Consider the following 55,155-nt stretch of genomic DNA (forward strand, 5'->3'; position numbering starts at 1 on the left):
AGGCCGCCGCGCGGGCCCTGCAGGCCGTGCTGCAAGACCTGACCCCCGCGGGCCAGGGGCTTGGCCAGCATCGCCCCCAGCAGACAGTAGATCCACAGGTAGGGCAGGAACCAGAGGTGGTTCCAGGTGGGCAGGTCCAGGCATTTGCCGCCGCTCTCGCAGAAGCCGTGGTAGGCCTTGAAGTAGAGGCCCAGGAAGTCCAGGTAGCTGCCCGCGTAGCCCAGCTTCTGCACCACCTCCAGATAGGGCTGGATGGGCACGACCACGGCCATGCCGAAGAGCAGGGGCCACAGCAGGCGGCTGCTGCGTTCACGAACGAACTTCCAGCGGCTCTGCAGCTTGCCCATCAGCTGGCTGGCGGCCACGCCGCCGATCAGGAAGAGCAGGCCCATGCGCCAGGGGTTGCTCAGCAGCATGAGGGGCTCGATGGACTCGTGGATCACCGGATTCTTCACGTGCCAGCCCCAGCTCACGTAGTACATGCCCACGTGGTAGGGGATCAGCAGCGCGAAGGCGGCGATGCGCAACCAGTCGATGAAGAGAAGGCGGGAGTGGGGGGCGGTGTTCATGGACGCGATCATCCGTTGCGCAGGGCGCCTCGCCACCGACTGTGGGGCGAGTGGTGGGCGGCCTGGGGTGAGCTGCACGCGCCGCGGCCGCCCTTATGCGTTCCTGATGACCGCGGAGGGACAAACAGGCCCTGGCGACGCAGGCCGAGGGTCTGCCGCCAGGGAAAAGAAAGAGGAGGAATCCATGTCCTGGTTTGAACTGCCCCCCGTACTGCTGTCCCTGCTGCTGGGCTTCGGCGGCATCGGCTTCATCGTGCTGCTGCTGTACGCGGCCGGCATGGTGCGCTACATCCCCAATGACCGCGTCGGCGTGGTCGAGAAGCTCTGGAGTGCCAGCGGCTCGGTGCAGGCCGGCCTGCTGGCGCTGCAGGGCGAGGCCGGCTTCCAGCCCGAGCTGCGCCGCGGCGGCTTCCATTTCTTCACGCCCTTCCAGTACCGGGTGCACATCCATCCCATGGTCTCGGTGACGCAGGGCAAGATCGGCTATGTCTTCGCCCGCGACGGCCTGGACCTGCCGGCCGGCCAGACCCTGGCCAGCAATGCCGCGGTCAGCGACTTCCTGGACGTGCGCAGCTTCCTGAAGCTCGGCGGCCAGAAGGGCCCGCAGCGCAAGGTGCTGCGCGAGGGTACGCACGTGATCAACCCGGCGCTGTTCGTCGTGATGACCGAGGAGGCCACCTACGCGCTCAATATGGACGCGCATGAGCGCAGCTACTACGAGCGCATGCGCGGCCTGCTCGAGGAGCGCAACGCCTTCTCGCCGGTCGTCATCAAGGAAAAGAGCGGCAGCCATGACTCCGACCAGCTGGCCGTGGTGACGGTGCAGGACGGCCCGGCGCTATCGCGCGACGAGTTGCTGGCCCCCGACGTGGGCGATGCCCACAACAGCTTCCAGGAGCCCGAGCGCTTCCTGGCCGCCGGGGGCCGCCGCGGCCGCCAGGAGCGCGTGCTGGTGGAAGGCACCTACTACATCAACCGCCTCTTCGCGACGGTGGAGTTCATCGCCAAGACCATCATCCCCGTGGGCTATGTGGGCGTGGTGGTGTCCTATACCGGCGCGCGGGGCGAGGACGTCTCGGGCAGCGAGTACAGCCATGGCGAGCTGGTGAACGCGGGTTGCCGCGGCGTCTGGCGCGAGCCGCTGATGCCCGGCAAGTACGCCTTCAACACCTACGCCGGCAAGATCGAGCTGGTGCCCACGACCAACTTCGTGCTGATGTGGCAGAGCGGCGAGAGCGGCTCCAGCTTCGACTCCAACCTGCGCGAGATCACGCTGATCACCAAGGACGCCTTCGAGCCGCAGCTGCCGCTGTCCGTGGTGGTGCACATCGACTACCGCAAGGCGCCGATGGTGGTGCAGCGCTTCGGCAACGTGAAGCAGCTGGTGGAGCAGACGCTGGACCCGATGGTGTCCAGCTACTTCAAGAACGTCTCGCAGACGCACACCTTCATCCAGCTGATCCAGTCGCGTTCGGAGCTGCAGACCAATGCCTCGCGGGACATGCGCGAGCGCTTCCTGGCCTACTCGCTGGAGTTCCAGGAGGTGCTGATCGGGACGCCGCGCCCGCAGCCCGGCGACCACAAGATCGAGGCCATCATGGCCCAGCTGCGTGACCGCCAGATCGCCCGCGAGCAGGTCGAGACCTTCGCGCAGAAGGAGATCGCGGCCAACAAGCAGCGCGAGCTGAACGAGGCCGAGAAGCGTGCCGAGAAGCAGGCGGAGCTGACGGCCTCGCTGGTGGACATCTCCATCAAGGAGAACCACGGCGCCGCCGCGGTGAAGGCCGCCGAGAAGCGCCGCCAGGAGATCGAGGCCCTCGCGCAGGGCGAGCGCTACCGCCAGGAGGCCGAGGGCCAGGGCCGCGCCGCCGCCATCCGCAGCGTGGGCGAGGCCGAGGGCTCGGCCATCCGCGCACGCTCCGAGGCGCTGGAAGGTGAGGGCGCCGACAAGCAGCTGATGCAGACCGTCATGCTGCGCCTGGCCGAGGCCTTCGAGACCGCCCGCGTGCCCCTGGTGCCGCAGATCCAGCTGGGCGGCGGGGCCGAAGGCGGCAATGCCTTCTCCACCCTGCTGGGCCTGATGACGGCGCTCAAGGCGCGCGAGCTGGAAGGCGGCGCCGCCGCCGCTCAGCCGCGCAGCTGATCGCGGTAGTTGCGCGAAACCCGCAGCTGCTGGCCCCCGCGCAGGGTCAGCAGCGCCTCCCCATGCGGCAGGGCCTCGATGCTGTCGATGTGAGCGGGGTTGACCGCATGGCTGCGGTGAATGCGCAGGAACTGGCCGGCCACCGCCGGATGCTCCAGGAAGGCGCTGAGCGTGCGCCGCTCCAGATAGCTGTGGGGCGGGGCGTGCAGCTCGATGTAGTTGTCCGCCGCGGACACCCACTGCAGCTCGGCCAGCGGCAGCTTGAGCAGCTTGCCCTGGCGCTGCACCAGCCAGTGGCCGGACGCCGGCTGCAGCTGCTGCAGGGCCGCGATCAGGCCACCGCGCGCACTGGCCGCCGCCGGCTGGGCCGGGTTGAGCCGCCCCTGCAGGCGTTGCAGGGCTGTGGCCAGGCGCTCGGGGCTGCAGGGCTTGAGCAGGTAGTCCACCGCATGCAGGTCGAAGGCCTGGACCGCATGCTGGTCGAAGGCCGTGCAGAAGATCACCGGCAGCTGCTCGGGCAGCTGCAGGGCCAGGTCCAGGCCGCTCTGGCCGGGCATCTGGATGTCCAGGATCAGGGCCTGGATGTCGGGGTGGCGGCGCAGCTGTTCCAGCGCCTCCTCGCCATCGCCCGCCTCGCCGATCCACTGCACCTGCGGGTGCTCGGCCAGCAGGCGGCGCAGGCGGGCGCGGGCCGGCGGCTCGTCGTCAACGATCAGCAGCTTCATGCCAGCGCCTCCCGCCGGGGCAGCCACAGGCGCAGCAGCGTGCCGCCCTGGTCGGGGCCGATCCAGAGCTGGGCCTCCTCGCCATAGGCCATGCGCATGCGCTCGCGCAGATTGCTCAGGCCCAGGCCGCCGGCGCGCTCCACCTGCTCGGCGCTGACGCCGCTGTTGCGGATCTCCACCTGCAGGCCGCCGTCCACCGCCTGGCTGCGCAGCGCGACCTCGACGGCACCGCGGCTCAGCGCCACGTCATGCTTGACGGCGTTCTCCACCGGGTTCAGCAGCAGCAGCGCCGGCAGGGGCCAGGTCTCGGTGCCCGGCGCCAGCTCGATGTGCACCTGCAGGCGCTCGCCGAAGCGGGCCTGCATGAGGGCCAGGTAGGGCTGGATCAGGGCCATCTCCTCGGCCAGGGTCTGCCAGCCGCGCTGCTGGGCCGAGAGCGAGGCGCGCAGCAGGTCCGAGAGCTGGCACAGCAGGCGGTCGGCGCGGCCCACGTCCTCGTACATCACCGAGGCGATCAGGTTGAGGCTGTTGAAGAGGAAGTGCGGTTGCAGCTGCTCGGCCAGGCGCGCCAGCTGGGCCTGGGCCAGCTCGGTGCGCATGCGGGCCATCTCCAGCGCCGTCTGCTGGCCGCGCAGGTGCACCCACAGGGCCTGGCACAGCAGCACATTGGTGACGTAGAAGACCAGGTCCTTGGCCGCCTCGTAGCCCAGTACCTGCCAGGCGTTGCCGGGCTCGTAGTCCACCGAGGTCAGCGCGTAGACGGCGAAGCGCAGGCCGAACATGCCCACGACGTGCAGCACGGTGTAGACCGCATAGCCCAGCGCATGGCGGGCGATCAGCGCACCCAGACCGCGGCCCAGGCTGGCCCGGTGCCAGCGGAAGATGAGCGGCAGGAGCCCGGCCACGACCAGCACGGAGCTGAACTCCCACAGGAAAGGCTCCCAGGCATGCCGGCCGCCATTGCGCAGGTAGTGCTGCAGCTCGGCCACGGCAAAGAAGAGGGCGACCCCGGTCAGGAGGCAGGCGTAGATCCACCAGAAGCGGCGGGGGAGCGTCAGGGGCACGGGGTCCGTCATGGGCGGCCACGATAGCAGCGTGCCAGGTCTTGCCAAGGCGGTTCATCCCAGGGGGCGGCCGTCTCGTCCCAGGGGCGGCGCCGCGGCCCGCGCGTAGACTGCGCGCAGCATTCCGGCAGTAGGAAGAGAAATGAAGAAGATCTGCATTGTGGGCATGGGCGCCATCGGCGGCTGGGTGGCGGGGCATCTGGGCCACCGCCTGGGCGGCGAGGTGCAGCTCAGCGCCGTGGCCCGCGGCGCCACCCTGGCCGCCTTGCGCGCGCAGGGCCTGCGCATGGACACCGTCATCGACGGCACGCCGCAGCGCGTGACCGTGCCGGTGAACGCCTCCGAGCGCCCCGAGGACCTGGGCCCGCAGGACCTGATCGTGCTGGCCGTCAAGGGCCCGGCCCTGGCCGAGGTGGCGCCCCTGGTGGAGCGCCTGCTGGGCCCGGAAACCCGCGTGCTGGTGGCCATGAACGGCGTGCCCTGGTGGTTCTTCCAGCAGCTGGAGGGCCCTTGCAAGGGCCTGCAGCTGCAGGCCGTGGACCCGGGCGGTCGCGTGGCCGCCCTGATTCCGGCGCAGCGCGTGATCGGCTCCGTCGTGCATGCCAGCTGCGCCACGCCGGAGCCCGGGCTCGTGAAGCATGTGATGGGCATGGGCCTGATCCTGGGCGATCCGGCCGGCGGCGAGCCCGCGCACATTGCCGAGTGGGCCGCCCTGTTCCAGCGCGCCGGCTTCAACGCCACGGTGTCTCCGCGCATCCAGAAGGACATCTGGTACAAGCTCTGGGGCAACATGACCATGAACCCCATCTCGGCCCTGACCGGCGCGACCTGCGACCGCATCCTGGACGACGAGCTGGTGCGGGGATTCGTGAGCGCCGTGATGCGCGAGGCCTCGGCCATCGGAGACGCCATCGGCTGCCCCGTGGGCCAGACGCCCGAGCAGCGTCACGAGGTGACGCGCAAGCTGGGCGCCTTCAAGACCTCCATGCTGCAGGACGTGGAGGCGGGCCGCAAGATCGAGCTCGACGCCCTGGTGACCGTGGTCCGCGAGATCGGCCAGCACATGGGCCAGGCCACGCCCAGCATCGATGCCATGCTGGGGCTGACCCGCCTGATGGCGCAGACGCGCGGCCTGCTCTGAGCGCCGCGCCAGGGGCCTGGCTCAGCCCTTCCTGACCAGCTCCACGCGGCGGTTCTTGGCCCGGCCGGCGTCCTTGCGGTTGTCCGCGATCGGATAGGTCTGGCCATGGCCCACGGCGCTCAGGCGCTTGGCGTCGATGCCCTGGGCGACCACGGCCTTCATCACCGCCTCGGCGCGGGCCTGGGACAGGCGCTGGTTCTCGGCGGCATTGCCGGTGTTGTCCGTGTGACCTTCGATGGAGAGCTTCAGCTGCGGCTCGTCGCGCAGCAGGGTGACGATCTCCTTCACCACGCCTTGGCCCGCCGGCAGAAGCTCAGCCTTCGCGGTCTCGAACTCGATGTAGAGCGCCACGTCGCCTTCCGCCTTCAGCGCATTGGCCATGTCCTTGGCTGAAATGGTGACGGTGTTCTCGCGCTCGGCTTCCTGGACGACGACCAGCGTGTAGTAGCCCTCGAAGTTGTCCTTCAGCACCAGCCAGTCATTGCCGCCATCGGGTCGACCGAAGCGGTAGATGAAGGGGCCGCTGGAGCCCTTGGCCTGGTTGATGAGCTGGCCGCCCCGGCGTTTGGCCACCTCGGCGTACTCGCGGGCCACGATCTCGGAGCCCACGACCTGAGCCTTGTCATTGGCGAAGATGTTGAGTTCGCGGACGCGCCCGGTGAGTTCGATGTCTGCGTGCTTGCCGGCCGGTGTCGACCCGCAATAGCTGTTGCCGCAGACGGCCCAGACCTTGTGCACTTCCATGGCCTTCGTCTTGTCGAACTTGACTTGGTAGCCCTTGACGGGTGAGACCTCCAGCGCCCGGCTCGGCATCGAGCTCAGCAAAAGGGCCAGGGGCAGCAGGCAGGCGGTCAGGGCACGACGCATGGTCAGGGGGCTCATGAAGAAGGCGCCGGATTGGCGCGGGAGGCACGATAGGGGCGAGCGCGGGTCCCGGCCCATCCCCCGCGCGGAGGGAAATTGCAAGCAGCGGTGACAGGCCCGGCTGCCTTCTGCTCATGAAGATGGTATTCTGTAAATATATTTAATGAATGGCGGATGGACCATGAAGGCAATCGGCGTTGGCGGGCAGTCTCAGGCGCAGGCACTGGCGGGGCTTGCCCGCATGACGGCGGGCGTGCAGCCCATTGCGGTCGAGGAATACGAGGCGCGGCTGCGCAAGCTGCAGGGCCTGATGCGCGAGGCCGGCGTGGTGGCGGTCTACCTGCATGCCGGCACCAATCTGCGCTACTTCAGCGGCCTGGTCTGGCCGCCCAGCGAGCGCCTGGTGGGCGCCCTGGTGCTGGCCGAGGGCCCGCTGCAGTACCTGGCGCCGGCCTTCGAGGAAGGCACCCTGCGCGACTACTGGCTGCTGCCCGGCGAGATGCACCTCTGGCAGGAGCACGAGAGCCCCTATGCGCTGATGGCCCAAGTGCTGCGCGAGCTGGGTGTCCGCAGCGGCGAGCGCGTGGGCCTGTCCGAGGACTGCCCCTTCTTCGTGTCCGACGGCCTGCGCCAGGCGGCGCCGGAGCTGCAGTGGATCAATGCCCGCCCGCTGACGGCGGCTTGCCGCATGCGCAAGTCAGCGGCGGAGCTGGCCCTGATGCAGCGGGCCCATGACATGACCCTGGTGGTGCAGCGGGCCGCGGCCAGCATCCTGCACGAGGGCATCTCCACCACGGAGGTGGCGGCCTTCATCGACGAGGCGCACCGCCGCGTCGGCGCCAATGGCTCCTACTTCAAGATCGTGCTCTTCGGCGTGGCCTCCTCCTTCCCGCACGGCGTGAAGGAGCCGCAGCTGCTGCGCGAGGGCGATATGGTGCTGATCGACACCGGCTGCCTGGTCGAGGGCTATATGTCCGACATCACCCGCAGCTATGTCTTCGGCACGCCCACGACACGCCAGCGCGAGATCTGGAACCTGGAGCAGGCCGCGCAGGCGGCCGCCTTCGAGGCCGCCCAGCTGGGCCGGCCCTGCCAGGAGGTGGACCGCGCCGCGCGCCGCGTGCTGGAGGCCGCGGGCCTGGGCCCGGGCTACCGCCTGCCGGGGCTGCCGCACCGCACCGGCCACGGCTGCGGGCTGGACATCCACGAGTGGCCCTACATGGTCGAGGGCGAGCTGACGCCGCTGGACGTGGGCATGTGCTTCAGCAACGAGCCCATGATCGTCTGCCCCGGCGAGTTCGGCGTGCGCCATGAGGACCACATGTACATGACGGCCCAGGGCCCGCGCTGGTTCACGCCGCCGATGAAGTCCCTGGACGACCCCTTCGGCCAGGCCTGAGTCCGGCTCAGGCCTGGCGCTGGGCGGTGGGGGCCTGGACGATGTCCGCGTCCCCCTCCAGCTGCCTCAGCATGGAGAAGCCGGCGATGGCCAATGCGGTCAGCAGGGCCCACAGCAGCAGCGAACGCCAGGCGGCGGGGCGGTGCTGGGCGACGATGGGAAGCGGGCGGTAGGACATCGCGAAACTCCTGGGCGATGGAGGTGTCGGGCCGGGCCCTCAGGCCACGGGCAGGGCTTGCTGCAGGCCCCACAGCAGGGCCGGGTAGGCCACGCCCCAGACCAGGGCGACGAGGGCCAGGACCTTGAGCGCGGTGCTCAGGCGGTGTCCACGGTGGGGCGTGATCTGCAGCTTCATGGTGCGCTCCGCAAGGATGAGGGCTGATGCTGCGAAGAACGTGCAAGCCCCATGCCAGGTTGACGGCGGGCGCTGCCTCCACGGGCCGCGCTCAGCCGCCGGCGCTGCGGTCCACGCGCAGGGCCAGCACGACGGAGGTGGTGGTCTTGATCACGCCTTCGGTCTCGCCGATCTCGTCCAGCAGGGCGTCCAGGCGCATGGTGGTGTCGGCGCGCAGCAGGGCCATGTAGTCGAACTCGCCGCTGACCGAGGCCAGCTGGCGCAGCTCCGGCAGGCGGGTCAGGCGCTTGATCACTTCGCGCTGGGCCTTGGCCTGCACGCTGATGCCCACATAGGCCTGCACGCCACGGTCCGCGGCCTCCGAGCCCAGCTTGACGGTGTAGCCCACCACCACCCCTTCCGACTCCAGCCGCGCCAGCCGCGCCACCACCGTCGTGCGCGCGATGCCCAGCTTGCGCGCGAGATTGGCCGTGCTCTCGCGGGCATTGGCCTGCAGCAGGGTGATGAGCTCGCGGTCCAGCTGGTCCCGCGGGGCGGCGAAGGTGCTGGCGGCGGCGGTGGCGGGCGGCTTGCGGGTGCTCATGGCGGGACTCCTGGGAAACCCTTGATTTTTGCTTTTCGTCAAGACGAGGTGACGAATCGTCGAAAGCATAGCCGTTTATGACGATCTCACGCTTTCTTTCGTCAGGGGCTCTTCCTAGACTGCGGGCCAACGCACCCATTCAGCACCCATTCAAAGAGGAGACCTCCATGAAGATCGCACTGCTCGGCGCCGGCCACATCGGCGAGACCATCGCCCGCCTGCTGCGCAACTCCGGCCACTATGACGTGACCGTCTTCGACAAGAACGAGAAGGCGCTCAGCGCTCTGTCCGAAGAAGGCATCAAGGTGCAGGCCGTGCAGGAGATCGGCCCCGGCGCCGCCGCCATGGTGCGCGGCTTCGATGCCATCGTGAATGCGCTGCCCTACCACCTGGCCATCCCCGCCGCCCACATGGCCCTGGAAGCGGGCTGCCACTACTTCGACCTGACGGAAGACGTGGCCGCCACCAAGGAGATCATGCGCATCGCCGAAGGCTCGCGCACCGCCTTCATGCCGCAGTGCGGCCTGGCTCCCGGCTTCATCGGCATCGTGGCCCACCACCTGGCCAAGGGCTTCGACACCCTGCAGGACGTGAAGATGCGCGTCGGCGCGCTGCCGGCCTTCCCGACCAATGCCCTGAAGTACAACCTGACCTGGTCGGTGGACGGCCTGATCAACGAGTACTGCCACCCCTGCGAGTGCATCCACGATGGCAGCAAGATCGACGCCCTGCCGCTGGAAGGCCTGGAGCACTTCTCGCTGGACGGCACCGAGTACGAGGCCTTCAACACCTCGGGCGGCCTGGGCACCCTGTGCGAGACGCTGGCCGGCAAGGTCCAGAACCTCGACTACAAGACCGTGCGCTACCCCGGCCACCGCGACCTGATGCAGTTCCTGCTGGACGACCTCCAGCTGAAGAACGACCAGGAAAAGCTCAAGGACATCATGCGCAAGAGCATGCCCGCCACCATGCAGGACGTGGTGCTGGTCTTCGTGACCGTCTCGGGCATGAAGCAGGGCCGCCTGGTGCAGGAAGTCTTCGCCCGCAAGATCTTCGCCGAGCGTGACGGCGCCCGCCCGCTGTCCGCCATCCAGATCACCACCGCCGCCGGCATCTGCGCCGCCGTGGACCTGTTCCGCCAGGGCAAGCTGCCGCAGCAGGGCTTCGTGCCGCAGGAGGCCGTCGAGCTGCCCGCCTTCCTGGCCAACGAGTTCGGCAAGGCCTATCAGCAGTCGCGGCAAGTCGAAAGCATTGGTTGATGGGCTTCCCCCCTACTGGCTTCGCCAGCCCCCCAGGGGGCGAGCTCGCAGGCCCGGCCAAGCCGGATCCTCGAGCTCCGCGCGGCTGGGTGGGGGACTGCGAAGAGCCATGAATTGACACAGAGCCCCGGCCACATTCGCGTGTCGCCGGGGTCTTGCATTGGAGAATGACGGAATGAACATCACCGATCTGCTGAACGCCTGTGGCGTCCCCGCCGCTGCCTATACGGGCGGCACCCTGTCTGTCCGCTCGCCCATCGATGGCGCCTCGCTGGGCGCCGTGCATGAGGCCTCCGCCGAGGACATGCGCGCCGCGGTCGAGCGCGCGCATGCGGCCTTCCTCGAGTGGCGCACGGTGCCGGCGCCCAAGCGCGGCGAGCTGGTGCGCTTCTTCGGCGAGGAGCTGCGCACGCACAAGATCGACCTGGCCCGCCTGGTCTCGATCGAGGCCGGCAAGGTCGCCAGCGAAGGCGAGGGCGAAGTCCAGGAGATGATCGACATCTGCGACTTCGCCGTCGGCCTCTCGCGCCAGCTGCATGGCCTGACCATCGCCAGCGAGCGCCCCGGCCACCGCATGATGGAGCAGTACATGCCCCTGGGCGTGGTGGGCATCATCTCGGCCTTCAACTTCCCCGTGGCCGTGTGGGCCTGGAACTCGGCCCTGGCCCTGGTCTGCGGTGACACCTGCCTGTGGAAGCCCTCCGAGAAGACCCCGCTGACGGCCCTGGCCACGCAGGCCCTGTTCGAGAAGGCCGTCGCCCGCTACGTGGCCGCCGGCCACAAGGCCCCGGCGAATCTGTCGCAGCTGCTCAACGGCGGCGCGGCCGTCGGCGAGGCCATGGTCGACCACCCCAAGGTGGCGCTCGTGTCCGCCACCGGCTCGACCCGCATGGGCCGTGCCGTGGGCCCGCGCGTGGCCGCGCGCTTCGGCCGCTGCCTGCTGGAGCTCGGCGGCAACAACGCCATCATCGTGACCCCCAGCGCCGACCTGGAACTCGCCGTGCGCGGCATCCTCTTCGGCGCCTACGGCACGGCCGGCCAGCGCTGCACGACCACCCGCCGCGTGATCGCCCATGAAAGCATCCATGACGAACTGGTGGCGCGCCTGGACAAGGCCCGCGCCCAGCTGCGCATCGGCAACCCGCTGGAAGCCGGCACCCTGATCGGCCCGCTGATCGACAAGGCCAGCTTCGACGGCATGCAGGCGGCCCTGTCCGCCGCCCGCGAGCAGGGCGGCCAGGTCAGCGGCGGTGAACGCGCCCTGGCGGATCAGCTGCCGAACGCCTGGTACGCGGTGCCGGCCCTGGTCCGCATGCCGGCCCAGACCGAGATCGTGCGCCACGAGACCTTCGCGCCCATCCTGTACACGCTGAAGTACAAGACCCTGGACGAAGCCATCGCGCTGCAGAACGACGTGCCGCAAGGCCTGTCCTCGGCCATCTTCACGAATGACATCCGTGAAGCCGAGCTGTTCGTCTCGGCCTCGGGCTCGGACTGCGGCATCGCCAACGTCAACATCGGCACCTCGGGCGCCGAGATCGGTGGCGCCTTCGGTGGCGAGAAGGAAACCGGCGGCGGCCGCGAGTCGGGCTCCGACGCGTGGAAGGCCTATATGCGCCGCACCACCAACACGGTGAACTACTCGCGCGAGCTGCCCCTGGCCCAGGGCGTAAGGTTTGACGTTTAACCCCCCTCCCGGCGAGGAGCCGGACCCGCAGGTCCGACGCGGCCTGCAAGGCCACCCGTAGGCCCGGCAGAGCCGGATCCTCGGGCGCCGTTGGGGGCGGTGGGCTTCGCCACCGCGCTGAATCATTTTGAGCTCTGCCGGCCTGCTGCAAGCAGGCTGGGCGGAGCCTTGCCTGAATCGATTGTTTTGGAGTGCTGGACATGATGGACACGGCCCTGTATCGCCTGCTGGCGAGTGCGATGGGGGAGAACGCGGCGCGGGAGACCTTCGCGCAGCTGGAGGTGGCGCCTGCCCTGCTGAAGCCGGCGGGCGAGACGGTGTCGCGCGCCGAGCTGGCGCAGGCGCTGAACATGGCGCTGTTCCGTGACGTGACGCTGCGCGTGCCGGCGGCGGCGGCCTATGTGGCGGACCAGCAGCGTGCGGGCCAGAAGCTGGTCTTCGACCACGGCGCCCTGCGCACCGTCGCCTGGCCCAGCGGCGCGCTGCCGCCCGGCGAGGCGGCGATCACCCGCGTGCTGCGCCCGCTGGGCTTCGAGCTGGCCTCGCCCTATCCGCTGCCCAAGCTGAAGATGACGGGCCGCGCCTGGTGCCATGCGGACCACCCGGAAGACATCGCCCAGTTCTTCGTCTCCGAGCTGCATCCCGAGCTCTTCTCCAAGGGCTTCCAGGCGGCCGTGACGCGCGTGCTGTCGACCTCGCGCGACCCGCTGCAGCCCTCGGACATGGCCCTGCTGGAGCAGCTGGCGCGCGATCGCTGCCTGCCCTGGCCCGCCGCGCTGCAGCTGCTGCCGGCCATGATCCGCTGCTTCGACCGCCAGCACGGCCTCTTCCCGCTGGAGGACTACCAGGCCCTGCTGCTGGAGTCTGCCGAGATGGCCTGGATCGCCACCGAGGGCAATGCCTTCAATCACGCGACGGACCGCGTGGTCGACCTCAACGCGCTGGCCGCGACGCAGAAGGCCCTGGGACGCCCCATCAAGGACCGGATCGAGGTCTCGGCCTCGGGCCGCGTGCTGCAGACGGCCTTCCGCGCCGCCCAGGTGCGCCGCGAGTTCCTCAGCGAGGGACGTGTCGTCGGCATGGAGGTGCCGGGCTCCTTCTACGAGTTCATCCAGCGTGGACGCGAAGGCGACAAGCTGGACCTGCGCTTCGATGCGGCCAATGCCACCGGCATCTTCAAGATGACGGCCGGCGCGGCGACGGAGGAGGCGGTGGCGTGCTGAACGCCACCCACCCGTGCGCCGACTTCCTGCGCGCCGCCGCCACGATCTGCGGTGAGGGTCAGGTCGTGCCTGGCTCATCCATTGAGCCACGCTACCTGGAGCCTGCACGCTACGCGCCGGGCCGTGCCGCGGCCCTGCTGCGGCCCGGCAGCGCGCAGGAGGCCGCGCAGCTGCTGCCCCTGTGCGCAGCCCATGGCCTGCGGGTGGTGCCGCAGGGCGCCCACACCGGACTGGTGCGCGCCGGCACGCCGGACGACGCCGAACGCGAGGTGCTGCTCTCCACCGAGCGCCTGCGCGAGGTCTTCGAGTTCGATGCCTGGGACCGCACGCTGCGCGTCTCGGCGGGCTTCCGCCTGTCCGAGCTCAATGAGCGCCTCGCCCCGCACGGCCTGATGCTGCCCATCGACCTCAGCGCCGATCCCAGCGTGGGCGGACTGGTGTCGCACAACACCGGCGGCACACGGATGCTGCGCTACGGCGATGTGCGCGCCAACACGCTGGCGCTGCGCGTGGCGCTGGCCGACGGGCGGATCGTGCAGCTGGGCCAGGGCCTGCAGAAGGACAACGCCCAGCTGGCCCTGCACCAGCTCTTCATCGGGGCTTCCGGCGCGCTGGGCCTGGTGCTGGAGGCCACGTTCCGTCTGGCCGCACTGCCGCGCCAGCAGGCCGTCGCGATGATCGCGCCTCGCCGCCTGGACGACGTCTTCCCCTTCTACCAGCGGGTGATGGCCCGCTATCCCGGCCTGGTCTCGGCCTTCGAGGCAATCTCGCGCGAGGCTTTCGCCGCAGCCCTGGGCAGCCCGGACGATGCGCAGCGTTGGTTCGGCGGGCAGCTGCCGGACTACGCCCTGCTGCTGGAACTCTCCAGCGAGCTGAGCGCAGGGCAGCTGGACCTGCAGGCCCTGCTGCAGCAGCTGCTGGAGGACGAATTCGGCGAGGCCGTGGTCGATGCCGTGCTGGGCGCCGACGCCGACTGCTGGCACCTGCGCCATCACATCAGCGAGGGGCTGCGCCGCCAGGGCAAGGTGGTGGGCTTCGACCTGTCCCTGCCTCGCGCACGCTTCATGGCCTTCCGCGAAGCCGGCCGCCGCTGGCTGGCCTCCCGGTTTCCTGCAGCCCGGCTGGCGGACTTCGGCCACCTGGGCGACGGCGGCCTGCACTTCAACCTGGTCTGGCCCAGAGAGATGCCCCTGGACGAGGCCGCCCTGCGCGAGGGCGTCTACGCGCTGGTGCGTGCCCATGGCGGCAGCATCAGCGCGGAGCACGGCGTGGGTCCGCAGCTGCAGCAGGCCTACTGGCGGCACAGCGATCCTGCGGTGCTGGCCCTCAGCGGCAGCCTGCAGCGCAGCCTGGATCCGCAGGCCCTGCTGGCCCATACGCAATGGGGCCCGGCGCCGCAGCCCTGAAGTCAGGCGGAGGTTAGGTGGCGATTAGGCGGCGGTTAGGCGGCGGCCACGGGGCGCTGCGGCCGCTGCAGGTGGGGCGACGCGGAGATTTTTGAAAATTTTTTCAAAAGTCCCTGGTAATCCAAAAATCTGATGCTATAGTAGCGGTCTTCGCTGCTTAAACAGCAACGAAGCAAAGCCCAGGTGGCGGAATTGGTAGACGCACTAGTTTCAGGTACTAGCGGGTAACTCCGTGGAGGTTCGAGTCCTCTCCTGGGCACCAAACAAAAAGGCCAGCACGCAAGTGCTGGCCTTTGCGTTTTCCGGGGCCGATTTTTGATCTCTGCCGGCAAGCGCGCGCTGCAGCGCCGGGCGTCCCCGGCTCACTCCGGGGTCAGGTCTTGCTCCCCCCGCTGCTGCCGCAGCAAGGCCTCCAGGGCCTGCGCCGGCATGGGCCGCGCAAAGAAGAAGCCCTGCCCCAGGTCACAGCCGATGGAGGCCAGCAGGTCTCGTTGCTGCGCCGTCTCCACGCCTTCCGCCACCACGCTCATGCCCAGCTCGTGGGCCATGGTGATGATGGCCCTGCACAGGGCCAGGGCCTTGCTGCCGGGCTCCAGCTCGTGCACGAAGGCGCGGTCGATCTTGAGGCAGTCGATCTCATAGTGCTGCAGATAGGACAGCGAGGAATAGCCCGTCCCGAAGTCGTCCAGCGCGACGCTGAAGCCCGCGCGCCGCAGCGCCATCAGCTGCTGGCTGGCGCCGTCACCGCCTTCCAGCAGCAGGCCCTCGGTGATCTCCAGGGACACCGCATCCCCCGGCAGCCCGGCCTCGACGACCTGGCGCAGCCAGCGCGTGTGCATGCCGGACTCGCTATGGAACTGCACCGGCGACTTGTTGACGCTGACCTGGAACTGCTCGTCGATCTCGGCCCGCCAGCGCTGCACGTCCCGCACGGCCTGGCGGAACACCCATTCGCCGATCTCCAGGATCAGCCCGCTGCTCTCGGCGATCGGGATGAACTCGGCCGGCGACACCGGCCCGCGCTCCGGATGGTGCCAGCGCACCAGGGCCTCGGCCTTGCAGACCCGGCCCCGCCGCAGGTCCACGATGGGCTGGTAGACCACCTGCAGGTTCTCCGCCGCCAGCGCGTCGCGCAGGTCGTTGCCCAGGCGCATGCGGTTCTGGGCCGCTCGCTGCAGCGCGGGGGTGAAGTAGGCATAGCGGTTGCGGCCGGCGTCCTTGGCCACGTAGAGCGCCTGGTCCGCGTGCTTGAACAGCGCCTCGATATGCTCGCCATCATCGGGGAACAGGCTGATGCCCACGCTGGCCGAGACGAAGGCTCGCTCGCCCTCCAGCCGGAAGGGGCTGGCCACGCGCTCGATCAGCAGCTGCACGATGGACTCGATCTCCTCGTGGCCCGACACGGGGCTCAGCAGCACGGTGAACTCGTCGCCGCCCATGCGTGCAACCACGTCGGCCGGGCGCAGGCTGTCGCGGATGCGTTGGGCGGCCTGCTGCAGCAGCAAGTCGCCCTTGCCATGACCGAGGGTGTCGTTGACTTCCTTGAAATGGTCGAGGTCGATGAAGAGCACGGCCAGCTGCGTGCCCTGTTCGCGGGCCCGCCGGATGGCGCGCTCCAGGCGGTCGCGCAGCATGCGCCGGTTGGGCAGGCCGGTGAGCGGGTCGAAGTTGGCCTGCTGCCAGATCAGCACCTCGGCCTCCTTGCGGGCCGTGATGTCGGTGTGCGTGCCGACCATGCGCAGCGGGCGGCCGAGGTCGTCGCGCGCGATGACCATGCCCCGGCTCAGCACCCACTTCCAGCTGCCGTCCTTGCAGCGCACGCGGTGCTCGTTGACGTAGGACGGCGTGCGGCCTTCGAAGTGCTCCATGCGGTCGCGTTCCATGGCGGGCACGTCGTCCGGATGGGTCAGCCGGTCGAAGGACTCGGGCCGTTCGGCAATCTCGTCGGGGTCGTAGCCGTACATCTGCAGGTAGCGCGGCGAGAAGGTCTCGATGCCTTCGTCGATGCGCCAGTCCCAGACGCCGTCCCCCGTGCTCTCCAGGGCCAGCTTCCAGACGGCGTCGGTTTCGCGCAGCTGGGTCTCGCTGCGCTTGCGGGCGTCGATGTCGATGAAGGAGCCCATCCAGCCCTGCAGGCTGCCATCGCTGTCGAGCAGGGGACGGGCCAGGCACAGATGCCAGCGCAGCTCGCCCTTGGCATTGCGCAGGCGCAGGTCGACGTTGAGCGCCTGCCGCGTCGGCCAGGCCTGGGCGAGGGTGGCCAGCTCCTCGGCCGGCATGAAGCAGCGCCAGCCCTGGGCGATCAGCTCGGCCTCGGGCCGTCCCACGTAGGCGAGCAGCGGGCTGCTGCAGGCGCCGAGCTGGCCCTGGGCATTGGCCAGCCACACCAGCTCGGGCAGCTGGTCCAGCCATTGCCGGGCGAGCGCGGGCAGCTTGACGCTGGCGGCCTCGGCCGGCGTTCCTGCCGCAGGGCTGGATGGCTCATGCGGGCGATGCAAGTGTGACCCTCCTCAACAGCTCGGGGCGGCTGGTTTCAGACGCCAGTCTCGCCTGCCAACTGTACGCGCAGCCCCCGGGCGCTCCCTCATGATCCTGAAATGGGCAGCGCGCGGCTCATCTGCAGGCTGTGGACCTGGAAGCCCAGCTGCTCGTACAGCCCGCGGGCGGCCTCGTTGTCCGCCAGCACGTTCAGGCCCAGCCGTTGCGCGCCCAGCTGCGCGGCCTGGTCGAGCAGGGCCTGCAGCGCCCGCCGGGCATGACCCTGGCGGCGATGCTGCGGGTCGATGAACAGGTCATAGAGATGAGCCCGTCCGGACGGCCCCGCATGAAGCCACAGCTGCCCGACGACACCGCCGCGTGCGGCATGAATCTCGAAGACGTGGTGGCCGGGCGTCTGCAGCCCCTGGGGCAGCAGCTCGGCATGGCTGCGCCGCGCCTGGGCCAGGGCCTGCTCCGGTGTGGCGCGCCCGCTGGCCTGCAGATAGTCGGCCAGGCGCGCGATGGCGCCATCCAGCCAGGCGGCGAAGGCCTCTGCGGGCAAGGGGTGGAGGAGGGCGCAGGCGCCAGTCATCGGGCCATCATGCCCCAAGCCACCCCGGCGAGGCAGCATTTCTTTACGCTGCCGTCACGCGGGGCTTGAGCTTTGTCAAGCCGCCGGCGGCCCGCTTGTTTCGACAATGGCTGCATCACCCTTCGAACGGAAGTGCCCTCACATGCGCTGGAGTTGGAAAGTCATGCTGCCCCTGGGCGCCCTGGCCCTGCTGTCCCTGGCCTGGGCCTGGCGCAACTGGGAGGGGCCGGCGGCACGCTGGCAGCAGGTGCAGCCCCGCGAGCTGGTGCGCACGGTGGTGGCCAGTGCCCGCGTGCAGGCGCCGCATCGCGTTGAGCTGGGCGCCCAGCTCACGGGCACGGTGCGCCAGGTGCGGGTGGAGGAAGGGCAGTCGGTGGAAGCGGGTCAGCTGCTGCTGAGCCTTGAATCCAGCGAGGCGCAGGCCAACTGGCAGGCGGCCGAGCTGGCAGTCCAGCAGGCCGAGGCCCGGCTGCGCCAGCTGCTGGAGGTGCAGGCCCCTGCCGCTCGTGAGACCGAACGGCAGGCGCAGGCCAACCTGGCGCAGATCCGGGCCCAGCATGCGCGCCAGGCGGACCTGTTCCGTCAGGGTTTCATCGGCCAGGCCGCCCTGGACGAGGCCAGCCGGGCGCTGCAGGTCGCCGAGGCCCAGGCCCGTGCAGCCACGCTGCAGCGCCAGTCCGGCGATCCGCAGGGCGCGGACCTGGCCCTGGCCCGCAGCACCCTGGCGCAGGCCCGTGCGAGCGCCCTCGCGGCCCAGGCAAGGCTGGAGTACATGAGCCTCAAGGCACCGGTGGCCGGCGTCATCGTCAACCGCAGCGTGGAGCCGGGGCAGGTGGTGCAGGCCGGCAAGGTGCTGCTGCTGCTGGCGCCCGGCGGTGCCAGCGAGCTGGTCGCCCAGATCGACGAACGCAACCTGGGCCTGCTGCAGGCGGGCCAGCCGGCCCTGGCCTCGGCCGATGCCTATGCGGAGCAGCGCTTCGAGGCCAGGGTCAGCGAAATCAGCCCTGGCGTGGATGCGCAGCGCGGCTCGGTGGAGGTCAAGCTGGCCGTCCCCAAGCCGCCGGCCTACCTGCGCCAGGACATGACGGTCTCGGTGGAGATCGAGGTGGCCCGGCGTCCGCAGGCCCTGAGCCTGCCCATGGAGGCCGTGCTGCAGCCCGAGTCGACGCAACCCTGGGTCTGGGTGCTGGATGCCGACGACCGGCTGCAGCGCCGTGAACTGCGCCTGGGCCTGCGGGCCGGTGGCCTCGTCGAGGTGCTGCAGGGGCTCAAGGCCGGCGAGCGCGTGCTGCTGGCGCCGGAGCAGGGCTGGAAGCCCGGCCAACACCTGCGCGGGGCCTGAGCATGGCCCTGGCGCGCTGGCAGCCCTTCGAGTGGATCGTCGCGGCCCGCTTCCTGCGGGAAGGGCGCATGCAGAGTCTCTTCATCATCGTCGGCGTGTCCATCGGCGTGGCGGTGATCGTCTTCATGTCGGCTCTGCTGGCGGGGCTGCAGGCCAACCTCGTGCGGCGGGTGCTGACGGCCCAGCCGCATGTGCAGCTGCTGCCGCCCAAGGAGCAGGTGCGCGTGCTGCACGCTGCGGGCGACGCAGCCTTCGCCACCACCGTGCAGGCGCCGCTGCAGCGGCTCAAGTCCATCGACCAATGGCAGTCCCTGCTGATGCAGCTGCGGGCCATGGCGGACGTGAAGGTGGTGTCGCCCACCGTCAGTGGCTCGACCCTGATCCAGCGCGGCGACACCAGCCGCTCCCTGAGCCTCAACGGCGTGGAGCTGGAGCACTACGACCGCATCGTCAGCCTCAGCGACAAGATCGTGAAGGGCCGGGCCCGGCTGGGCGCCACGGACATCCTGATCGGCATCGAGCTGGCCAACGACCTCGGCCTGAGCGTGGGCGACAAGCTGCGGGTCAGCGCCGCCAGCGGAGCCGCCAACACCTTCGAGATCGCCGGCATCCTGGACCTGGGCAACAAGGGCGCCAACCAGCGCACCGGCTTCGTGTCCCTGCACAGCGCGCAGAGTCTGCTGGGCTATGCCGGCGGCGTGACCAGCATCGACCTCACCGTGCACGACGTCTACGCTGCCGAGCGCGTGGCCCAGCGCATTGCCGCCCTGGCACCGGTGCAGGCGGACAGCTGGATCAAGACCAATGCGCAGTTCTTCAGCGCCGTGCAGTCGCAGAGCACAGCCAACACGGCCATCCGCTTCTTCGTGGGCCTGTCGGTGGCCTTCGGCATCGCCAGCGTGCTGGTGGTCTCGGTGGTGCAGCGCTCCAAGGAGATCGGCATTTTGCGTGCCATGGGCATCTCGCGGGGTCAGGTCATGCGCGTGTTCCTGCTGCAGGGGGGCCTGCTGGGGCTGGGCGGGGCGCTGATCGGCTGCATCGTGGGCTCCGTCGCGCTGAAGCTGTGGCTGGGCTATGCCAAGACGCCGGACGGCAGCCCCATGTTCACCATCAGCTTCGAACCTTCCCTCTACCTGACGGCCCTGGGCCTGGCCACGCTGACCGGCCTGCTGGCCGCGCTGGCGCCGGCTCTGCGCGCGGCGCGTCTTGACCCTGTGGTGGCCATCCGTGGATGAAGCGCTGACCCCTGTCGTGGAGCTGCGCCAGGTGCGCAAGTCCTTCAATGTGGGCCTGCCCACCGAGGTGGAGGTGCTGCATGGCATCGACCTGCGCCTGATGCCGGGGCAGTTCTCCGCCGTCATGGGCCCGTCGGGTTCGGGCAAGAGCACCTTGCTCAACATCGTGGGCCTGCTGGACCGGCCGACGCAGGGGCAGCTGCTGATCCAGGGCCAGGAAACGACGGCCATGGACGACGCCGCGCTGACCCGCCTGCGCGGCCACACCATCGGCTTCGTCTTCCAGTATCACCACCTGATCGGCGCCTTCAGCGCGCTGGAGAACGTGATGCTGCCCATGGTCGGGCTCAAGGGATTTCCGGATGCTGCGACCGAGCAGCGCGCCCTGGGCCTGCTCGAGAGCGTGGGCCTGAGCCCGTGGAAGGACACGCCGGCGGCGCGCCTCTCCGGCGGGCAGCAGCAGCGCGTGGCGGTGGCCCGGGCTCTGGCCATGCAGCCGGCCCTGCTGCTGGCCGACGAACCCACGGGCAACCTGGACAGCAAGAGCGCGGACGCCGTGTTCGAGCTGCTGCGCCACGTCAACCGCGATCACGGCACGGCGGTGCTCTTCGTCACCCACAACCCTGACCTGGCCCGCCGCTGCGACACCACGCTGATGGTGGTGGATGGCCTGATGCAGGGCTGATCAGCCGCGCCAGCCGAGCAGCCGTGCCGGCAGGTAGAACAGGGCCTGGATCAGCGCCAGGCCGCCCCCGACCGCGAAGCCCAGGATCCGAAAAGGCAGCAGCACCAGCCAGACCAGGGGCCACAGAAGCAGTGCCAGCAGGGCCAGCGGCCAGCAGATCAGCGCCAGCAGCAACCACAGCAGCAGGGAAGTGAAGGACATGGCCCGCGCCTTGTTCGGATGAGTCAGGTGGCGCCATGGTGCGGCCGCAGCCCGGGACCGCACAGTGTCGAAGGCCATGGCGCGGCGGGGCCGTGTCCGGGCTGACCCGGCCCGCGCCTGCGGGGTTTTCGGTCCTTGGCTAGGGCTTTCACGGGTGACTGACTTTTGGGCGGGCATGGCGCAGCACGTATGCTTTCGCCCTTTCGTCCATCCCTAAGATCTACAACGGGCCTCGAGCGTCAGGAGCGCGAAGGGGCCGAGAGAGAGTCCATGAAGTCGACCTTCAAACTGGGCGCCCTGGCGCTGATGATCCAGCTGGCCGGTGCCGCCTTTGCCGCCCCCCACAACCATGGGCTCGACCTGCCCAACTACGATCCCGCCGTGCGGGCCCAGGACGACCTGTTCCTGGCGGCCAACGGCGGCTGGCTGGGCCGCACCGAGATCCCGGCGGACAAGTCCTCCTTCGGTACCTTCGTGCTGCTGCGCGACATGTCGGACGCCCGCGTGCGCGCCATCGTCGAGGAGCTGGCCAAGGGCAAGCAGGCGGCAGGCAGCAATGAATTCAAGATCGGCACCTACTACGCCGCCTTCGTCGACACCGCTGCCATCGACCGCGCCGGCTTCAAGCCCGTGCAGCCGCATCTGAAGGCGATTGACGGCCTGAAGTCGGTCGCCGACCTGACCCGCTGGATCGGCCAGGTGCAGGGCGAGGTGGCCACGCCCATCGCCATGTACGTCGATGCCGACGCCAAGAAGCCCCAGGAGAACCGCCTGACCCTGGTCCAGGCCGGCCTGGGCCTGCCCGACCGCGACTACTACCTGCTGAAGGACGACGCCCGCATGGGCGACGCCCGCAAGGCCTATCTCGCCTATCTGCAGCAGCTGGCCGGCTTCGCGGGCGAGAAGAACGCCGCCGCCGCGGCCCAGCGCATCTACGCCCTGGAAGAGAAGATCGCCCAGCTGCACTGGAGCAACGTCGAGAACCGCGACCCGGTCAAGACCTACAACCCGCTCAGCGTGACCGAGCTGGCCAGCCAGGCGCCGCAGCTGGACTGGACCGTTCTGTTCCAGGCCGCCGGCCTGCCCAAGCTGGACACCGTGTCCCTCATGCAGCCCAGCGCCGTGCAGGGCATTGCCAAGCTGCTGGGCGAGGCACCGCTGGCCGACTGGAAGCTCTACCTGAAGGCCCGCACCCTGGACAGCTATGCCAGCGTGCTGCCCAAGGCGCTGCGTGACGCCTCCTTCGCCTTCCATGGTCAGGCCCTGTCCGGCCAGAAGGCCGAGCTGCCGCGCTGGCAGAAGGGCGTGGCAGAAGTCAACATGGCCCTGGGCGAGGCCATCGGCCAGATCTACGTGGCCCGTCACTTCCCGCCCGAGGCCAAGGCCCGCATGGAGAAGCTGGTCGCCAACCTGCTGGCCGCCTACAAGGACTCCATCGACGGCCTGAGCTGGATGTCGCCGGCCACCAAGGTCCAGGCGCAGGACAAGCTGTCCAAGTACATGACCAAGATCGGCTACCCCGAGAGCTGGCGTGACTACGGCCGCCTGGTCGTGAAGGCCGGCGACGCGCTGGGCAACAACCAGCGCGCCGGCCGCAACGAGTGGCTGCGCATGGCCGCCAAGGCCGACAAGCCCGTGGACCGCAAGGAATGGGGCATGACGCCGCAGACAGTCAATGCCTACTACAACCCCTCGCAGAACGAGATCGTGTTCCCGGCCGCCATCCTGCAGCCGCCCTTCTTCGACATGAACGCCGACGACGCCGTGAACTATGGCGCCATCGGTGCCGTGATCGGCCACGAGATCAGCCATGGCTTCGACGACCAGGGCAGCCAGTTCGACGGCGACGGCGTGCTGCGCAACTGGTGGACCCCGGAGGACCGCAAGGCCTTCGACAGCATCACCGCCCAGCTGGTCTCGCAGTACAACGGCTACGAGCCCATCCCCGGCAAGCATGTCAACGGCCAGCTGACCCTGGGCGAGAACATCGCCGACCTCTCCGGCCTGCAGATCGCCTTCAAGGCCTACCAGCGCTCCCTGGCCGGCCAGGCTGCGCCGGCCATCGGCGGCTACAGCGGCGAGCAGCGCTTCTTCCTGGGCTGGTCGCAGTCCTGGCGCGTGAAGGCCCGCGAGCAGCGCCTGCTGCAGCTGCTGGTGATCGACCCGCACTCGCCTGGCGAATACCGTGCGAATGGCGCGGCCATCAACCACGACGGCTTCCACCAGGCCTTCGGCACCAAGCAGGGCGACAAGATGTTCAAGCCCAGCGAGGAGCGGATCCGCATCTGGTAAGCGAGGACGGCATCCCGCCGCCCAGCCAAGGCCGCCTCCGGGCGGCCTTTTTCATGGGCCCAAAAAAACGCCCGGCGGTGGCCGGGCTGAAGGGAGGACAGGGGAAGCAGGCGGCCGCAGGGCCGCGCGCTGGATCGGGATCGATGGGCCGGCCGGATCAGGCCTGCGCAGCCGCTTCGTGTGCGGCCGAAGCCTGTGCCAGGCTCAGCGAGGGCAGTTGCATGGCCGGCGCACCCAGGCAGGGCTGACCACCCGTGGCATCGGCCTGGGCGAGCGTCAGGGACGCGGCGCTGGCGATGGCAAGAAGGGCGGTGAGCAGGGTCTTGGTGGCGGCTTTCATGGCATTCCTCTCTGGCGTCTGGGTGCTGGCGGGCCTCATGGCTTTGTCGATGGGAGGAGTGTGCGCGCCGGCTCCCCGGTCTTCCAGGTGCCTGCGACGAACTGTCGGCGGGGTGACGTGAACGGCTGCTGGCTGCGATCGATGCCAGGCCGGGCGGCTCAGGCCAGGCTCGCCAGCCAGTCCTGCATGTGGGCGATCAGCCGCTCGGGCTGGTCCTTGTGCGGGCTGTGGCCACAGTCCGGCAGGGCCAGCAGGCGGGTGTCGGCGTGCAGCTCGGCGATGGCCTCGATCTGGCGCAGGCTGCCGTATTCGTCGTGCACGCCCTGCACCGCCAGCACGGGGCATTGAAGGCGGCCCTGCAGCTCGGCCTCGATGTTCCAGTCCTCGAAGCCGGGGCGCAGCCAGGCGTCGTTCCAGCCGTAGAAGGCCGAGTCGGTGTCGGCGTGATGGCGGGCCAGGGCCTTGCGCAGGGAGTCGCCCTGTTCGTAGGCGGTCCTGGCGGCATGCAGGCCCAGCAGGGTGATGGGCTCCACGAACAGATGAGGAGCCATCGCCACGACGCCTCGCACCTGCTGCGGTGCATGGGCCGCGTAGAGCAGGGCGAGGCTGGCACCGTCGCTGTGGCCGAAGAGCAGCAGGGGGTGGTCGGTCAGGCCCAGGGCCTCGAAGCAGGCCGGCAGCAGGCCGCGTGCCTGGCGCTGGAGATAGTCTGGCGGCCAAGGCGCCGTGCGTGGCGTACTGTGGCCATAGCCCGGGCGCGAGAACACCAGTCCGGGCAGCTGGAGGGCTTCGCAGAGCCGCGCAGGGAAATCGCGCCACTGGCTCAGCGAGCCCAGGCCCTCGTGCAGGAAGACCAGCAGGGGCTGGCTCGCCTCCTGAGCCTCACCCAGCCACTGGGATTCGATGCGCAGCGACTCGCCGTCCAGCATGAGCGGCTGGAGGAAGGGCGGGCTCGGCGTCAAGGGGCTCGGCGTGCGCATGGCGGAATTCTGCCCTCGCCGAGCCGCGGGCGGCTGCGCTGCGATACTTCGTTCATTACAAGGAGTTTCACGGTGGAGACATTGCATATTGCGGTGGACGCCCGCGGCGTGGCGCGCGTCACCATGACCCGTCCGGAGGTGTTCAACGCCTTCAACGAGCAGATGATCGGCGAGCTGGACCAGGCCTTCGAGCGGCTGACGGCCGACCCCAAGGTGCGCGTCATCGTGCTGGCCGGCGCCGGCAAGGCCTTCAGCGCGGGCGCTGACATCCAGTGGATGCAGCGCGCGGCCCAGGCCAGCCAGGAATGGAACCTGCAGGATGCGCGGCGTTTCGCGGCCATGCTGTACCGCATCCAGTCCTGCCCCAAGCCCACCATTGCCCGCGTGCAGGGCGTGGCCCTGGGCGGCGGCGTCGGTTTGACGGCGGCCTGCGACATCGCCGTGGCCAGCCAGGACGCCCGCTTCGCGGTGAGCGAGGCGCGCTTCGGCATTCTGCCGGCCGTGATCGGCCCCTATGTGGTCAATGCCGTGGGCAGCCGCCAGGCGCGCCGCCTGGCCCTGACCGGCAGCCGCATCCCCGCCACTGAAGCGCTGGCCCTGGGGCTGGTGCATGAGGTCGTGGCACCCGAGGCCCTGGACGAAGCCCTGGAGCGCTGGCTGAGCGAGCTGCTGGCCAACGGCCCGCAGGCCCAGGCCGAGATCAAGCAGCTGCTGGGCCAGCTCGGCGTCGGCCCGGTGACCGAGGAGGTGCGCGAGCTCACGGCCCAGACCATCTCCCGTGTGCGCGTGGGCGAGGAGGCTCGCGAGGGCTTTGCCGCCTTCATGGCCAAGCGTCCGGCGCCCTGGGTGCCGCAAGGGGAGGGCGCATGAGCGAGGTCCAGCAATGGGCGGTGGCGAGCAAGCCCGCCGCCGAAGCCCTGATCGGCGTCATCGGCGCCGGCGTGATGGGCGCGGGCATTGCCCAGGTGGCGGCCCAGGCCGGTCATCCGGTGCGGCTGATGGACGTCCGTGAAGGCGCCGCCGCCGCCGCGCACGGTCAGATCGCCAAGGCCCTGGAAGGCCTGGTGACCAAGGGGCGCATGGAGGCGGCCGAGCGCGAGGCCGTGCTGGCGCGCATCCAGCCGGTGTCGGCCCTGGCTGAGCTGGCCGGCGCGGCCCTGGTGGTCGAGGTCATCATCGAAAAGCTGGAGCCCAAGCAGGCCCTGCTGCGCGAGCTGGACGCCCTGCTGGGGCCGGACGCGCTGATCGCCTCGAACACCTCGTCGATCAGCATCACCGCGCTGGCCAATGGCATGCAGCGTCCCGGCCGCCTGGTGGGCATGCACTTCTTCAATCCCGTGCCGCTGATGAAGCTGGTGGAGGTGGTGTCCGGGGCGGAGACGCAGGCCTCTGTGGCCGAAGCCATCTACGAACTCTCGCGGCGCTGGGGCAAGGCGCCCGTGCATGCGAAGTCGACGCCTGGCTTCATCGTCAACCGCATCGCCCGCCCTTATTACGCCGAGACCCTGGCCCTGCTGCTGGAGCAGGCCGGCACGCCCGCGCAGCTGGACCGCGCCCTGCGTGCGGTGGGTTTCCGCATGGGACCCTGTGAGCTGATGGACCTGATCGGGCATGACACCAACTTCCTGGTGACCCAGTCCGTCTTCGAGGCCAACTTCGGTGACAAGCGCTACATGCCCTCCCTGGTCCAGAAGGCCCTGGTGGACGGCGGACGCCTGGGCCGCAAGGTCGGCAAGGGCTTCTATGAGGGCGTGCCCGTGGCGCCGACCCCCGTGGAGCGCCAGGGCGCCGCGGCCCTGCCGCCCGTGCAGCTGCTGGGCAGCGGTGCGCTGGTCGACGGCCTGGCACAAGCCCTGGAAGCCGCCGGGGTCGCCTTCGAGCGCCAGCTGCAGTCCAGCTGGGCGGGCCTGGTGATGGGGGCGCTGCAACTGCGCATGAGCACCGGCCGCTGCGCCGCCGAACTCGCAAGGCAGACAGGCCATGCCGAGCTGGCCGTGATCGACTGGCCCATCCAGGGCCCGCGCACCGAGGCCCTGGCGCTGGCCTTCGCCCCGCGCTGCAGCGAGGCCGGCCGTGAACAGGCGCTGCGGCTCTTCGCTGCCCTGGGCTGGGCCCCGCTGGTCCTGCGCGACGCGCCCGGCCTGGTGGTCGCCCGCACGCTGGCCATGCTGGTCAACGAGGGCGCAGATGCCGTCTGGCAGGGCGTCTGCGACGAGGCCGCCGCCGATCAGGCCATGAAGCTGGGCGTCAACTACCCGGCCGGGCCCTTCGAGTGGCTGGCACAGCTGGGCGTCGCGCCCGTGGTCGAGACCCTGGACGCGCTCTTTGAGGCCTGCCGCAACGAGCGCTACCGCGTCAGTCCGCTGCTGCGGCATCGCCTGTGGGCCGACTGAGCGTCAGCCGCCGCAAATGAAAAAGCCGCCCTCGAGGCGGCTTTTTCACGGCGGGGCGCGGAGCCGCCCGTTCAGAGCAGCATGCGCAGGTGCTGCTGCGCCTGCAGCAGGGGCGGCAGAGCATGCTCGACCAGCTGCTCCATGCTCATGCGCGAGGCGTGGATGGAGATGTTGAGGGCGGCGACCACATCGCCACGGTAGTTCTTCAGCGGCACCGCCAGGGTGCGCAGGCCGAGCTCGAGTTCCTGGTCCACGCTGGCGTAGCCCAGGGTCCGGGCGCGGGCAACCTCGGTGCGCAGCCGGTCCGGGTTGGTGATGGTGTGGGGGGTGACCGGATCCAGCGTCTGGCGGGCGATCCAGGCGTCGGCGTCTTCCGGCGCCAGCGCAGCCAGCAGGGCCCGGCCGTTGGCGGAGCAGTAGGCCGGGACGCGACCGCCGGACTGCAAGTGCTGGGACAGCACACGGCCGGCGCTGGTGGCGGCAATGCAGATCACGTCATTGCCATCCAGCACCCCGGCAGCGCTGGCTTCCTTGAGCGCAAAGGCCAGCTTGTGCAGCTCGGGCTCCACGATGCGGGGCAGGCGTGCCGAGTGCATATAGCTCTGGCCCAGGCGCAGCACCTTGGGCGTGAGCGCGAACATCTTGCGGTCCTGGGACACGAAGCCCAGGTAGCTGAGGGTCAGCAGATAGCGGCGGGCGGCCGCACGGGTGAGGCCGGTGCGGGCGGCCACCTCGCTGATGGTGAGGCGGGGACGTTCCTGATCGAAGGCTTCGATCACGGCCAGTCCCTTCTCCAGGCCGGCCACGAGGTCGCGTTTCAGCGGCGTCTGTGGTTCCTGAGAGACAGTGGCGGCCGAACTGGGCGGCACTGCGACGGAGGCGAGATCATCAAGGGCGCGAGCAGCAGACATGGCGTTCCAGGGTCCGATGGGCGCCCAAAGTGGTCTGAGCGCGATCAATTCAAGCGCCGACTATAGAAGTCTGTCACTACAACGTGTGACGACTTCGCAAGAACTGGGCGACGAGCGCACATCTATGCACCAGTTTGGTGATTTCAAGGCGCACGCATCTGACGGCCTGGCGCAGGTCGCTTCGAGCGGGCCCCAGACACCTCACGGCACCGGGTTGCGGATCATCCCCCTGTCTTGCTTCTTTTCTGCCGGCAAGTCTCGGGAGGGGCCTTGAACGTACGCATATGACTTTCGACATATGTGTGATATATGGCCCCGTCGGAGCCAGTATCACACGATCCCGGGCCGCGCAGCTGTCCGGGCGACCAGCCCAATGGGGGAGGGCTGGGCGAAAGCGTTCGCAGAGCGTCCGTATGGTGTCCGTCTGGTGAACGCCTGGTGGGTGCCGGGGCGCCCCCAGGTGCGCTCAGACCCGCTCGAGCACGAGCGCGATGCCCTGGCCGACGCCGATGCACATGGTGCACAGAGCGTAGCGGCCGCCCGTGCGCTGGAGCTGGTTGGCGGCGGTGAGCGCCAGGCGGGCACCGCTGGCACCCAGCGGATGGCCCAGGGCGATGGCGCCGCCGTTGGGGTTGACGCGGGGATCGTCATCCTGAAGGCCCAGCTGGCGCAGCACGGCCAGCCCCTGGGCGGCAAAGGCCTCGTTCAGCTCGATCACGTCCATCTGGTCCAGGCTGAGCCCGGCACGGGCGAGCACCGCCTGCGTGGCCGGAGCCGGGCCGATGCCCATGATGCGCGGCGCAACGCCCGCCGTGGCCATGGCCACGACCCGGGCGCGGGGCGTCAGGCCATGGTGCTGGACGGCGGTCTCGCTGGCCATCAGCAGCGCCACAGCGCCGTCGTTGACGCCGGAGGCATTGCCGGCCGTCACCGAGCCCTCGGGGCTCACCACGCCCTTGAGCCGTGCGAGCGCCTCCAGGCTGGTGTCGCGGGGATGCTCGTCCTGGCGCACCCACAGGGATTCGCCCTTCTTCTGGGGAATCTCGACCGGGCAGATCTCGGCGTCGAAGAAGCCGGCCTGCTGGGCGGCCAGCGTCTTCTTCTGGCTGGCCAGGGCCATGCGGTCCTGGGCCTCGCGCTCGATGCCGAACTCGCGCGCCACGTTCTCGGCGGTCTCGGGCATGGAGTCGACGCCGTACTGGCTCTTCATCAGCTTGTTGATGAAGCGCCAGCCGATGGTGGTGTCATAGACCGCGTTCTGGCGCGAGAAGGCGGCGTCGGCCTTGGGCATCACGAAGGGGGCGCGGCTCATGCTCTCCACGCCGCCGGCGATCAGCAGGTCCGCCTCCCCGGCCTTGATGGCGCGCGCGGCGCTGCCCACGGCGTCCAGGCCCGAGCCGCACAGCCGGTTGAGCGTGACGCCCGGTGCGCTGATCGGCAGGCCGGCCAGCAGGGCGGCCATGCGGGCGACGTTGCGGTTGTCCTCCCCGGCCTGGTTGGCGCAACCGTAGAAGACATCTTCCAGCGCCTGCCAGTCCAGTTGGGGGTGGCGGGCCATGAGGGCCTTGATGGGCAGGGCGCCCAGGTCATCGGCGCGCACGCTGGCGAGCGCGCCGCCGTAGCGGCCGAAGGGCGTGCGTTGGCCGTCGCAGAGATAGGCAGTCTTCATGGGGTCCTCGAGTGTGCTGGGTCGTGAGCCGGGCTTGCTTCGCCGGCCGCCGGGATGATGGGTGATCTTGACGATAGCTTGATTCGAAAAGTTCTTTAATAGAACATTCGTTCATCAAATGAACATGCTAGGCCTGTGCGATCTTTCCAGTCAAGCGCAGGCCTGTTGGCGCACATACGTCAGCGAGGTGTATCCGTCCGTGTAAAGTTCCCCAGTGCGTCGCTCAAGTTCTCCGGACCCGCGGCCGATGCATCGCAAGAGGGCGCCCCCGGAGGAACAGGGCGTAGGACACGCATGAAGGACAACGCAACAGATCCGCTGATTGACGTGGCCCAGCTGAAGGTCGGGATGTTCATCCATCTGGACCTGGGCTGGATGTCGCACCCCTTTCCGCTGAGCAGCTTCAAGCTGAGCTCGGAAGACCAGCTGCTGGTGCTGCGCCGCCTGGGTCTCAAGCAAGTGCGTTGGAGTCCTGGCAAGAGCGAACTGCCCGACGATGCGCCACCGGCCCCCGTCGTGGCGGAGCCGAGCAATCCGGCCCTCAGCCCAGAACAGCAGCTCAAGGACGCTCATCGCCGGGCGCTGGCCGCCCAGCGCGAGGCACTGTCGCTGTGCGAAAAGCAGTACGCCGAGGCCGCCGCGGCCTTCAAGAACATCGTCGACCTTGTCCCCCGCGAGCCTGTCAATTCGCGGGACCAGTCCACCGCGCTGGTCAGCGCCTTGCTGGACAAGATGCTGGTCGAGGGCGACCTCAACATCCGCCTGCTCAACGAAGGCGCCGGCGACCGTGGCACGGCGCACGCCTTGAATGTGTCCATCATTTCCCTGCTGCTGGGCCGTGCCTTCGGCCTGGGGCGCGAAGAGATGATGGACCTGGGTGTGGGCGCCCTGCTGCACGACATCGGCAAGCTCGAGCTGCCGCCGCGGCTGCGCCATCGGGACGAGAGCTTCACCTCCGCCGAGAGCCAGGTCTACCAGACCCATGTGGTCAAGGGCGTGGCCCTGGCCAAGCAGATGGACCTCGCTGCCGGGCCGCTGCTGGTGATCGCCCAGCATCATGAGAACGCGGATGGCTCGGGCTTCCCGCAGCGCATCAACGTGGACCGCATGAGCGCAGCCTCGCGCATCGTGGCCCTGGTCAACCGCTTCGATGGGCTGTGCAACCCGCTGCTGGTCTCCAAGGCCATGACGCCGCATGAGGCCCTGTCCCTGATGTTCGCGCAAGGGCGCAACCGCTTCGACGCCACCATGCTCAACGCCTTCATCCGCATGATGGGCGTCTATCCCCCGGGGTCGACCGTGCAGCTGACGGACGACCGCTATGCGCTGGTCGTGGCCGTCAACTCCTCGCGTCCGCTGAAGCCGCGTGTCATGGTGCATGACGCCAAGGTCGCGCGCGAAGAGGCGCTGATCGTCAACCTGGAAGACCATCCCGACCTGGGCATCCGCCGCAGCCTCAAGCCCGGTGCACTGCCTCGCGCCTCGCTGGACTACCTCAGCCCGCGTGCGCGCGTGGCGTATTTCTTCGAGTCTGCCGCCGCCATGCCGTCGGGAGAGGTGTCGGTGTGAGACCGCCCCGGCGGGAGACGCAGGCGGGCCAGGCGGATGAGTCGATTCCCAGTGCATTGGATGCCTCGCACCATCGCGGCCTGCTGGACGCGTTGCAGGAGGCTGTCTGGCTGGTGGATGCCCATGGCCTGACGGTGCTGCAAGCCAACGAGGCGGCCCGGCAACTGCTGGGGCTGTCATCGACGCAGCTGGTCGGGCGGCGCATCGAGTCCCTGTGCGTCACCCCGGAGGACCTGCTGTTCTGGAGCGAGGTCGCGGGCGGTGCCTGCGAGGAGCTCCACACCGAGACGCTCATGCGCCATGCCGACGGCCACACCCTCTGGGTGGACCGCAGGGCCCGCCTCGTGCAGGCGGACAGCGCCCATCCGCTCGGGCGCGCCCTGTGGGTGGTCAGCATGCGGGACCTCAGCGCCCAGCGCCGCGGTGAGGAAGAGCGCGAGGCCCTGCTGGTGGACCTGCGCAGCACGCTGGAGTCCACGGCCGATGGCATCCTGGTAACCGACCTGGCCGGGCGCCTGCGCAACTTCAACCAGCGCTTCGCCACGCTTTGGGGCATTCCCGAAGACCTGCTGCAGCAGCGCGACGATGCGGCCGTGCAGGCCTGGATGCGGCGCAGCGTGCCGGATGGTGCAGCCTATGCCGCACGTCTGGCGGCCTTGCTGGACGCCCCGCTGCTGCAGAGCAGCGATGTGATCCAGCTGCTGGACGGTCGCGTGCTGGAGCGCGTCTCGCTGCCGCAGTGGAGCCGGCAGCGCCCCGTGGGCCGGGTGTTCTCCTTCCGCGATCTCAGCGACCAGCTGGCGGCCAGCCAGCGCATCGAGGAGCTTTCACACACCGACATGCTCACCGGGCTGCCCAACCGGCGCGCCCTGTCGCAGCGGGTGGAGTACGCCCGCGCGATCGCCAAGCGCGAGCACTCGGGCTTCGCGATGCTCTTCGTCGACCTCGACCGCTTCAAACAGATCAATGACACGCTCGGCCATGCCTTTGGCGACCGCGTGCTGCGCGAAGTGGCGCAGCGCCTGCGCGACTGCCTGCGCGAGGTGGACACCGTGGCCAAGCTCTCGGGCGACGAATTCGCGCTCCTGATCCATGAGGCCGACGCCCGCGGCGCCGAGCACACGGCGCGGCGCGTGCTGGAGGCCATGGGCCGGCCCTTCGGCTTCGATGCCCTCAGCTTCACCGTGACCGCCAGCATCGGCATCGCTCTGTTTCCGGGCGACGGCGAATCGCTGGACGAGCTGACGTCCAGCGCCGAGCGCGCCATGCAGGGCGTCAAGGACAGCGGGCGGGCGGGGTTCCGGTTCCACCAGCCGCGCAAGGATGTGGACCTCCTGGCCCGCATGCGCCTGGATCACGCCATGCGCCAGGCCCTGCTGGACAGGCGCTTTCGCCTGCACTACCAGCCCCAGCTGGACCTGGCCAGCGGCCAGGTGATCGGTGCCGAGGCCTTGATCCGCTGGCGGGATCCGCTGCGCGGCGAAGTGTCGCCGGTCGAGTTCATCCCGGTGGCCGAGGAGAGCGGCTTCATCGTGGCCATCGGCGACTGGGTGCTGCATGAGGCAGTGGCGCAGGCGCAGCGCTGGTGGCAGCAAGGGCGCCGCATGCCGGTCGCGGTGAATGTGTCGGCCCTGCAGTTCCAGCAGGGGCAGTTCGTGGACACCGTTCGCGAGGTGCTGAAGTCGGCCGGTCTGCCGCCGGATCTGCTGGAGCTGGAGCTCACCGAGTCCATCCTGCTGCGGGATGCCGACGAAGCCCTGCGCCGGCTGCAGGCCCTGGCCGAGCTGGGCGTCTGCCTGTCCATCGACGATTTCGGCACTGGCTATTCCAGCCTGGCCTACCTCAAGCGCTTCCCCATCCAGCGGCTCAAGATCGACCGCAGCTTCGTCCAGGGGCTGCCGGCGGACGCCAGCGATGCGGGCATCGTCCGCGCCGTGGCCCAGATGGGGCGGGCGCTGGGCCTGCAGGTCATCGCCGAAGGGGTGGAAAACGAGGCCCAGCGCGACTTCCTTCGCGAGGCCGGCTGCCATGAATACCAGGGCTATCTCTTCTCGCCGGCCCTGGATCTGGCCGCCTTCGAGACCCGGGTCTGGGGGACCGAGCGCCCGGCCATTCGCCTCGTTCAGGGTGGGGTCGGCTGATCCCGCGTGCGCGAGGTCCACAATAGGCCCACTGCTTTCCACTCTTGATTGCGCCAGCGCCGCGCCGGGGGCCCCATGTATCGATTCAAGTCCAAGGCTGCGGCCGATGTGATCTACCTGCCTGATGCCGCCCGCCAGGTCCTCGAAGCCCTGCGCCGCGAGCCGGCGCAGCAGGGCATCATCGAGGTGGCTGACCTCCCCGCGGCGCAGCAGGCCCTGCTGGCCGCCGTGGAGGCCGACGAGGCCGCATTCGCCGCCCTGGTGGCTGAGGCCGAAGCCCAGGGCGAGCCGCCGCCCCGGCGCCAGGGCATCACCCTGAGGCAGCGGGTGTGGCCCCTGCTGGACATGCTGCGCCTGAGCGAGGCCGAGCGGGCCGATGTCATCTGGCAAGGCTGAAGGCCCATGGACGGACTGGATGAGGTCACCCGGCTGGTCTGCGTTCGCCACGGACAGACCGACTGGAATGCGCAGGGGCGCATCCAGGGCCAGCTGGACATCGACCTGAACCCGCTGGGCCAGGCCCAGGCTCTGGCCCTGGCCGCGGCCCTGCAGGACGAGGGTCTGGACCAGGTGGTCTGCAGCGATCTGCAGCGTTGCCGCCAGACCCTGGCCCCCCTGCTCTTGCAGCGCACCCTGCCCGTGCGCTGGCATGCCGGGCTGCGCGAGCGCTCCTTCGGCGACTTCCAGGGGCAGACCTGGGTCGAGCTTGGAGCGCGCGAGCCGGAGGCGCTGCAGCGCTGGAAGTCACGGGACCCTGACTTCGCGGCGCCCGGCGGCGAGTCCCTGCGGGTGTTCAGCGAGCGCGTGCTGGCGGTGGTGCGCGAACTGGCGGCGGCCCATGCGGGCCAGACCCTGCTGCTGGTGACACACGGTGGGGTCCTGGACTGCCTGTACCGGGCAGCCCTGGGACTGGACTTCCAGGCCGCCCGCAGCTGGCGCCTGGGCAATGCCGCCATCAACCGTCTGATGGTTTCCGGCGGCCGGCTGCACCTGGTGGGCTGGGCTGACGAGGCGCATCTCCCGGCACTTCCGGCCTCGGCCTGACGCTCCTGCCGGCCCCCGGCGACAAATCCTTGCACCAGACCTGCCAGAAGTGACTGTTGCAAATTCGCGTCGTGGGGGCTTCGGTCAAACCCTAGGGCTCCTATACTGCCGCCACATTCCGCGTGACAAGACCGGGTGACTCAACCCGGCACAACCTCAACCTACAAAGGCAAATGATGAAGAAGATCGCTCTCGTCGCCGCTCTGGCCGCTGTTTCGGCTTCGGCTTTCGCTCAAAGCTCCGTGACCCTGTGGGGCCGCGCCAACGTGACCGTTGAAAGCCAGAAGGTCGGTACCGGCGACCGCAAGGTGGTGGTGCAGGACAACCGTTCGCGCCTGGGCGTGAAGGGCCAGGAAGACCTGGGCGGCGGCCTGAAGGTCAGCTTCGCTCTGGAGCACGGCCTGGACATCGACACCGGCAAGCAAACCGGCGGCACCTTCTGGAACCGTGAATCGTCCGTGCAACTGAGCGGCGCTTTCGGTGCCGTCCGTCTGGGCAACTGGACCAATGGTTCCTACTTCGCCACCGCTGACTACGTCAGCATGCACAACCACGACACCGGCACCTCCGACGACAAGCTGTACTCGGGCGCTGGCTGGACCTCGGTGAACAAGGTCGGCTACTTCACCCCGAACATCGACGGCTTCACCGGCGAAATCACCATGCACGCTGGCGAAGGCGCCGACAAGCGCGCATTCGACCTGTCCGGTAACTACGACCAAGGTCCTCTGCACCTGGGCGCCGGCTTCAGCAAGCAAGACAACGCCAAGCAGTACGCTGCTCGCGCTCTGTACGAGCTGGGCGAGTTCACCGTCGGTGGCTACCTGCAGCGTGAAGACATCGGTGGTGCTACCCGCAACATCTGGCGTCTGGCCGGCATGTACACCATGGGCGCTTCCGAGTTCCACGTGAACTTCGGCGGTGCTGGTCGTAGCGCCGTGGCCTCCAAGGCCAACCAGTTCACCCTGGGCTACAACTACAACCTGAGCAAGCGCACCAAGGTGTACGGCTTCTTCACCAAGCTGGACAACAAGGACAACAACGCTGGCGACCTGAACAGCCTGGCTGCTGGTATCCGTCACAACTTCTAATCCCTCGGGATCAGAAAGTGCAAAAGGCGACCTTCGGGTCGCCTTTTTTCATTCTGTTGCGCCTCTTGCGATCCCTGAGCATGGCGCGGCCGGAAGGGCCGACGCACTCGCGGCGGACGCCGGACGCCGGCCTTGCGCTGCAGCTCGCTACTCGTCGAACAGGCTCGTCGTGTTCTTGGGCGGCGCCACCCCCAGGTGCCGGAACGCGGCCAGCGTCGCGATGCGGCCCCGCGGTGTGCGCTGCAGGAAGCCCTGCTGGATCAGGTAGGGCTCGATGACGTCCTCGATGGTGTCGCGTTCCTCACCGATGGCCGCGGCGACGTTGTCCAGCCCGACCGGGCCGCCGTCGAAGCGGTGCACCACGGCCTCCAGCAGCTTGCGGTCCATGAGGTCGAAGCCCTGTGGGTCCACGTCCAGCATGGCCAGGGCCTTGTCGGCCATGAGCTTGGTGATGCGGCCGTCCCCCTTGACCTCGGCATAGTCGCGCACGCGCCGCAGCAGGCGGTTGGCGATGCGGGGCGTGCCGCGCGAACGCCGGGCGATCTCCAGGGCGCCTTCCGGCGCGATGGGCGCTTTCATGAGTCCGGCGGAGCGGGTCACGATGCGCTGCAGCTCGTCCGGCGTGTAGAACTCCAGCCGGGCCACGATGCCGAAGCGGTCGCGCAGCGGGTTGGTCAGCATGCCGGCGCGGGTGGTGGCGCCGACCAGGGTGAAGGGCTGCAGGTCCAGCTTGATCGAGCGGGCCGCCGGGCCTTCGCCGATCATGATGTCGATCTGGTAGTCCTCCAGCGCGGGGTACAGGATTTCCTCGACCACGGGCGAGAGGCGGTGGATCTCGTCGATGAAGAGCACGTCGTTCTTCTCGAGATTGGTCAGGATGGCCGCGAGGTCCTTGGGCTTCTCCAGCACCGGGCCCGAGGTCTGGCGCAGGTTCACGCCCAGCTCGGCCGCGATGATGTGAGAAAGCGTGGTCTTGCCCAGACCCGGCGGGCCGAAGAGCAGCACGTGGTCCAGGGCCTCCTCGCGTTTGCGGGCAGCGCCGATGAAGATCTCCAGCTGCTCGCGCGCCTTGGCCTGGCCCACGTATTCGTCCAGCAGCTTGGGCCGCAGGGCGCGCTCCAGGGCCTCTTCATTGGGATTGCCCGGGGAGGCGCTGACCATGCGGGGCGGCTGAGGGGCGAAATCGTCGGTCTGGATGGGCATGGCGGCTCAGGGGGCGTGGACGTGGGGCGGCAGGGGGCGGGCTCTCAGCGGTTCAGGGACTTCAGCGCCAGCTTGATGCCCTCGCTGACGCCCACGTCGGCGGGCAGCTGCTTGAGCGCGGCGGCGGCTTCCTTGTCGCTGTAGCCCAGGGCTTGCAGGGCCTGGAGGATGTCAGCCTGGCTGTCGCTGGCCACGTTGGCCGGCAGGGCGAGGTCGGGCCCCAGCTTGCCCTTGAGCTCCAGCAGCAGGCGTTCCGCCGTCTTCTTGCCAATGCCCGGCACCTTCACCAGGCGGCCAGCTTCCTGCAGGCTCACCGCCTGAGCCAGGTCGGCCACGCTGAGGCCGGACAGGATGGACAGCGCGGTGCGCGGGCCCACGCCGCTGATCTTGATCAGCAGGCGGAAGGTGGCGCGCTCCTCGGCGCTGAGGAAGCCGAAGAGGATCTGGGCGTCCTCGCGCACCACGAAGTGCGTCAGCAGGCTCACCCGCTCGCCCAGGTTCGGCAGGTTGAAGAAGGTGCTCATGGGCACGTCGACTTCATAGCCGACGCCCTGCACGTCGATGAGCACGAGCGGGGGCGATTTTTCCGCGATGACGCCCGTGAGCCTTCCAATCATCGGGCGATTATCGGGGGCTTCGCTGTGCCGGGAGGTGCCCGCTCGCCGTGGACGCTCAGTTGCGGCCGAAGAGGCCCAGGCGCTGGGCTTCCAGCGCGGCCTCGGCCCGCGAGGACACGTTGAGCTTGCGGTAGATCTGCTTCACGTAGTCGGCGATGGTGTGGCGGGACAGGCCCAGCTGCACGCCGATCTCGGGCAGGGTGAAGCCCTTGGCCACGCGCAGCAGCACCTCGGTCTCGCGCTCGGTGAGGGAGACCTCGATCAACTGCGGCGAAGCCTGCGGGCGCCGCTGCGAGTTGAAATGCGCGATCACCTTGCGGGCGATGGAGGGCGACAGCGGCGGCTCGCCCTGGCTGATGCGCTGCAGCTGCTCCACCAGCAGCTCCCGGGCCTGCTCCTTCAGCAGGTAGCCGAAGGCGCCGGCCTGCAGGGCCGGGAAGATGTGCTCATCGTCGTCGTGGATGGTGACGATCACCGACTGCACCTCGGGCTGCTTCTCGCGCAGGGCGGCGACCACGTCCACCCCCGAGCCGTCAGGCAGGCCCAGGTCCAGCAGGGCCAGGGTGAAGCGCTGGCTGTTGATGTGCTGCAGGGCGTCCTGCACCCGAGAGCATTCGGTGATCACGGCATTGGTGAAGACCTGGCTCACCAGGGTCTTGAGCCAGGCGCGGATTTCCGGAATGTCTTCGAGCAGCAGGATGTTGTTCATGATGTTTTCTGGGTGTTGGCGGGCTCTGTGCGGGCCCCGGGCCTGACGATCAGACAACAGTATGCCTTTTGGCGGTCGCGCGCCAGTCCCGGGCAGATCCCGATGGGTGGATCAGAGCGGAATCGTGAGGCGGATGATGGTGCCCATGCCGGCGCCGGACTCCACCAGGCACTGCCCCTGCATCTGCTTGGCCCGGGCCTTCATGCTGGCCATGCCGTGGCCCTTGTCCAGGCGGCCGTCCAGCTCCATGGGAATGCCCTGGCCGTTGTCCTGGATGATCACCTGGAAGTCGCCACCCTGCACATTGCAGCTGACCGTGCAGTGGGTGGCGCCGCTGTGCTTGATGATGTTGCTGACGGACTCGCGCAGGATGCGGGTCGTCTGCACATAGGCGCGGGCGGGCAGGGTGTGTTCCACGTCCTCGGCGGGGGACTTCCACTCGGCATTGATATTGGCCTGGCCCAGGCGCGAGACCAGCTCGGCCCGCCAGTCGCCCAGCGCATCCAGCAGGTGCACCGGCTTGCCGGTGAGGCCGCGCACCGAGAGCCGCATCTCCTCGAGCGCCTCGCGGGCCAGGGTGGAGATGCGGTCTGATTCGCTGGTGTGGACGATAGTCAGCAGCTTGGCGCCCAGGTCGTCGTGCAGGTCGGCGGCAATGCGCTTGCGCTCCCGCTCGGTGACTTGCTCCAGCTTCTGCTCGGCCATCTGCGCATAGCTGCGCTCGATCTCGGCGAGCTTTTCCGCCATGCGCTGCTCCAGCTGCACATGCTTGTGCTCGGCGACCTTGCGGGCGCGGGCCACGCAGACCGTGGCATGCAGGCCCAGGCCCATCATCAGCAGGGGCACGGCCAGGGGCGTCATCGGCACGATCAGCGGCGCCTGCAGCTGCGAGAGCAGCAGCTCCAGCAGCACCGCACCGATGGCCAGGGCCAGCAGGGTGCAGACCACGGCGAAGTCCCGGCGCTGCACGCTGGCGTCCAGGGGACGGGCCAGGACGGCCTGCCAGCGCAGCCACAGATGGAAGCCCATGCCGGCCATCAGCTCGGCGGCCAGCAGGGTGGTCCACATGCTGGCCACGATGAAGTGAAGCGCCGGCCCCACGGCCATCAGGCTCAGGGGGACCAGGGCGCACTGCGCCAGCAGCAGGGCGTTGAGCCGGCCATTGCGCCAACCCATCTCCAGCAGCAGGAACTGCAGCGCGAACAGGGTGATCAGGGGCAGGCAGGTGGACAGGCCGATCTCCAGCCAGTGCCGCGGCAGGGGCAGCGAGCCGATCCAGAAGCGGGTGGACAGCAGCACCCACGCCAGCATCAGACCGGAAAGGAAGAGCAGGTGCCGCTCGCGGCGATACAGGATGGCCAGCACGCCGGTGGTGACGGCCATCATGACCAGCATGGCGTTGAGTGCCTTGGGCAGGCCCTGCCGCCAGAAGCTGGCCCGCGCATGACGCTGCGACAGCTGCTCCAGCGGGCCGATCTCCACCACGCTCAGCCGGGCGCTGCGCTGGCTTGAATTGAGCTGCTGGCGGGCATAGCCGGCCAGCTGAACGTCCAGCAGATTGCCCTGGGTCCGCAGGAGCTCGGTGGGCAGGGGCACCAGCAAGGGCTCGTAGCAGTGGTCCGTGATGGGGTCCACCATGCGGCCCTGGGCCAGCAGGCTGATGCCGTTGAAGCGCACCCGCACATTGCTGCAGGCCTGGGCGATGTAGGCGGCCATGGCGCCCGGAGCCTGCGCGGTGGGCAGATCGAAGGCGAGGCGGTACCACAGCGGATGCTGCGCGTACTGCGACGGCGCTTCCTGGCGGCTCTGGTGCCAGTCATGCGGCAGGGCCTGGAGGGACAGCGCGGCCTGCTCGGGGAACTGGGTCTCGCTGCCCTCGGCCACCAGGGCCTGCTGAAGGACCAGGTTCTGGGCCTGGGCCTGGCCCGGCAGCAGCCCAGGCACCAGGCTCAGCAGGGCCACGCCCAGCAGGAGAGGAAGTCGCAGCAGAAAGGAGTGGATGCTCATGGGTGGTTGGAGGCGTGCCAGGGCTGGGCCGGGACCGATTGTGCCGAAGCTCTGGTGACAGCGGCCGGGCCGTCCTCCGACATGGGGTCAAGGGGGGACGCAAGGCGGGCAGGAGCCCGGCGACAATAGCCGCCTGATTCCGACCGCGACGAAGGGTCCGCCTTGATACTGCGCCACGTTTTTACCCCCGCCGACAACAAACGTCTCTCCCATCTGTGCGGGGGGCTGGACGACCATCTGCGCCAGATCGAGGCCGCCATGGACGTGCGCATCACGCGCCGTGGCGAGGCCTTCCGCATCGAGGGGCACAAGGCCGCCGCAGAGCACAGCCTGCAGCTGCTGCAGAGCCTCTACGACGCCGCCCGCAAGCCCATCGCCCCGGAAAGCCTGCAGCTGGCCATCCTGGAGGCCACCCAGCAGCTGGCCGAGGCCCTGGGCGCCCGCAAGCCACGTCGTGCCGAGGTCGCCGAGCCGCTGCCGGATGCGCAAGGCGTGGTGCTGCGCACGCGCCGCGCCGACCTCGCCGGCCGCACGCCCAACCAGCACGGCTACCTGCGCAACATCCTGAACCACGACATCACCTTCGGCCTGGGCCCGGCCGGCACCGGCAAGACCTTCCTGGCCGTGGCCTGCGCCGTGGACGCGCTGGAGCGTTCGCAGGTGCAGCGCATCATCCTGACCCGCCCGGCCGTCGAGGCCGGCGAGCGCCTGGGCTTCCTGCCCGGCGATCTGACGCAGAAGGTGGACCCCTACCTGCGCCCGCTCTATGACGCGCTCTACGACCTCATGGGCTTCGACCGCGTCAGCAAGGCCTTCGAGAAGGGCCAGCTGGAGATCGCGCCCCTGGCCTTCATGCGCGGCCGCACGCTCAACCACGCCTTCGTGATCCTGGACGAAGCCCAGAACACCACGCCCGAGCAGATGAAGATGTTCCTCACCCGCATCGGCTTTGGCAGCAAGTGCGTGGTGACCGGCGACACCAGCCAGATCGACCTGCCCAAGGGCACGCTCAGCGGGCTGGTCGATGCCGAGCGCGTGCTGAAGAAGGTCCGCGGCATTGCCATGACCCACTTCACTTCGGCCGACGTGGTGCGCCACCCGCTGGTCGCCCGGATCGTCGAGGCCTACGAGGCCCGCACCAAGGCCGAGAACAGGAAGCAGGCCGCTGCCGGCAGCCATGGAGCCCGCGCATGAGCCGTCCTGACCTGAGCCTGTCCCTGCAGTTCGCCGATGCCCGCCACCGCGGGCAGCTGCCGCGTCACAAGGTGCAGCGCTGGATCCGCGCGGCGCTGGAGCTGCCAGGCGAGATCGCCGTGCGCATCGTCGACGCCGAGGAGGGCCGCCAGCTCAACAGGGAGTTCCGCGGCAAGGACTACGCCACCAATGTGCTGACCTTCGACTACAGCCATGAGCCCGTGGTGGGCGCCGATCTGGTCATCTGTGCCGAGGTGGTCGAGCGCGAGGCCCGCGAGATGGGCCTGGACCTGGTCGCGCACTATGCGCACATGCTGGTGCACGGCACCCTGCATGCCCAGGGCTACGATCACGAGGAAGACGACGAGGCCGAGTGCATGGAAGCGCGCGAGACCGAGATCATGCTCGCCCTGGGCTTCGCCGACCCATACCAGGCGCGCTGAAGCCCGAGGAGGCGCCCGAGGCCTCGGCGGACCTCAGCTCTGGCTGCTGAGGTAGCGCTTGCGCCAGAAGAAGAGGCCCAGCCCCAGGCCCACACCGCACATCACGCCCACGGCGATCCAGAATCCGGTGGCCTTGTGGATCAGAGGCAGGGTGTCGAAGTTCATGCCGAAGATGCCGGTGATCAGGTTCAGCGGCAGGAAGATGGCGGTGAGCACCGTCAGCGTCCGCATGATGTTGTTGGTGCGGTGCCCCAGGGCCGAGAAGTGCATCTGCACGGCGGATTCCGCCGAGCTCTCCAGCCGGCGCACATGGCTCAGCACCCGCTCCACATGCTCGAGCACGTCACGCGAGCGCACGCGCAGCAGCTCGCGCTCGCGATCGGCGCGGGCGTCGTTCTCGGGCGGCCATTCGGCCAGGGCATCCAGCCATTCCTGCACGGCACTGCGCTGGTCCTCGCAGATGTCCTCCAGCCGGTGCAGGGTGTCCCGGGCGGTCAGCAGGGCCGGCCATTCGCGGAAGTTGCTGTGCGGGTCGAAGAGCTGGCGCTGCAGGCCGGTCAGCTGGCGCGTCAGCAGGCGGCGCAGGTCCAGGTAGCTGTCGACCATGTGGTTGAGCATGCGCAGCATCAGCTCGGCGGGGCTGGTCGGCAGGCGGTTGCTGCCACGCAGGTCGCGACCCTCGTGCATCTGGCCCAGCCGGTTGGCAAAGAAGTCGCGCACCTGGCAGTCGCCGGGATGCACGCTCAGCAGCACGCGGTCGAAGACGGCGAAGCCCACCGGGCTGGTGTCGATGGCCTGCAGCGAGCGCTCGATGGCCGCGGCCGAGACGGGCGCGTCCTCGTCAGGCGTCTCCGTGCCTGGCGTGGTGGCCAGGCGCCGGAAGATCATCAGGTCGTACCAGGAGGTGTAGTCGAAGTGCGAGGGCAGCTGCGCATTGAGCAGGTCAGAGACGTGCAGGTCCACCAGCGCGGCCCCGCACCAGCGCTGCAGCGCGAGCTGCAACTCCAGGCTGCGCAGGCCGAACTCCTCACGGCTCAGCCCGACCCACAGATAGCCTGAGGCAGGCAGGTCCTGGGGCAGCTGGGCGAGCTCGCTGAGCTGTTCGCCGTGGAGCAGGAAGAGACGCAATGGTGGGCCTGTGCGCGAGCGCCGGACTTACTTCTTCAGCAGCCGTGCGGCTTCGAGGGCGAAGTAGCTCAGGACGCCGTCGGCGCCCGCGCGCTTGAAGGCCAGCAGCGACTCCATCATCACCACGTCATGGGCCAGCCAGCCATTGGCGGCCGCGGCCTTGAGCATGGCGTACTCGCCGCTGACCTGGTAGGCGAAGGTGGGGACGCGGAACTCGTCCTTCACGCGGCGCACTACATCCAGGTAGGGCATGCCGGGTTTGACCATGACCATGTCCGCGCCCTCGGCCAGGTCCATGGCGACTTCGCGCAGGGCCTCGTCGCTGTTGCCGGGGTCGACGTAGTAGGTGTTCTTGTCGGCCTTGCCCAGGGCGCTCTTGGAGCCCACGGCATCGCGGAAGGGGCCGTAGAAGCCGCTGGCGTACTTGACGCTGTAGGCCATGATCCGCGTGTGGATGTGGCCCGAGGCTTCGAGGGCGTTGCGGATGGCGCCGATGCGGCCGTCCATCATGTCGCTGGGGCCGACCATGTCGGCGCCGGCCTCGGCCTGCGTGAGAGCCTGGCGGACCAGCAGCTCCACGGTCGCGTCATTGATCAGGTAGCCGGTCTCGTCGGGCAGGCCGTCCTGGCCGTGGCTGGTGTAGGGATCCAGGGCGACATCGGTCAGCACGCCCAGCTGGGGGAAGCGGGACTTCAGCGCGCGCACGGCCCGGGGGATCAGGCCTTGGGGATTGAAGGCCTCGGCGCCGTCGATGGCCTTCAGGCTGGGGTCGATGGCCGGGAACAGGGCGATCACCGGAATGCCCAGGGACACCGCCTCCTCGGCCGTGCGCAAGAGGTGGTCCAGGGGAAGGCGTGACACGCCGGGCATGGAGTCGATGGCATGGGGCTGGCTGCCCTCGTGCACGAAGACCGGCAGGATCAGGTCGGAGGCGTCGAGGCGGGACTCTCGGACCAGGGCTCGTGTGAAGGGATCGCGGCGCAGGCGGCGCGGCCGAGCCGCGGGAAAGGGGGCGCTGAGGATGCGGCTGGGGTTGCGTGACAAGGCGGACTCTCCGGGCAAACCCCCTCAATCTAGGGGTTTGGTTGTGGGGCCGTCAAAAACGTGCAGTTCTACGCAGTGACCCGTAGAGACGGCCCGATGGCGGCTCTGTTAAACTGGTTCCCGAATGATAGCCGCAAGGTAGTCATTCCCTGCTTTTCCTCCCTGAGCAGGAGCCTTAACGTGATGACAGCGATAAGGCTTTCTCGCCCCAGCCCATTGGCTGGGGCTTTTTTTTGTCGCGCCGCTTTTGTCGCGCCGTTTCGAGCTCAGACGGGCCGGCCGGCCCGATGCCATGGGCCCGGCCGCTCGGCGCTGCGTATCAGGCCTGGGCCAGGCCCAGCCGCTGCAGCACCAGCTGGGCGCACAGCAGGTCGGCCAGTGCGGTGCCCACGGACTTGAACAGCGTGACGGACCCCGGGGCGCGCACCAGCGGCCGCGCCATGCGGCACAGGTCCGCCAGCTCGCCGCGGACTTGATGTGCATCAAGATGGCCCTGCTGCATGGGGATGATCAGCTCGCCGGCTTCGCGCAGGGCATTGGCGCGGCTGTCCACGTAGACATGGGCCCGCTGGACGAGGGCCGTATCGCATTCGCGCTGGTCCGGGCGGTGGTTGCCCAGCAGGTCGACGTGGCAGCCCGGCGGCACGAGATCACCGAAGACCAGGGGCGCTCCCGAGCCCGTGGCCGCCACGATGATGTCTGCCGTCTGCTGCGCGGCCTCGAGGTCCTCGGCGATGGCCAGGCGGGCCGTGCAGCCCTGCGCCCGCAGTGCCTCGATGCGTGCCTGCGCCTGTGCGGGGCGACGGCCCCAGACCAGCACCTCGTCCAGCGGGCGCACGCTCAGGTGGGCCTGGACCAGGGGGCAGGCCAGCTCGCCCGTGCCCAGCAGGAGCAGGCGGCGGGCGCCGGGGCGCGACAGCAGGCGCGAGGCCAGGGCCGAGACCGCCGCCGTGCGCCAGCGCGTGAGGCTGCGCCCCTCCAGCTGGGCCAGGGGCTGGCCATTGCGGCGATCGAAGACCAGCACCTGGGCATGCAGCACGGATTCCCCGCGGGCCGCGTTGCCAGGCAGGTAGGTGAAGGCCTTCAAGGCGATCAGGCGATCCGTCCAGGCCGGTAGCAGGCCCAGGCAGTCATGGCCCTGCTCGGGGGCCAGCTCCAGCAGCTGCCGCGCCGGCATCTGGAAAGGGGCGGCGAAGCCCGCGGACAGGGCGTCGATGAGATCGGGAAAGTTCAGGGCGGCGTCGACCTGTTCGGCGCTGATCACTTGCATGGGGCGGGGCCTCGTGGAACGGGTTCAGAGCGCGAGCTCGAAGTCGCGATGGGCGCGGCTCAGGATCTCATGGCCGCCCTCCAGCAGCAAGGCATCGTCCTCGATGCGCAGGCCGCCCTGGCCGCGGATGTAGATACCGGGCTCGATGGTGACGACCTCGCCCGCTCGCAGGCTGGCCTCGCACACCGTGTTCATGAAGGGCTGCTCGTGCAGGATCAGGCCCACGCCATGGCCGAGGCCGGGGCCGGCATGCTCGGCGAACTCGCTGGCCGCCAGCACGGCGCTGGCCGCCTCGTTGAGCGTCCGCCCGCTGACGCCGGGTTTCAGCAGCGCCAGTGCGGCCTGCTGGGCGGCGCTGACCGTGTCGTACATGCGCTGCTGCCAGGGCAGGGCGGTACCCGCCACGTGGCTGCGCGTCATGTCCGAGCGGTAGCCGTTCACCACGGCGCCGAAGTCCAGCACGATGAGGTCGCCCTTCTGCAGCGGGCGGTCCGAGGGCGCGCTGTGCGGCAGGGCCGAGCGCGGCCCGAAGCCCAGGATGGTGGGGAAGGACAGGCCTTCCGAACCGAGGGCCTGCAGCAGCTGCTCCAGGCGAGTGGCCAGCTGCCGCTCGCTCTGGCCCAGGCGGATCTCGGGGCGCAGGGCCTCCAGGGCGGCGTCGGCCAGGGCGGCGGCCTGGCGCATCTGCTGCTGCTCCCAGGCGTCCTTGACGCGTCGGGCCTGCACCAGGAAGTCCGACAGCGGAACGAGGGCCAGGCCGGGCAGGTCCACACTGATCTCCGCCCACTGCGACACGCTGACGTGCCCGGCCTCGTAAGCCAGGCGGCTGGCGCCGATGTCAGCCAGCAGGTGGCCCAGCACCTGGCCCAGGCGCTCGCGCTGCCGGTCCCGGCACAGCAGTTCGGTGGCCACGCCGCGGCGCCACTCGTGGTGCATGCACTCCTCTTCGGCCTGCTCGATGAAGCGGTAGTCGGTGATCAGCCAGCTGCCGCGCGCGCTGAGCAGGCCGCAGGCGGCCTCGCCGCTGTAGTTGAAGAGGTAGCGCAGGTGCTCGGGCGCAAAGACCAGGCAGGCATCCAGGCCGGTCTCGGCCATGTGGGTGCGCAGGCGTGCGAGGCGCTGGGCGAAAAGGGGTTGCAGGGTTTGGTGAGCCGGGTGGGCGTGGGGCAGGGCGTTCATCGCAGCAGGAATCCTTTGACCAGGGGATCGTCGGGGTGGAGGAGGAACTCGTGTCGGCCGGTGATATGGGCTTCGCCCTCCACGCCCGGCACGATGGCGGGATGGGGGCCGCAGCGGGTCTCCTGCTCGGCCCAGACCTCGAAGCGGGAGCCCAGCACGCTCTCGATCGTCAGCCGTCGCCCGATGGCCAGCTGGCCGCGCGCCTGCAGCAGGGCCGCAAAGCCGGAGACGCCGCTGCCGGTGGGGCTGCGGTCCAGCTCCCCCTCGGCGAAGATGCAGACATTGCGGTAGTCCGCCCCGGGCTCCAGGGCCGTGCCGGTGAAGATGGTGCCGTAGAGAAAGCCGAGGTCCGCGCTGTCCGGGTGGGTGATGCCGCCCCCGGCACGAACGATGGCGTTCTTGATGGCCCGGCCCGCCTCGATCAGGCGCGCATGGTTGCCCGTGGCCAGGGACAGCCCGAGGGAAGCCGCCTCCACGTAGGCATAGAAGGCGCCGCCGTAGGCCAGGGCATAGTGCACCAGGCCCAGGCCCTCCACGGGCAGGGACTGACGATCGGCCAGCACGAAGGAGGGCACGTTCAGGAACCGGACCCGGCCCACGCGCCAGGTCCGGTCCTCGCGTTGCACGCAGTCGGCCTCGAGCCGGATCTGGCCGCAGGGGGCATCGATATTGAGGCGGGTCCGCGGGCCGGTGGCCGCCACCCGGCCGCTCTCGATGGCCAGCTTGGCCAGGGCCGGCATCGCATGGCCGCACATGGTGCTGTAGCCTTCGTTGTGCAGGAAGAGCACGCCGAAGGTGCTGTCGCTGCGTTCGGGCGGGGTGATGACCGCGCCGTACATGTCCGCATGGCCGCGTGGTTCCCACATGAGGGCCTGACGGAGGTGGTCCAGGCGCTGCTGGCAGTCACGCCGGCGCTCCAGCATGGTCTGCCCCTGCAGTTCCGGAAAGCCCTCGACGATCACGCGAAGGGGTTCGCCACCCGTATGGCAGTCGATGCTGCGCAGGCGGAGGCAGCGCGCGTCGGGCGCCCAGGCCCCCAGGGAGCGCTCCGGGAATGCATGGCTTGCGTGAGGCGTCATTTCAGAAATATCATAGAGATTCTGAAAATATATTAACAGAGGAATCGCTGAACATGGCGCTGATCACGGGGATGAAGACGAGGAGACGCCTGGGCCTGCTGGGCCTGGGCCTGCCGCTGGCGCTGGGCCTGGTGGCCTGCACGGGGCGGCCCGCCCTGAGCGAGGACGCGGTCCAGCGCGTGCTCAGCCACGAGCACCGCTGTGGCCCCAGCCTGGTGCTGCGTTCGCAGGCGCTCACTGGCGAGCAGGAGGTGCGCATCTGCCAGGACCTGGGCGCCGTCGAGCAGCGTTTCCATGCCCTGTTCGGCACCGCCGGCCGGCCCGTGCCGCACGACGGCAACGAAGCGCTGCGGGCCAACATCTACCGCAATGTGCAGGAGTTCAAGCGCTGGGCCGGCAAGCACTTCGACATGCCGGTGGACAACGGCGGCATGTACCTCGAGGGCCTGCCGGACAAGCCCGGCAACCAGGCCGAGTTCGTGGCCTACCAGCAGGCCAGCGGCGCGGTCCACAACCTGGCGCATGAGTTCAGCCACTACCTGGACGGCCGCTTCAACCTGCAGGGCGACTTCTGCGCCAACCTGCACGACTCGCACTCGCCGCCCGAGAACTGCGCCCAGCCCACGCCGCTGCGCCCCTTCCTGGTCTGGTGGACCGAGGGCGTGGCCGAGTACGTGGCCCATGGCCAGGCCCATCCGCGCCTGAAGCAGATCGCCCAGGCCCAGCAGCTGCCGCTCAGCGAGCTCTTCAACACGGGCTACGAGACCCAGGGCGGCACGGAGCGCATCTACGGCGGCGGCTACCTGGCCGTGCGCTTCATGATGGAGAAGCAGCGCGCCCGCATCGACCAGATGCTGGCCCTGACCCGCGCCGGTGACTTCCCCCGCTACCAGGCTCTGGTGCGCAGCTGGGGGCAGGACATGGACGCCGACTTCGCGGCCTGGCTGGCGTCGCTGCGCGCCTGAGCCGGGGCAAGGGCAAGACCTGACCCTTGCGTGCAGGGCTGAACCTCACCGGTCCATAATCCCCGCATGCTCTGGATCAAAGCCTTCCACATCGTCTTCGTGGCGTCCTGGTTCGCCGGCCTGTTCTACATGCCGCGCATCTTCGTCAACCTGGCCATGGTGCCGGCGGACAGCCATGCCGAGCGCGAGCGCCTGCTGGTGATGGGGCGCAAGCTCTACCGCTTCATGAGCCTGCTGATGATCCCGGCGCTGGCCCTGGGCCTGGTGCTGTGGCTGTACTACGGCATCGGCCGCGGGCCGGGCCAGTACTGGATGCATGCCAAGCTGGCCGTGGTCATCGGTGCCGTGGGCTACCACCATGTCTGCCGCAGCCACCTGCGCCAGTTCGAGGCCCTGGCCAATCGCCGCAGCCACCGCTGGTACCGCGTGTTCAACGAGGTTTCGGTGCTGCTGTTCATGGCCATCGTGATCCTGGTCGTGGTCAAGCCCTTCTGACCCATGGGGCGGCGCAGTTCGGCCAGCTGGCTGGCCCTGATCTATGCGCTGCTGGTGGTCTACGCGAGCCTGTACCCCTTCTGGCCCTGGCGCTGGCCGACCGGCGTGCAGGGCCCGGGCGTGCTCCTGCTGCACTGGCCGCGCTACTGGCTGAGCTTCGACATCTGGGCCAACGCCCTGGGCTATGCGCCCTTCGGCCTGCTGCTGTTCGCGGCCGTGGTGCGCAGCGGCGGCTCGGAGCGCGCCGCCTGGCTGGCCGTGCTGCTGGGCCTGCCGGCCACCTCCTATCTGATGGAGACCCTGCAGTACTTCCTGCCAGGGCGTGTGCCATCGCTGGCGGACTGGTGCCTCAACAGCGTCGGGGCGGTGGCCGGCGGCGTGCTGGGCTGGCTGCTGCACCGCTTCGGCGGGCTGGCCCGCTGGCATGGCTGGCGCGAGCGCTGGTTCGTGCCGCAGAGTGCCGGCGCCCTGGCCTTGCTGGCCCTGTGGCCCGTGGGCCTGCTCTTTCCTGCGCCCCTGCCCCTGGGGCTGGGCCAGTGGCTGCCGCGCCTGCGTGAGCTCAGCGCCCAGGCCCTGGATGGCACGCCGTGGGCGCTGCAGGACACCGATTTCGCCAACCTGGTCGAGCTGCCCCTGCCGCCAGGGCAGGAAGCGATTGCGATCGCCCTGGGGCTGCTGGGGCCGGTGCTGCTGGCGCTGTCGGTGGCGCGGCCGGGCTGGCGGCGCCTGCCCCTGGTGCTGGGCGCCGCGCTGACGGGGGTCCTGGTCACCGCGCTGTCCACCGCGCTGAACTTCGGCCCTCAGCATGCCTGGGCCTGGATCGGTCCCACCGCCTGGCCGGGCCTGGGCGCCGGCCTGGTGCTGAGCCTGCTGGCCTGCCTGATGTCGCGCCGGGCCAATGCGGCCTGGGGCCTGGTGGCGCTGACAGTGCTGATCGCGCTCATCACCGAGGCGCCCACGGACCCCTACCTGGCTCAGACCCTGCAGACCTGGGAGCAGGGGCGCTTCATCAATCTCTACGGCCTGGCCCAGTGGGTGGGCTGGGTCTGGCCCTTCGCGGCCATCGCCTGGCTGCTGTGGGGCGTGACGCAGCGCGAACGCTGAAAGGCCAGGCGCCATCGGGGCAAACCCGCGCGGCCTACAATCCCGCGCCATGAGCTATTACGAGCGCCACATCTTCTTCTGCCTCAACCAGCGGGACAACGGCGAGAACGCCTGCGCCCAGCACGGCGCGCAGGCGGCCTTCGACCACTGCAAGAGCCGCGTCAAGGCCGAGGGCCTGGCCGGCAAGGGCGGCGTGCGCGTCAACAAGGCCGGCTGCCTGGACCGCTGTGCAGGCGGACCGGTGGCGGTGGTCTATCCGGAAGCCGTCTGGTACAGCTTCGTGGACAGCACGGACATCGACGAGATCGTCGAGTCCCACCTGAAGAAGGGCCAGGTCGTCGAGCGCCTGGTCCTGCCCGAGTCCGTGGGCCGCTGAGGCGCTTGAGCACAATGAATTCCCAGACCCGCAAAGTGCTGATCGACGGCCCGGCCGGCCCCCTCGAATGCGCCGTCGACCAGCTGCTGGACCTGCAGGCGCCGCGCGGCACGGCGGTGATCTGCCATCCCAATCCCACCCAGGGCGGGACCATGGACAACAAGGTGGTCCAGACCCTGGCCCGCGCTTTCGTGCAGCTGGGCTACCAGGTGGTGCGCTTCAACTTCCGCGGCATCGGCCAGTCCGGTGGCGGCTGGGACGAGGGGCGCGGCGAGGTGGACGATGCGCTGGCCGTGGTCGCGCACTTCCGCCAGCCGGGCCTGCCCCTGGTGCTGGGTGGCTTCTCCTTCGGCGGCTATGTGGCCTCGCGTGCCGCGCAGCGCCTGGAGGGCGAGGCGGCGCCGGAACGCCTGGTGCTGGTCGGCCCCGCGACCTCGCGCTTCGACATGGCCGCCGTGCCGGCCGACTCCCTCGTGATCCATGGCGAGATCGATGACGTCGTGCCGCTGAGCTCCGTGCTGGACTGGGCCCGCCCGCAGCACCTGCCCGTCATCGTCGTGCCCGGCGTGGGTCATTTCTTCCATGGGCAGCTCACGCTGCTCAAGAACCTGGTGCTGCGCAGCTGGCATTGAGCCCTCGAGTTGCGCCGCACGTTTTCCTCCTCTTGCCCATCCCCATGAAACGACTGATTGCCCTGGCCCTGGCCGGCGTGGCCTGCGTGTCCGCGCAGGCCCAGGCGCCGCAAGCCCCCGAGATCGCCGCCCGCAGCTATGTGCTGCTGGACATGACCACCAACAAGATCCTGGCCGAGCGCGAGGCGGATGTCCCCAATGACCCGGCCTCGCTGACCAAGCTGATGACGGCCTACCTGACGTTCCAGGCGCTGAAGGAGAAGCGTCTGACGCTGGAGCAGGAACTGAGCGTCTCCAAGCGAGCCTGGGACGAGCGCAAGGGCGACCCCTCGCTGATGTTCATCGACACCACCATGCGCCCCAAGGTGGACGAGCTGCTGCGCGGCCTGATCATCCAGTCGGGCAATGACGCCTCGGTGGCTCTGGCCGAGGGCGTGGGCGGCACGCTGGATCAGTTCGTCGCGATGATGAACCGCCAGGCCCAGGCCTGGGGCCTCAAGAACACGCGCTTCAGCAACGTCACCGGCCTCAGCGAGGCCGGCCACAAGAGCAGCGCGCGCGACATCGCGGTGATCGCCTCGCACATCATCCGCGACTTCCCGGAGTACTACCCCTACTACTCGCAGCGCGAGTACACCTTCAACAAGATCCGTCAGCACAACCGCAACCTGCTGCTGACCCGCGACCCCAGCGTCGACGGCATGAAGACCGGCTTCACCGACGCCGCCGGCTACTGCCTGGTGGCCAGCGCCCAGCGCGACTTCCCCAACGGCAAGCGCCGCCTGCTGAGCGTGGTGATGGGCACCGCCTCCAAGGAAGCGCGGGCCAACGAGAGCCAGAAGCTGCTGAACTGGGGCTATTCGGCCTATGACGCCGTCAAGCTCTTCGACGCCGGCCAGGCGGCCAGCACGGTCAAGGTCTGGAAGGGCGCCGTGCCCGAGGTCAAGCTGGGCGCCGAGGGCCCCGTCTTCGTGGCGGTGCCTCGCGGCGAGGGTGGCAAGCTGCAGACCCAGGTCGAGCGCACCGACCCGCTGGTGGCGCCGCTCAACAAGGGCCAGCGCGTGGGCACCATCAAGGTGACGACCACCGGCGGCGTGGCCGTGGCCGAGGTGCCGCTGGTCGTGCAGGAGGGCGTGGAGCAGGCCGGCATCCTGGGTCGCGCCTGGGATTCCATCCGTCTCTGGATCAAATAAGCCGGACTTCGCGCGGGCCTGGGCTGCCCACGCCGGGCTCGGTGGCGTAAGCTGCGCGGACGCAGACCAGTCTGCAAGGAGTCCGCGATGAAGCCGATGCCGCCCGCAAGCTGCTATCTGAACGGCGCGATGCTGCCTCTGGCAGAGGCCCGCATCTCGCCCCTGGACCGAGGGTTCCTGTTCGGGGACGGGGTCTACGAGCTCGTTCCGGTCTATGGCGGGCGCATGTTCCGCGTCGAGGACCATCTCGAGCGCCTGGACCGCAGCCTGGCCCGCCTGCGCATCGCCAACCCCTTGAGCCGCCAGGAATGGCTGCAACTGGGGCGCAGGCTCGTGGAGCGGGCCGGTGGCGGGGATCAGTGGTGGTACTTGCAGGTCACCCGGGGCGAGGCCCCGCGAGACCACGTGATGCCGCCGGACATCACCCCCACCGTCTTCAGCTACTGCATGCCGCCCGCCTGGCCCAGCGCCGAGCAGCGGCACCAGGGCGTGGCCTGCATCACCGCGCGCGACTTCCGCTGGCAGCGAGGTGACATCAAGAGCATCTCCCTGCTGGGCAATGTGCTGGCGCGCCAGATCAGTGCGGACCAGGGCGCGCAGGAGACCATCCTCTTCCGGGACGGCTTCCTGACCGAGGCCTCGGCGGCCAATGTCTGGATCGTCAAGGAAGGCGCCCTGCTGGGGCCGCCGCGCTCCGAGCTGCTGCTGGAAGGCGTGCGCATGGGCCTGCTGCACGAGTTGTGCGAGGAGCTGGGCATCGGCTATAACCTGCGGCCCATCGCGGAGGCCGAGGTCTTCGCGGCGGACGAGGTCCTGCTGAGCTCGGCCACCAAGGAGGTGCTGCCGGTGACGCGCCTGGACCACGAGCCCGTCGGCCATGGCGCGCTGCACGGCAAGCCCGGGCCGGTCTATGCCAGGCTGCATGAGGCCTACCAGCGGGCCAAGGCCTTGCAGTCCGTCTGACAGGCCTCACCTGTGATCGAGTTTTTGAAGGAGGGCGCATGGCGCCGACGATTCCCCCCGAGCAGTCCCTGATCGAATACCCGTCCAAGTTCCCCATCAAGGTGATGGGCGCGCATGTCGAGGGCTTCTTCGAGGCCATCGTGATGGTGGCCCAGCAGTTCGATCCGGAGTTCGACGCCGGCACCGTGGAGCGCCGCCCCAGCAGCAGCGGCAACTACCTGGGCCTGACCATCACCATCACCGCCACCAGCCGCGAACAGCTGGACGAGCTCTACCGGACGCTCAGCACGCATCCGATGGTGAAGGTGGTGCTCTGAGGCTCAGACCTCGTCCTGCCGCAGCCGCTCGGACTCGATGCGCGCATCGATCTCCTCCCGCTTGAAGGGCGCGGCCTCGTCGCCGTTGCGGGCCGCGATGTCGTACCAGTAGCGCGCCAGGCGCAGGTCGCGCGGCACGCCGTCCCCCTGTTCGTAGAGCGAGGCCAGCAGGTACTGGGCGCCCACGTCGCCGCCGGTGGCCGCCTCGCGGAACCAGCGGGCGGCCTGGGTCATGTCCTTGGGCGCGCCCCGGCCCAGGAAGAAGGCGGTGCCCACGGCGACCTGGGCGTCCACGCTGCCATGCTCGGCCGCGCGCAGGAACCAGCGCTGGGCCTGGACCAGATCCACACGCCCCAGCCGGCCCTGCTCGTGCAGCTCGCCCAGCGCCAGCTCGGCGCGCACAAAGCCCTGGCCAGCCGCCTGTTCCAGCAGCTGGCTTGCCGCTCGCACGCTGCTGCGGGGCAGCTCATCGCGCAGATGCATCATCGCCAGGTTGTAGCGGGCGAGGGCATTGCCTTGCGCCGCGAGCCGCTGGAAGGCTTTTGCGGCCTCGGGCAGGCGGCCTTGCGCGTAGGCGGCGATGGCTCGGTCCACGGGGGCGCCCTGAGGCCCGGCCCCGGGCGGCTGGGCCAGGGCCAGAGCGCTCCAGAACGTGAGCGTCAGGAGGGGGAGCAGGGCGGTGCGTCGTGGCATGGGGGCGTCCTTCGGTACTTTGCGGCTTGTAACGCAGTCTGGGTCGCGGCGGCGCCGTGGGGCCTTACAGGGTCGGCGCTACCATCTGGCCCATGCTGATCAAGACCCTGGGCCGCGTCGACTATGCGGCCACCCTGGCCGCCATGCAGGCCTTCACCGCGGAGCGCGGCCCGGACACGCCGGACGAGCTCTGGCTCTGCGAGTTCGATCCCGTCTACACCCAGGGCCTGGCCGGCAAGGCCGACCATGTGCTCGATCCGGCCGGCATCCCGGTGGTGCAGACCAACCGCGGCGGCCAGGTGACCTACCACGGCCCCGGCCAGGTGGTGGCCTATCCCCTGGTGGACCTGCAGCGCCTGGGCATCTATGTCCGCGAGTACGTCTTCCGGTTGGAGGCGGCCGTGATCCAGACGCTGGAGACCTTCGGCGTCACCGGCCACCGCGTCTCGGGCGCCCCGGGCATCTATGTGCGGCTGGACGACCCGTCCTCCCACGCGGCCCTCACCGGCCCGGCCGATCCCGGCGACCCGTTCAAGGGCCTGGGCAAGATCGCCGCCCTGGGGATCAAGATCAGCCGGCACTGCAGCTACCACGGCGTGGCCCTCAATGTGGGCATGGATTTGCACCCTTTCGATGGCATCAACCCTTGCGGATACGCAGGACTGAAGACGGTGGACCTCGCTACACTTCGGGTTTTCTCCGACTGGACCACCGTGGCCCAGCGATTCGGCGAGCGGCTGGCTGCCCAGCTCACGCCATGAAGCTGCACTGAGCCTGCAGCGAGCCAGCCCTGAGGACGAGGCGCCATGCCCACCGAGAACATCACCCACGAAGCCAAGACCGGCGACGACTACGACGCCAGCGCCAAGCAGAAGGCCCAGGCCAAGACGGCACGCATCCCCATCAAGATCGTGCCCGCCGAGACCCTCAAGAAGCCGGACTGGATCCGCGTGAAGGCCGGCTCGCCCAGCACCCGCTTCTACGAGATCAAGCAGATCCTGCGCGAGCACAAGCTGCACACGGTCTGCGAGGAAGCGTCCTGCCCCAATATCGGTGAATGCTTCGGCCACGGCACGGCCACCTTCATGATCATGGGTGACAAGTGCACCCGCCGCTGCCCCTTCTGCGACGTCGGCCACGGCCGCCCGGACCCGCTGGACGTC

Annotated in this window: 54 protein-coding genes and 1 tRNA gene (2 of these 55 running past the window's edge); 31 read left to right on the forward strand and 24 right to left on the reverse strand. The window is 69.3% G+C overall.

All coding sequences use genetic code 11. The features are described 5' to 3' along the window. Positions 1-569, reverse strand: the start of a protein-coding gene (locus tag O9Y01_RS09290) for an acyltransferase family protein (protein ID WP_269631297.1). The gene continues 658 nt to the left of window position 1, outside the view; the window shows 569 of its 1,227 coding nt (coding positions 1-569); the start codon lies at positions 567-569; the stop codon falls past the left edge of the window. Positions 570-753: 184 nt separating this feature from the next. Between O9Y01_RS09290 and O9Y01_RS09295 the strand changes: the two genes are divergently transcribed. Next, the gene (locus O9Y01_RS09295; RefSeq protein ID WP_269631298.1) at positions 754-2,712 is read left to right on the forward strand and encodes an SPFH domain-containing protein; all 1,959 of its coding nucleotides are present in this window, start codon (positions 754-756) and stop codon (positions 2,710-2,712) included. On the opposite strand, the gene O9Y01_RS09300 is transcribed toward O9Y01_RS09295, so the two are convergent. Both O9Y01_RS09300 and O9Y01_RS09305 read right to left on the reverse strand, forming a co-directional pair. Then, positions 2,697-3,437: a LytR/AlgR family response regulator transcription factor gene (locus O9Y01_RS09300; RefSeq protein WP_269631299.1), complete on the reverse strand. Its 741-nt coding sequence runs from the start codon at positions 3,435-3,437 to the stop codon at positions 2,697-2,699. The genes O9Y01_RS09295 and O9Y01_RS09300 overlap by 16 nt on opposite strands. Beyond that, positions 3,434-4,501 carry a sensor histidine kinase gene (locus O9Y01_RS09305; protein ID WP_269631301.1) on the reverse strand — a complete coding sequence of 356 codons (1,068 nt, stop codon included), beginning with the start codon at positions 4,499-4,501 and terminating at the stop codon, positions 3,434-3,436. The genes O9Y01_RS09300 and O9Y01_RS09305 overlap by 4 nt, the downstream gene beginning before the upstream one ends. Before the next feature lie 142 nt (positions 4,502-4,643). On the opposite strand from O9Y01_RS09305, the gene O9Y01_RS09310 reads away from it, so the two are divergent. Next, a complete protein-coding gene (locus O9Y01_RS09310) occupies positions 4,644-5,642 on the forward strand; it encodes a 2-dehydropantoate 2-reductase (RefSeq protein WP_269631303.1) in 999 nt (332 codons plus the stop codon). Positions 5,643-5,663: 21 nt separating this feature from the next. Here O9Y01_RS09310 and O9Y01_RS09315 read toward each other — a convergent pair whose 3' ends face one another. After that, on the reverse strand, positions 5,664-6,524 hold the full coding sequence (locus O9Y01_RS09315; RefSeq protein ID WP_269631304.1) for an OmpA family protein: 861 nt from the start codon (positions 6,522-6,524) through the stop codon (positions 5,664-5,666). 163 nt (positions 6,525-6,687) lie between these two features. Between O9Y01_RS09315 and O9Y01_RS09320 the strand changes: the two genes are divergently transcribed. Then, complete coding sequence (locus O9Y01_RS09320; RefSeq protein ID WP_332108750.1) at positions 6,688-7,905, forward strand: M24 family metallopeptidase; 1,218 nt, start codon at positions 6,688-6,690, stop codon at positions 7,903-7,905. 7 nt (positions 7,906-7,912) lie between these two features. Here the strand turns inward: O9Y01_RS09320 and O9Y01_RS09325 are convergent, their stop codons facing one another. The 3 genes from O9Y01_RS09325 to O9Y01_RS09335 form a co-directional block, all read right to left on the reverse strand. Then, positions 7,913-8,083: a hypothetical protein gene (locus O9Y01_RS09325; protein ID WP_269631306.1), complete on the reverse strand. Its 171-nt coding sequence runs from the start codon at positions 8,081-8,083 to the stop codon at positions 7,913-7,915. 39 nt (positions 8,084-8,122) lie between these two features. Then, positions 8,123-8,260 (reverse strand): hypothetical protein, encoded by a 138-nt coding sequence (locus O9Y01_RS09330; protein ID WP_269631308.1) that lies wholly within the window; start codon positions 8,258-8,260, stop codon positions 8,123-8,125. A 91-nt stretch (positions 8,261-8,351) separates the two neighbouring features. Next, positions 8,352-8,843, reverse strand: a complete 492-nt coding sequence (locus tag O9Y01_RS09335) for an Lrp/AsnC family transcriptional regulator (RefSeq protein ID WP_269631309.1) — start codon at positions 8,841-8,843, stop codon at positions 8,352-8,354. A 167-nt stretch (positions 8,844-9,010) separates the two neighbouring features. On the opposite strand from O9Y01_RS09335, the gene O9Y01_RS09340 reads away from it, so the two are divergent. From O9Y01_RS09340 to O9Y01_RS09360, 5 genes are all read left to right on the forward strand, one after another. Beyond that, positions 9,011-10,102, forward strand: a complete 1,092-nt coding sequence (locus O9Y01_RS09340; protein ID WP_269631310.1) for a saccharopine dehydrogenase family protein — start codon at positions 9,011-9,013, stop codon at positions 10,100-10,102. Positions 10,103-10,277: 175 nt separating this feature from the next. Next, complete coding sequence (gene amaB, locus O9Y01_RS09345) at positions 10,278-11,789, forward strand: L-piperidine-6-carboxylate dehydrogenase (protein WP_269631311.1); 1,512 nt, start codon at positions 10,278-10,280, stop codon at positions 11,787-11,789. A 203-nt stretch (positions 11,790-11,992) separates the two neighbouring features. After that, the gene (locus O9Y01_RS09350) at positions 11,993-13,012 is read left to right on the forward strand and encodes a 2-oxoadipate dioxygenase/decarboxylase family protein (RefSeq protein ID WP_269631390.1); all 1,020 of its coding nucleotides are present in this window, start codon (positions 11,993-11,995) and stop codon (positions 13,010-13,012) included. Continuing rightward, positions 13,006-14,418 carry an FAD-binding oxidoreductase gene (locus tag O9Y01_RS09355; protein WP_269631312.1) on the forward strand — a complete coding sequence of 471 codons (1,413 nt, stop codon included), beginning with the start codon at positions 13,006-13,008 and terminating at the stop codon, positions 14,416-14,418. The genes O9Y01_RS09350 and O9Y01_RS09355 overlap by 7 nt, the downstream gene beginning before the upstream one ends. 177 nt (positions 14,419-14,595) lie before the next feature. Then, a tRNA-Leu gene (locus O9Y01_RS09360) sits at positions 14,596-14,680 on the forward strand. A gap of 100 nt (positions 14,681-14,780) precedes the next feature. On the opposite strand, the gene O9Y01_RS09365 is transcribed toward O9Y01_RS09360, so the two are convergent. Both O9Y01_RS09365 and O9Y01_RS09370 read right to left on the reverse strand, forming a co-directional pair. Beyond that, complete coding sequence (locus O9Y01_RS09365; RefSeq protein WP_269631313.1) at positions 14,781-16,916, reverse strand: putative bifunctional diguanylate cyclase/phosphodiesterase; 2,136 nt, start codon at positions 16,914-16,916, stop codon at positions 14,781-14,783. 86 nt (positions 16,917-17,002) lie between these two features. After that, the gene (locus O9Y01_RS09370; protein ID WP_269631314.1) at positions 17,003-17,488 is read right to left on the reverse strand and encodes a GNAT family N-acetyltransferase; all 486 of its coding nucleotides are present in this window, start codon (positions 17,486-17,488) and stop codon (positions 17,003-17,005) included. 163 nt (positions 17,489-17,651) lie between these two features. Between O9Y01_RS09370 and O9Y01_RS09375 the strand changes: the two genes are divergently transcribed. Genes O9Y01_RS09375 through O9Y01_RS09385 form a run of 3 tightly spaced genes read left to right on the forward strand, consistent with a single transcriptional unit; the run spans position 17,652 to position 20,750 of the window. Beyond that, a complete protein-coding gene (locus tag O9Y01_RS09375; RefSeq protein ID WP_269631315.1) occupies positions 17,652-18,830 on the forward strand; it encodes an efflux RND transporter periplasmic adaptor subunit in 1,179 nt (392 codons plus the stop codon). Positions 18,831-18,832: 2 nt separating this feature from the next. Beyond that, positions 18,833-20,065 (forward strand): FtsX-like permease family protein, encoded by a 1,233-nt coding sequence (locus tag O9Y01_RS09380; RefSeq protein ID WP_269631316.1) that lies wholly within the window; start codon positions 18,833-18,835, stop codon positions 20,063-20,065. After that, positions 20,058-20,750, forward strand: a complete 693-nt coding sequence (locus O9Y01_RS09385) for an ABC transporter ATP-binding protein (protein ID WP_269631317.1) — start codon at positions 20,058-20,060, stop codon at positions 20,748-20,750. Before O9Y01_RS09380 ends, O9Y01_RS09385 begins: the two co-directional genes overlap by 8 nt. On the opposite strand, the gene O9Y01_RS09390 is transcribed toward O9Y01_RS09385, so the two are convergent. Further along, positions 20,751-20,951, reverse strand: a complete 201-nt coding sequence (locus O9Y01_RS09390) for a hypothetical protein (protein ID WP_269631318.1) — start codon at positions 20,949-20,951, stop codon at positions 20,751-20,753. It abuts the gene before it with no gap. Positions 20,952-21,221: 270 nt separating this feature from the next. On the opposite strand from O9Y01_RS09390, the gene O9Y01_RS09395 reads away from it, so the two are divergent. Continuing rightward, positions 21,222-23,243: a M13 family metallopeptidase gene (locus O9Y01_RS09395; protein WP_269631319.1), complete on the forward strand. Its 2,022-nt coding sequence runs from the start codon at positions 21,222-21,224 to the stop codon at positions 23,241-23,243. A gap of 157 nt (positions 23,244-23,400) precedes the next feature. Here the strand turns inward: O9Y01_RS09395 and O9Y01_RS09400 are convergent, their stop codons facing one another. Continuing rightward, positions 23,401-23,583, reverse strand: coding sequence for a hypothetical protein (locus O9Y01_RS09400; protein WP_269631320.1), 183 nt, complete (start codon positions 23,581-23,583; stop codon positions 23,401-23,403). A gap of 158 nt (positions 23,584-23,741) precedes the next feature. Then, positions 23,742-24,563: an alpha/beta fold hydrolase gene (locus tag O9Y01_RS09405; protein WP_269631321.1), complete on the reverse strand. Its 822-nt coding sequence runs from the start codon at positions 24,561-24,563 to the stop codon at positions 23,742-23,744. Positions 24,564-24,635: 72 nt separating this feature from the next. On the opposite strand from O9Y01_RS09405, the gene O9Y01_RS09410 reads away from it, so the two are divergent. Both O9Y01_RS09410 and O9Y01_RS09415 read left to right on the forward strand, forming a co-directional pair. Beyond that, positions 24,636-25,433 (forward strand): enoyl-CoA hydratase-related protein, encoded by a 798-nt coding sequence (locus O9Y01_RS09410; protein WP_269631322.1) that lies wholly within the window; start codon positions 24,636-24,638, stop codon positions 25,431-25,433. Continuing rightward, positions 25,430-26,956 carry a 3-hydroxyacyl-CoA dehydrogenase gene (locus tag O9Y01_RS09415; RefSeq protein WP_269631323.1) on the forward strand — a complete coding sequence of 509 codons (1,527 nt, stop codon included), beginning with the start codon at positions 25,430-25,432 and terminating at the stop codon, positions 26,954-26,956. Before O9Y01_RS09410 ends, O9Y01_RS09415 begins: the two co-directional genes overlap by 4 nt. Before the next feature lie 71 nt (positions 26,957-27,027). Here O9Y01_RS09415 and O9Y01_RS09420 read toward each other — a convergent pair whose 3' ends face one another. Both O9Y01_RS09420 and pcaF read right to left on the reverse strand, forming a co-directional pair. Further along, complete coding sequence (locus O9Y01_RS09420; RefSeq protein WP_269631324.1) at positions 27,028-27,867, reverse strand: IclR family transcriptional regulator domain-containing protein; 840 nt, start codon at positions 27,865-27,867, stop codon at positions 27,028-27,030. Between the two features lie 466 nt (positions 27,868-28,333). After that, entirely contained in the window at positions 28,334-29,536 is a 1,203-nt protein-coding gene (pcaF, locus tag O9Y01_RS09425) for a 3-oxoadipyl-CoA thiolase (protein WP_269631325.1), read from the reverse strand. Positions 29,537-29,830: 294 nt separating this feature from the next. On the opposite strand from pcaF, the gene O9Y01_RS09430 reads away from it, so the two are divergent. The 5 genes from O9Y01_RS09430 (at position 29,831) to O9Y01_RS09450 (ending at position 35,381) form a co-directional block, all read left to right on the forward strand. Next, positions 29,831-31,105 (forward strand): HD-GYP domain-containing protein, encoded by a 1,275-nt coding sequence (locus O9Y01_RS09430; RefSeq protein ID WP_269631326.1) that lies wholly within the window; start codon positions 29,831-29,833, stop codon positions 31,103-31,105. Between the two features lie 56 nt (positions 31,106-31,161). Further along, positions 31,162-33,246: a putative bifunctional diguanylate cyclase/phosphodiesterase gene (locus tag O9Y01_RS09435; RefSeq protein WP_269631327.1), complete on the forward strand. Its 2,085-nt coding sequence runs from the start codon at positions 31,162-31,164 to the stop codon at positions 33,244-33,246. Positions 33,247-33,321: 75 nt separating this feature from the next. Beyond that, the gene (locus O9Y01_RS09440) at positions 33,322-33,642 is read left to right on the forward strand and encodes a DUF1840 domain-containing protein (RefSeq protein WP_269631328.1); all 321 of its coding nucleotides are present in this window, start codon (positions 33,322-33,324) and stop codon (positions 33,640-33,642) included. A gap of 6 nt (positions 33,643-33,648) precedes the next feature. After that, positions 33,649-34,290 carry a histidine phosphatase family protein gene (locus tag O9Y01_RS09445; protein ID WP_269631329.1) on the forward strand — a complete coding sequence of 214 codons (642 nt, stop codon included), beginning with the start codon at positions 33,649-33,651 and terminating at the stop codon, positions 34,288-34,290. Positions 34,291-34,466: 176 nt separating this feature from the next. Continuing rightward, complete coding sequence (locus tag O9Y01_RS09450; RefSeq protein WP_269631330.1) at positions 34,467-35,381, forward strand: porin; 915 nt, start codon at positions 34,467-34,469, stop codon at positions 35,379-35,381. Positions 35,382-35,528: 147 nt separating this feature from the next. On the opposite strand, the gene ruvB is transcribed toward O9Y01_RS09450, so the two are convergent. The 4 genes from ruvB to O9Y01_RS09470 form a co-directional block, all read right to left on the reverse strand. After that, the gene (gene ruvB / locus O9Y01_RS09455) at positions 35,529-36,584 is read right to left on the reverse strand and encodes a Holliday junction branch migration DNA helicase RuvB (protein WP_269631331.1); all 1,056 of its coding nucleotides are present in this window, start codon (positions 36,582-36,584) and stop codon (positions 35,529-35,531) included. 44 nt (positions 36,585-36,628) lie between these two features. Continuing rightward, positions 36,629-37,201, reverse strand: a complete 573-nt coding sequence (gene ruvA, locus O9Y01_RS09460) for a Holliday junction branch migration protein RuvA (protein ID WP_269631332.1) — start codon at positions 37,199-37,201, stop codon at positions 36,629-36,631. Positions 37,202-37,256: 55 nt separating this feature from the next. Beyond that, entirely contained in the window at positions 37,257-37,910 is a 654-nt protein-coding gene (locus O9Y01_RS09465) for a response regulator (protein ID WP_183105436.1), read from the reverse strand. 111 nt (positions 37,911-38,021) lie between these two features. After that, complete coding sequence (locus O9Y01_RS09470; RefSeq protein ID WP_269631333.1) at positions 38,022-39,917, reverse strand: sensor histidine kinase; 1,896 nt, start codon at positions 39,915-39,917, stop codon at positions 38,022-38,024. 162 nt (positions 39,918-40,079) lie between these two features. Here O9Y01_RS09470 and O9Y01_RS09475 point away from each other — a divergent pair, with 162 nt between their 5' ends. Further along, positions 40,080-41,111, forward strand: a complete 1,032-nt coding sequence (locus O9Y01_RS09475; protein ID WP_269631334.1) for a PhoH family protein — start codon at positions 40,080-40,082, stop codon at positions 41,109-41,111. Further along, positions 41,108-41,554, forward strand: a complete 447-nt coding sequence (ybeY, locus tag O9Y01_RS09480) for an rRNA maturation RNase YbeY (protein WP_269631335.1) — start codon at positions 41,108-41,110, stop codon at positions 41,552-41,554. The genes O9Y01_RS09475 and ybeY overlap by 4 nt, the downstream gene beginning before the upstream one ends. A gap of 33 nt (positions 41,555-41,587) precedes the next feature. On the opposite strand, the gene O9Y01_RS09485 is transcribed toward ybeY, so the two are convergent. From O9Y01_RS09485 to O9Y01_RS09505, 5 genes are all read right to left on the reverse strand, one after another. Next, positions 41,588-42,682: a magnesium transporter CorA family protein gene (locus O9Y01_RS09485; protein WP_269631336.1), complete on the reverse strand. Its 1,095-nt coding sequence runs from the start codon at positions 42,680-42,682 to the stop codon at positions 41,588-41,590. Positions 42,683-42,709: 27 nt separating this feature from the next. Further along, positions 42,710-43,726, reverse strand: a complete 1,017-nt coding sequence (gene hemB / locus O9Y01_RS09490; protein WP_269631337.1) for a porphobilinogen synthase — start codon at positions 43,724-43,726, stop codon at positions 42,710-42,712. A 319-nt stretch (positions 43,727-44,045) separates the two neighbouring features. Beyond that, the gene (locus O9Y01_RS09495) at positions 44,046-44,996 is read right to left on the reverse strand and encodes an ornithine cyclodeaminase family protein (RefSeq protein WP_269631338.1); all 951 of its coding nucleotides are present in this window, start codon (positions 44,994-44,996) and stop codon (positions 44,046-44,048) included. A 24-nt stretch (positions 44,997-45,020) separates the two neighbouring features. Continuing rightward, complete coding sequence (locus tag O9Y01_RS09500) at positions 45,021-46,175, reverse strand: M24 family metallopeptidase (protein ID WP_269631339.1); 1,155 nt, start codon at positions 46,173-46,175, stop codon at positions 45,021-45,023. Next, positions 46,172-47,254, reverse strand: a complete 1,083-nt coding sequence (locus tag O9Y01_RS09505) for a proline racemase family protein (protein WP_269631340.1) — start codon at positions 47,252-47,254, stop codon at positions 46,172-46,174. Before O9Y01_RS09505 ends, O9Y01_RS09500 begins: the two co-directional genes overlap by 4 nt. Positions 47,255-47,325: 71 nt before the next feature. Here O9Y01_RS09505 and O9Y01_RS09510 point away from each other — a divergent pair, with 71 nt between their 5' ends. From O9Y01_RS09510 to O9Y01_RS09545, 8 genes are all read left to right on the forward strand, one after another. Further along, complete coding sequence (locus tag O9Y01_RS09510) at positions 47,326-48,219, forward strand: collagenase (RefSeq protein WP_269631341.1); 894 nt, start codon at positions 47,326-47,328, stop codon at positions 48,217-48,219. 66 nt (positions 48,220-48,285) lie between these two features. Beyond that, entirely contained in the window at positions 48,286-48,714 is a 429-nt protein-coding gene (locus tag O9Y01_RS09515; RefSeq protein WP_269631342.1) for a CopD family protein, read from the forward strand. A gap of 3 nt (positions 48,715-48,717) precedes the next feature. Continuing rightward, the gene (locus O9Y01_RS09520) at positions 48,718-49,818 is read left to right on the forward strand and encodes a VanZ family protein (protein WP_269631343.1); all 1,101 of its coding nucleotides are present in this window, start codon (positions 48,718-48,720) and stop codon (positions 49,816-49,818) included. Positions 49,819-49,867: 49 nt separating this feature from the next. Further along, positions 49,868-50,194: a (2Fe-2S) ferredoxin domain-containing protein gene (locus O9Y01_RS09525; protein WP_269631344.1), complete on the forward strand. Its 327-nt coding sequence runs from the start codon at positions 49,868-49,870 to the stop codon at positions 50,192-50,194. Positions 50,195-50,208: 14 nt separating this feature from the next. Further along, positions 50,209-50,826 (forward strand): alpha/beta hydrolase, encoded by a 618-nt coding sequence (locus tag O9Y01_RS09530; RefSeq protein WP_269631345.1) that lies wholly within the window; start codon positions 50,209-50,211, stop codon positions 50,824-50,826. 44 nt (positions 50,827-50,870) lie between these two features. Continuing rightward, on the forward strand, positions 50,871-52,019 hold the full coding sequence (locus O9Y01_RS09535; RefSeq protein ID WP_269631346.1) for a D-alanyl-D-alanine carboxypeptidase family protein: 1,149 nt from the start codon (positions 50,871-50,873) through the stop codon (positions 52,017-52,019). Positions 52,020-52,106: 87 nt separating this feature from the next. Next, positions 52,107-52,982, forward strand: coding sequence for a D-amino acid aminotransferase (locus O9Y01_RS09540; RefSeq protein ID WP_269631347.1), 876 nt, complete (start codon positions 52,107-52,109; stop codon positions 52,980-52,982). Positions 52,983-53,020: 38 nt separating this feature from the next. Further along, entirely contained in the window at positions 53,021-53,299 is a 279-nt protein-coding gene (locus tag O9Y01_RS09545; protein WP_269631348.1) for a DUF493 family protein, read from the forward strand. A 3-nt stretch (positions 53,300-53,302) separates the two neighbouring features. On the opposite strand, the gene O9Y01_RS09550 is transcribed toward O9Y01_RS09545, so the two are convergent. Then, positions 53,303-53,992: a tetratricopeptide repeat protein gene (locus O9Y01_RS09550; protein ID WP_269631349.1), complete on the reverse strand. Its 690-nt coding sequence runs from the start codon at positions 53,990-53,992 to the stop codon at positions 53,303-53,305. Positions 53,993-54,084: 92 nt separating this feature from the next. Between O9Y01_RS09550 and lipB the strand changes: the two genes are divergently transcribed. After that, positions 54,085-54,753, forward strand: a complete 669-nt coding sequence (lipB, locus tag O9Y01_RS09555) for a lipoyl(octanoyl) transferase LipB (protein WP_269631350.1) — start codon at positions 54,085-54,087, stop codon at positions 54,751-54,753. 45 nt (positions 54,754-54,798) lie between these two features. Next, positions 54,799-55,155: the start of a lipoyl synthase gene (gene lipA, locus O9Y01_RS09560; protein ID WP_269631351.1), read on the forward strand. The gene runs 633 nt beyond the window's last position; only the first 357 of its 990 coding nucleotides appear in the window; its start codon is at positions 54,799-54,801; its stop codon lies beyond the right edge, outside the window.

This window comes from Pelomonas sp. BJYL3, from assembly GCF_027257975.1.
GTDB classification, from domain to species: Bacteria; Pseudomonadota; Gammaproteobacteria; order Burkholderiales; family Burkholderiaceae_C; genus Roseateles_B; species Roseateles_B flavus.

Bases quoted from the DNA above. Each gene is read 5' to 3' on its own strand.
- O9Y01_RS09295 (WP_269631298.1), top strand. From the start codon at position 754: ATGTCCTGGTTTGAACTGCCCCCCGTACTGCTGTCCCTGCTGCTGGGC.
- O9Y01_RS09300 (WP_269631299.1), bottom strand. From the start codon at position 3,437: ATGAAGCTGCTGATCGTTGACGACGAGCCGCCGGCCCGCGCCCGCCTG.
- O9Y01_RS09310 (WP_269631303.1), top strand. From the start codon at position 4,644: ATGAAGAAGATCTGCATTGTGGGCATGGGCGCCATCGGCGGCTGGGTG.
- O9Y01_RS09315 (WP_269631304.1), bottom strand. From the start codon at position 6,524: ATGAGCCCCCTGACCATGCGTCGTGCCCTGACCGCCTGCCTGCTGCCC.
- O9Y01_RS09320 (WP_332108750.1), top strand. From the start codon at position 6,688: ATGAAGGCAATCGGCGTTGGCGGGCAGTCTCAGGCGCAGGCACTGGCG.
- O9Y01_RS09325 (WP_269631306.1), bottom strand. From the start codon at position 8,083: ATGTCCTACCGCCCGCTTCCCATCGTCGCCCAGCACCGCCCCGCCGCC.
- O9Y01_RS09330 (WP_269631308.1), bottom strand. From the start codon at position 8,260: ATGAAGCTGCAGATCACGCCCCACCGTGGACACCGCCTGAGCACCGCG.
- O9Y01_RS09335 (WP_269631309.1), bottom strand. From the start codon at position 8,843: ATGAGCACCCGCAAGCCGCCCGCCACCGCCGCCGCCAGCACCTTCGCC.
- O9Y01_RS09340 (WP_269631310.1), top strand. From the start codon at position 9,011: ATGAAGATCGCACTGCTCGGCGCCGGCCACATCGGCGAGACCATCGCC.
- amaB (WP_269631311.1), top strand. From the start codon at position 10,278: ATGAACATCACCGATCTGCTGAACGCCTGTGGCGTCCCCGCCGCTGCC.
- O9Y01_RS09350 (WP_269631390.1), top strand. From the start codon at position 11,993: ATGGACACGGCCCTGTATCGCCTGCTGGCGAGTGCGATGGGGGAGAAC.
- O9Y01_RS09370 (WP_269631314.1), bottom strand. From the start codon at position 17,488: ATGACTGGCGCCTGCGCCCTCCTCCACCCCTTGCCCGCAGAGGCCTTC.
- O9Y01_RS09375 (WP_269631315.1), top strand. From the start codon at position 17,652: ATGCTGCCCCTGGGCGCCCTGGCCCTGCTGTCCCTGGCCTGGGCCTGG.
- O9Y01_RS09380 (WP_269631316.1), top strand. From the start codon at position 18,833: ATGGCCCTGGCGCGCTGGCAGCCCTTCGAGTGGATCGTCGCGGCCCGC.
- O9Y01_RS09390 (WP_269631318.1), bottom strand. From the start codon at position 20,951: ATGTCCTTCACTTCCCTGCTGCTGTGGTTGCTGCTGGCGCTGATCTGC.
- O9Y01_RS09395 (WP_269631319.1), top strand. From the start codon at position 21,222: ATGAAGTCGACCTTCAAACTGGGCGCCCTGGCGCTGATGATCCAGCTG.
- O9Y01_RS09400 (WP_269631320.1), bottom strand. From the start codon at position 23,583: ATGAAAGCCGCCACCAAGACCCTGCTCACCGCCCTTCTTGCCATCGCC.
- O9Y01_RS09405 (WP_269631321.1), bottom strand. From the start codon at position 24,563: ATGCGCACGCCGAGCCCCTTGACGCCGAGCCCGCCCTTCCTCCAGCCG.
- O9Y01_RS09415 (WP_269631323.1), top strand. From the start codon at position 25,430: ATGAGCGAGGTCCAGCAATGGGCGGTGGCGAGCAAGCCCGCCGCCGAA.
- O9Y01_RS09420 (WP_269631324.1), bottom strand. From the start codon at position 27,867: ATGTCTGCTGCTCGCGCCCTTGATGATCTCGCCTCCGTCGCAGTGCCG.
- pcaF (WP_269631325.1), bottom strand. From the start codon at position 29,536: ATGAAGACTGCCTATCTCTGCGACGGCCAACGCACGCCCTTCGGCCGC.
- O9Y01_RS09430 (WP_269631326.1), top strand. From the start codon at position 29,831: ATGAAGGACAACGCAACAGATCCGCTGATTGACGTGGCCCAGCTGAAG.
- O9Y01_RS09440 (WP_269631328.1), top strand. From the start codon at position 33,322: ATGTATCGATTCAAGTCCAAGGCTGCGGCCGATGTGATCTACCTGCCT.
- O9Y01_RS09445 (WP_269631329.1), top strand. From the start codon at position 33,649: ATGGACGGACTGGATGAGGTCACCCGGCTGGTCTGCGTTCGCCACGGA.
- O9Y01_RS09450 (WP_269631330.1), top strand. From the start codon at position 34,467: ATGAAGAAGATCGCTCTCGTCGCCGCTCTGGCCGCTGTTTCGGCTTCG.
- ruvB (WP_269631331.1), bottom strand. From the start codon at position 36,584: ATGCCCATCCAGACCGACGATTTCGCCCCTCAGCCGCCCCGCATGGTC.
- ruvA (WP_269631332.1), bottom strand. From the start codon at position 37,201: ATGATTGGAAGGCTCACGGGCGTCATCGCGGAAAAATCGCCCCCGCTC.
- O9Y01_RS09465 (WP_183105436.1), bottom strand. From the start codon at position 37,910: ATGAACAACATCCTGCTGCTCGAAGACATTCCGGAAATCCGCGCCTGG.
- O9Y01_RS09470 (WP_269631333.1), bottom strand. From the start codon at position 39,917: ATGAGCATCCACTCCTTTCTGCTGCGACTTCCTCTCCTGCTGGGCGTG.
- ybeY (WP_269631335.1), top strand. From the start codon at position 41,108: ATGAGCCGTCCTGACCTGAGCCTGTCCCTGCAGTTCGCCGATGCCCGC.
- O9Y01_RS09495 (WP_269631338.1), bottom strand. From the start codon at position 44,996: ATGCAAGTGATCAGCGCCGAACAGGTCGACGCCGCCCTGAACTTTCCC.
- O9Y01_RS09500 (WP_269631339.1), bottom strand. From the start codon at position 46,175: ATGAACGCCCTGCCCCACGCCCACCCGGCTCACCAAACCCTGCAACCC.
- O9Y01_RS09505 (WP_269631340.1), bottom strand. From the start codon at position 47,254: ATGACGCCTCACGCAAGCCATGCATTCCCGGAGCGCTCCCTGGGGGCC.
- O9Y01_RS09510 (WP_269631341.1), top strand. From the start codon at position 47,326: ATGAAGACGAGGAGACGCCTGGGCCTGCTGGGCCTGGGCCTGCCGCTG.
- O9Y01_RS09515 (WP_269631342.1), top strand. From the start codon at position 48,286: ATGCTCTGGATCAAAGCCTTCCACATCGTCTTCGTGGCGTCCTGGTTC.
- O9Y01_RS09520 (WP_269631343.1), top strand. From the start codon at position 48,718: ATGGGGCGGCGCAGTTCGGCCAGCTGGCTGGCCCTGATCTATGCGCTG.
- O9Y01_RS09525 (WP_269631344.1), top strand. From the start codon at position 49,868: ATGAGCTATTACGAGCGCCACATCTTCTTCTGCCTCAACCAGCGGGAC.
- O9Y01_RS09530 (WP_269631345.1), top strand. From the start codon at position 50,209: ATGAATTCCCAGACCCGCAAAGTGCTGATCGACGGCCCGGCCGGCCCC.
- O9Y01_RS09535 (WP_269631346.1), top strand. From the start codon at position 50,871: ATGAAACGACTGATTGCCCTGGCCCTGGCCGGCGTGGCCTGCGTGTCC.
- O9Y01_RS09540 (WP_269631347.1), top strand. From the start codon at position 52,107: ATGAAGCCGATGCCGCCCGCAAGCTGCTATCTGAACGGCGCGATGCTG.
- O9Y01_RS09545 (WP_269631348.1), top strand. From the start codon at position 53,021: ATGGCGCCGACGATTCCCCCCGAGCAGTCCCTGATCGAATACCCGTCC.
- O9Y01_RS09550 (WP_269631349.1), bottom strand. From the start codon at position 53,992: ATGCCACGACGCACCGCCCTGCTCCCCCTCCTGACGCTCACGTTCTGG.
- lipB (WP_269631350.1), top strand. From the start codon at position 54,085: ATGCTGATCAAGACCCTGGGCCGCGTCGACTATGCGGCCACCCTGGCC.